57 protein-coding genes and 1 tRNA gene (1 of these 58 cut by a window edge) are annotated in these 55,090 nt (G+C 64.9%); 22 read left to right on the top strand and 36 right to left on the bottom strand.

Translation table 11 applies throughout. From position 1 onward, the window contains the following. Positions 1-625: the end of a TRAP transporter large permease gene (locus ACEQX1_RS12680; protein ID WP_370196881.1), read on the top strand. It extends 1,001 nt beyond the left edge of the window; 625 of the gene's 1,626 nt are visible here — the last part of the coding sequence; its start codon lies beyond the left edge, outside the window; the stop codon is at positions 623-625. A 136-nt stretch (positions 626-761) separates the two neighbouring features. On the opposite strand, the gene ACEQX1_RS12675 is transcribed toward ACEQX1_RS12680, so the two are convergent. Further along, entirely contained in the window at positions 762-1,187 is a 426-nt protein-coding gene (locus ACEQX1_RS12675) for a MarR family winged helix-turn-helix transcriptional regulator (RefSeq protein WP_202797863.1), read from the bottom strand. Positions 1,188-1,586: 399 nt separating this feature from the next. Here ACEQX1_RS12675 and ectA point away from each other — a divergent pair, with 399 nt between their 5' ends. From ectA to ACEQX1_RS12655, 4 genes are all read left to right on the top strand, one after another. After that, the gene (gene ectA / locus ACEQX1_RS12670) at positions 1,587-2,168 is read left to right on the top strand and encodes a diaminobutyrate acetyltransferase (protein ID WP_024350692.1); all 582 of its coding nucleotides are present in this window, start codon (positions 1,587-1,589) and stop codon (positions 2,166-2,168) included. 101 nt (positions 2,169-2,269) lie between these two features. Beyond that, positions 2,270-3,571: a diaminobutyrate--2-oxoglutarate transaminase gene (gene ectB / locus ACEQX1_RS12665; protein ID WP_370195543.1), complete on the top strand. Its 1,302-nt coding sequence runs from the start codon at positions 2,270-2,272 to the stop codon at positions 3,569-3,571. A 48-nt stretch (positions 3,572-3,619) separates the two neighbouring features. Next, positions 3,620-4,012, top strand: a complete 393-nt coding sequence (locus tag ACEQX1_RS12660) for an ectoine synthase (RefSeq protein ID WP_024350690.1) — start codon at positions 3,620-3,622, stop codon at positions 4,010-4,012. Between the two features lie 155 nt (positions 4,013-4,167). Continuing rightward, positions 4,168-5,634: an aspartate kinase gene (locus ACEQX1_RS12655; RefSeq protein WP_370196880.1), complete on the top strand. Its 1,467-nt coding sequence runs from the start codon at positions 4,168-4,170 to the stop codon at positions 5,632-5,634. 155 nt (positions 5,635-5,789) lie between these two features. Here the strand turns inward: ACEQX1_RS12655 and ACEQX1_RS12650 are convergent, their stop codons facing one another. Both ACEQX1_RS12650 and ACEQX1_RS12645 read right to left on the bottom strand, forming a co-directional pair. Beyond that, positions 5,790-7,013: a PQQ-dependent sugar dehydrogenase gene (locus ACEQX1_RS12650; RefSeq protein WP_370196883.1), complete on the bottom strand. Its 1,224-nt coding sequence runs from the start codon at positions 7,011-7,013 to the stop codon at positions 5,790-5,792. Between the two features lie 187 nt (positions 7,014-7,200). Further along, a complete protein-coding gene (locus tag ACEQX1_RS12645) occupies positions 7,201-7,512 on the bottom strand; it encodes a helix-turn-helix transcriptional regulator (RefSeq protein ID WP_024350687.1) in 312 nt (103 codons plus the stop codon). Positions 7,513-7,692: 180 nt separating this feature from the next. Between ACEQX1_RS12645 and ACEQX1_RS12640 the strand changes: the two genes are divergently transcribed. From ACEQX1_RS12640 to ACEQX1_RS12615, 6 genes are all read left to right on the top strand, one after another. Beyond that, positions 7,693-8,586: an MBL fold metallo-hydrolase gene (locus ACEQX1_RS12640; protein WP_370195546.1), complete on the top strand. Its 894-nt coding sequence runs from the start codon at positions 7,693-7,695 to the stop codon at positions 8,584-8,586. A gap of 11 nt (positions 8,587-8,597) precedes the next feature. Next, positions 8,598-8,975: a rhodanese-like domain-containing protein gene (locus tag ACEQX1_RS12635; protein WP_228240952.1), complete on the top strand. Its 378-nt coding sequence runs from the start codon at positions 8,598-8,600 to the stop codon at positions 8,973-8,975. A 102-nt stretch (positions 8,976-9,077) separates the two neighbouring features. Then, positions 9,078-9,866 carry a sulfite exporter TauE/SafE family protein gene (locus ACEQX1_RS12630; RefSeq protein ID WP_370195548.1) on the top strand — a complete coding sequence of 263 codons (789 nt, stop codon included), beginning with the start codon at positions 9,078-9,080 and terminating at the stop codon, positions 9,864-9,866. Positions 9,867-9,909: 43 nt separating this feature from the next. Then, the gene (locus tag ACEQX1_RS12625; protein ID WP_187389695.1) at positions 9,910-10,344 is read left to right on the top strand and encodes a YeeE/YedE thiosulfate transporter family protein; all 435 of its coding nucleotides are present in this window, start codon (positions 9,910-9,912) and stop codon (positions 10,342-10,344) included. Between the two features lie 11 nt (positions 10,345-10,355). After that, positions 10,356-10,781, top strand: coding sequence for a DUF6691 family protein (locus ACEQX1_RS12620; RefSeq protein WP_370195549.1), 426 nt, complete (start codon positions 10,356-10,358; stop codon positions 10,779-10,781). A 223-nt stretch (positions 10,782-11,004) separates the two neighbouring features. Continuing rightward, on the top strand, positions 11,005-11,433 hold the full coding sequence (locus tag ACEQX1_RS12615; RefSeq protein ID WP_370195550.1) for an HD domain-containing protein: 429 nt from the start codon (positions 11,005-11,007) through the stop codon (positions 11,431-11,433). 54 nt (positions 11,434-11,487) lie between these two features. Here ACEQX1_RS12615 and ACEQX1_RS12610 read toward each other — a convergent pair whose 3' ends face one another. Together ACEQX1_RS12610 and pcsA are read right to left on the bottom strand one after the other, a co-directional pair. After that, entirely contained in the window at positions 11,488-12,462 is a 975-nt protein-coding gene (locus ACEQX1_RS12610) for a quinone oxidoreductase (RefSeq protein WP_370195551.1), read from the bottom strand. Positions 12,463-12,485: 23 nt separating this feature from the next. Beyond that, positions 12,486-13,199: a phosphatidylcholine synthase gene (gene pcsA, locus ACEQX1_RS12605; RefSeq protein ID WP_188077707.1), complete on the bottom strand. Its 714-nt coding sequence runs from the start codon at positions 13,197-13,199 to the stop codon at positions 12,486-12,488. Between the two features lie 159 nt (positions 13,200-13,358). Between pcsA and ACEQX1_RS12600 the strand changes: the two genes are divergently transcribed. Further along, positions 13,359-14,567, top strand: a complete 1,209-nt coding sequence (locus ACEQX1_RS12600) for a UbiH/UbiF family hydroxylase (protein WP_370195552.1) — start codon at positions 13,359-13,361, stop codon at positions 14,565-14,567. On the opposite strand, the gene ACEQX1_RS12595 is transcribed toward ACEQX1_RS12600, so the two are convergent. After that, positions 14,532-15,497 carry an AEC family transporter gene (locus ACEQX1_RS12595; RefSeq protein WP_370195553.1) on the bottom strand — a complete coding sequence of 322 codons (966 nt, stop codon included), beginning with the start codon at positions 15,495-15,497 and terminating at the stop codon, positions 14,532-14,534. The genes ACEQX1_RS12600 and ACEQX1_RS12595 overlap by 36 nt on opposite strands. 122 nt (positions 15,498-15,619) lie before the next feature. Between ACEQX1_RS12595 and hspQ the strand changes: the two genes are divergently transcribed. Beyond that, positions 15,620-15,943 (top strand): heat shock protein HspQ, encoded by a 324-nt coding sequence (gene hspQ, locus ACEQX1_RS12590; RefSeq protein ID WP_370195554.1) that lies wholly within the window; start codon positions 15,620-15,622, stop codon positions 15,941-15,943. Between the two features lie 115 nt (positions 15,944-16,058). Here hspQ and ACEQX1_RS12585 read toward each other — a convergent pair whose 3' ends face one another. Then, positions 16,059-16,739: an invasion associated locus B family protein gene (locus ACEQX1_RS12585; RefSeq protein ID WP_228240552.1), complete on the bottom strand. Its 681-nt coding sequence runs from the start codon at positions 16,737-16,739 to the stop codon at positions 16,059-16,061. Positions 16,740-16,926: 187 nt separating this feature from the next. Here ACEQX1_RS12585 and ACEQX1_RS12580 point away from each other — a divergent pair, with 187 nt between their 5' ends. Continuing rightward, positions 16,927-18,774 carry an extracellular solute-binding protein gene (locus ACEQX1_RS12580; protein ID WP_370195555.1) on the top strand — a complete coding sequence of 616 codons (1,848 nt, stop codon included), beginning with the start codon at positions 16,927-16,929 and terminating at the stop codon, positions 18,772-18,774. Here the strand turns inward: ACEQX1_RS12580 and ACEQX1_RS12575 are convergent. The 3 genes from ACEQX1_RS12575 to ACEQX1_RS12565 form a co-directional block, all read right to left on the bottom strand. Then, positions 18,732-19,511, bottom strand: a complete 780-nt coding sequence (locus ACEQX1_RS12575) for a hypothetical protein (RefSeq protein WP_370195556.1) — start codon at positions 19,509-19,511, stop codon at positions 18,732-18,734. The genes ACEQX1_RS12580 and ACEQX1_RS12575 overlap by 43 nt on opposite strands. Before the next feature lie 160 nt (positions 19,512-19,671). Then, a complete protein-coding gene (gene mfd / locus ACEQX1_RS12570) occupies positions 19,672-23,178 on the bottom strand; it encodes a transcription-repair coupling factor (RefSeq protein ID WP_370196879.1) in 3,507 nt (1,168 codons plus the stop codon). Further along, positions 23,175-23,471, bottom strand: coding sequence for a succinate dehydrogenase assembly factor 2 (locus ACEQX1_RS12565; RefSeq protein WP_187389704.1), 297 nt, complete (start codon positions 23,469-23,471; stop codon positions 23,175-23,177). Before ACEQX1_RS12565 ends, mfd begins: the two co-directional genes overlap by 4 nt. 94 nt (positions 23,472-23,565) lie before the next feature. Between ACEQX1_RS12565 and recG the strand changes: the two genes are divergently transcribed. Further along, complete coding sequence (recG, locus tag ACEQX1_RS12560; RefSeq protein ID WP_370196878.1) at positions 23,566-25,668, top strand: ATP-dependent DNA helicase RecG; 2,103 nt, start codon at positions 23,566-23,568, stop codon at positions 25,666-25,668. A 24-nt stretch (positions 25,669-25,692) separates the two neighbouring features. Here recG and ACEQX1_RS12555 read toward each other — a convergent pair whose 3' ends face one another. The 4 genes from ACEQX1_RS12555 to ACEQX1_RS12540 form a co-directional block, all read right to left on the bottom strand. Then, complete coding sequence (locus tag ACEQX1_RS12555; RefSeq protein WP_370193565.1) at positions 25,693-26,403, bottom strand: DUF502 domain-containing protein; 711 nt, start codon at positions 26,401-26,403, stop codon at positions 25,693-25,695. Between the two features lie 128 nt (positions 26,404-26,531). Then, on the bottom strand, positions 26,532-28,358 hold the full coding sequence (gene glmS, locus ACEQX1_RS12550; protein ID WP_370193564.1) for a glutamine--fructose-6-phosphate transaminase (isomerizing): 1,827 nt from the start codon (positions 28,356-28,358) through the stop codon (positions 26,532-26,534). Positions 28,359-28,487: 129 nt separating this feature from the next. Beyond that, positions 28,488-29,852, bottom strand: a complete 1,365-nt coding sequence (gene glmU / locus ACEQX1_RS12545) for a bifunctional UDP-N-acetylglucosamine diphosphorylase/glucosamine-1-phosphate N-acetyltransferase GlmU (protein ID WP_370193563.1) — start codon at positions 29,850-29,852, stop codon at positions 28,488-28,490. Between the two features lie 155 nt (positions 29,853-30,007). After that, entirely contained in the window at positions 30,008-30,763 is a 756-nt protein-coding gene (locus ACEQX1_RS12540) for a cytochrome c biogenesis CcdA family protein (protein WP_029703131.1), read from the bottom strand. A 239-nt stretch (positions 30,764-31,002) separates the two neighbouring features. Here ACEQX1_RS12540 and ACEQX1_RS12535 point away from each other — a divergent pair. The 3 genes from ACEQX1_RS12535 to ACEQX1_RS12525 all read left to right on the top strand — a co-directional run bounded on the left by ACEQX1_RS12535 (position 31,003) and on the right by ACEQX1_RS12525 (position 32,095). Next, positions 31,003-31,078 (top strand) — tRNA-Lys (locus ACEQX1_RS12535). A 397-nt stretch (positions 31,079-31,475) separates the two neighbouring features. After that, positions 31,476-31,712 (top strand): hypothetical protein, encoded by a 237-nt coding sequence (locus ACEQX1_RS12530; protein ID WP_370193562.1) that lies wholly within the window; start codon positions 31,476-31,478, stop codon positions 31,710-31,712. Next, on the top strand, positions 31,709-32,095 hold the full coding sequence (locus ACEQX1_RS12525) for a hypothetical protein (protein WP_370193561.1): 387 nt from the start codon (positions 31,709-31,711) through the stop codon (positions 32,093-32,095). Before ACEQX1_RS12530 ends, ACEQX1_RS12525 begins: the two co-directional genes overlap by 4 nt. An 841-nt stretch (positions 32,096-32,936) precedes the next feature. Here the strand turns inward: ACEQX1_RS12525 and ACEQX1_RS12520 are convergent. Further along, positions 32,937-33,413 (bottom strand): hypothetical protein, encoded by a 477-nt coding sequence (locus tag ACEQX1_RS12520; protein ID WP_370193560.1) that lies wholly within the window; start codon positions 33,411-33,413, stop codon positions 32,937-32,939. A 1,223-nt stretch (positions 33,414-34,636) separates the two neighbouring features. On the opposite strand from ACEQX1_RS12520, the gene ACEQX1_RS12515 reads away from it, so the two are divergent. The 3 genes from ACEQX1_RS12515 (at position 34,637) to ACEQX1_RS12505 (ending at position 36,506) form a co-directional block, all read left to right on the top strand. Then, entirely contained in the window at positions 34,637-35,785 is a 1,149-nt protein-coding gene (locus ACEQX1_RS12515) for a GGDEF domain-containing protein (protein ID WP_370193559.1), read from the top strand. 96 nt (positions 35,786-35,881) lie between these two features. After that, the gene (locus ACEQX1_RS12510; RefSeq protein ID WP_370193558.1) at positions 35,882-36,064 is read left to right on the top strand and encodes a hypothetical protein; all 183 of its coding nucleotides are present in this window, start codon (positions 35,882-35,884) and stop codon (positions 36,062-36,064) included. 4 nt (positions 36,065-36,068) lie between these two features. Beyond that, positions 36,069-36,506, top strand: a complete 438-nt coding sequence (locus ACEQX1_RS12505) for a thermonuclease family protein (protein WP_370193557.1) — start codon at positions 36,069-36,071, stop codon at positions 36,504-36,506. Between the two features lie 115 nt (positions 36,507-36,621). Here the strand turns inward: ACEQX1_RS12505 and ACEQX1_RS12500 are convergent, their stop codons facing one another. After that, the gene (locus tag ACEQX1_RS12500; protein ID WP_370193556.1) at positions 36,622-37,059 is read right to left on the bottom strand and encodes a PA2169 family four-helix-bundle protein; all 438 of its coding nucleotides are present in this window, start codon (positions 37,057-37,059) and stop codon (positions 36,622-36,624) included. Between the two features lie 907 nt (positions 37,060-37,966). Beyond that, entirely contained in the window at positions 37,967-38,620 is a 654-nt protein-coding gene (locus ACEQX1_RS12495) for an SOS response-associated peptidase (RefSeq protein ID WP_370193555.1), read from the bottom strand. A gap of 563 nt (positions 38,621-39,183) precedes the next feature. On the opposite strand from ACEQX1_RS12495, the gene ACEQX1_RS12490 reads away from it, so the two are divergent. Then, positions 39,184-39,408 carry a hypothetical protein gene (locus ACEQX1_RS12490; RefSeq protein ID WP_370193554.1) on the top strand — a complete coding sequence of 75 codons (225 nt, stop codon included), beginning with the start codon at positions 39,184-39,186 and terminating at the stop codon, positions 39,406-39,408. A 475-nt stretch (positions 39,409-39,883) separates the two neighbouring features. Here ACEQX1_RS12490 and ACEQX1_RS12485 read toward each other — a convergent pair whose 3' ends face one another. The 19 genes from ACEQX1_RS12485 to ACEQX1_RS12395 all read right to left on the bottom strand — a co-directional run bounded on the left by ACEQX1_RS12485 (position 39,884) and on the right by ACEQX1_RS12395 (position 54,947). Further along, positions 39,884-40,489 (bottom strand): hypothetical protein, encoded by a 606-nt coding sequence (locus ACEQX1_RS12485; RefSeq protein ID WP_370193553.1) that lies wholly within the window; start codon positions 40,487-40,489, stop codon positions 39,884-39,886. A 233-nt stretch (positions 40,490-40,722) separates the two neighbouring features. After that, complete coding sequence (locus ACEQX1_RS12480) at positions 40,723-41,058, bottom strand: hypothetical protein (protein WP_370193552.1); 336 nt, start codon at positions 41,056-41,058, stop codon at positions 40,723-40,725. Next, a complete protein-coding gene (locus ACEQX1_RS12475; protein ID WP_370193551.1) occupies positions 41,039-41,479 on the bottom strand; it encodes a hypothetical protein in 441 nt (146 codons plus the stop codon). Before ACEQX1_RS12475 ends, ACEQX1_RS12480 begins: the two co-directional genes overlap by 20 nt. A gap of 235 nt (positions 41,480-41,714) precedes the next feature. Further along, positions 41,715-42,071 carry a hypothetical protein gene (locus ACEQX1_RS12470; RefSeq protein ID WP_370193550.1) on the bottom strand — a complete coding sequence of 119 codons (357 nt, stop codon included), beginning with the start codon at positions 42,069-42,071 and terminating at the stop codon, positions 41,715-41,717. A gap of 3 nt (positions 42,072-42,074) precedes the next feature. Further along, entirely contained in the window at positions 42,075-42,392 is a 318-nt protein-coding gene (locus tag ACEQX1_RS12465) for a hypothetical protein (RefSeq protein ID WP_370193549.1), read from the bottom strand. Between the two features lie 2 nt (positions 42,393-42,394). Further along, positions 42,395-43,096 carry a TIGR02594 family protein gene (locus ACEQX1_RS12460; RefSeq protein ID WP_370193548.1) on the bottom strand — a complete coding sequence of 234 codons (702 nt, stop codon included), beginning with the start codon at positions 43,094-43,096 and terminating at the stop codon, positions 42,395-42,397. A gap of 463 nt (positions 43,097-43,559) precedes the next feature. Beyond that, a complete protein-coding gene (locus ACEQX1_RS12455) occupies positions 43,560-44,126 on the bottom strand; it encodes a hypothetical protein (protein ID WP_370193547.1) in 567 nt (188 codons plus the stop codon). Between the two features lie 17 nt (positions 44,127-44,143). Continuing rightward, entirely contained in the window at positions 44,144-46,453 is a 2,310-nt protein-coding gene (locus tag ACEQX1_RS12450; RefSeq protein WP_370193546.1) for a hypothetical protein, read from the bottom strand. 70 nt (positions 46,454-46,523) lie between these two features. Further along, entirely contained in the window at positions 46,524-46,925 is a 402-nt protein-coding gene (locus ACEQX1_RS12445) for a hypothetical protein (RefSeq protein WP_370193545.1), read from the bottom strand. A gap of 9 nt (positions 46,926-46,934) precedes the next feature. Further along, entirely contained in the window at positions 46,935-48,800 is a 1,866-nt protein-coding gene (locus tag ACEQX1_RS12440) for a hypothetical protein (RefSeq protein ID WP_370193544.1), read from the bottom strand. Then, complete coding sequence (locus ACEQX1_RS12435) at positions 48,801-49,190, bottom strand: hypothetical protein (protein WP_370193543.1); 390 nt, start codon at positions 49,188-49,190, stop codon at positions 48,801-48,803. A gap of 126 nt (positions 49,191-49,316) precedes the next feature. Beyond that, positions 49,317-49,883 carry a hypothetical protein gene (locus ACEQX1_RS12430; protein WP_370193542.1) on the bottom strand — a complete coding sequence of 189 codons (567 nt, stop codon included), beginning with the start codon at positions 49,881-49,883 and terminating at the stop codon, positions 49,317-49,319. Next, complete coding sequence (locus tag ACEQX1_RS12425) at positions 49,883-50,560, bottom strand: hypothetical protein (protein ID WP_370193541.1); 678 nt, start codon at positions 50,558-50,560, stop codon at positions 49,883-49,885. Before ACEQX1_RS12425 ends, ACEQX1_RS12430 begins: the two co-directional genes overlap by 1 nt. Position 50,561: 1 nt before the next feature. Further along, the gene (locus ACEQX1_RS12420) at positions 50,562-52,700 is read right to left on the bottom strand and encodes a hypothetical protein (protein ID WP_370193540.1); all 2,139 of its coding nucleotides are present in this window, start codon (positions 52,698-52,700) and stop codon (positions 50,562-50,564) included. A 293-nt stretch (positions 52,701-52,993) separates the two neighbouring features. Next, positions 52,994-53,344 carry a hypothetical protein gene (locus ACEQX1_RS12415; protein WP_370193539.1) on the bottom strand — a complete coding sequence of 117 codons (351 nt, stop codon included), beginning with the start codon at positions 53,342-53,344 and terminating at the stop codon, positions 52,994-52,996. Then, positions 53,344-53,772 (bottom strand): phage tail tube protein, encoded by a 429-nt coding sequence (locus ACEQX1_RS12410; protein WP_370193538.1) that lies wholly within the window; start codon positions 53,770-53,772, stop codon positions 53,344-53,346. The genes ACEQX1_RS12415 and ACEQX1_RS12410 overlap by 1 nt, the downstream gene beginning before the upstream one ends. Positions 53,773-53,775: 3 nt before the next feature. Further along, on the bottom strand, positions 53,776-54,171 hold the full coding sequence (locus ACEQX1_RS12405) for a DUF3168 domain-containing protein (protein WP_370193537.1): 396 nt from the start codon (positions 54,169-54,171) through the stop codon (positions 53,776-53,778). A 3-nt stretch (positions 54,172-54,174) separates the two neighbouring features. Further along, a complete protein-coding gene (locus ACEQX1_RS12400; RefSeq protein ID WP_370193536.1) occupies positions 54,175-54,636 on the bottom strand; it encodes an HK97-gp10 family putative phage morphogenesis protein in 462 nt (153 codons plus the stop codon). Next, the gene (locus tag ACEQX1_RS12395; RefSeq protein WP_370193535.1) at positions 54,636-54,947 is read right to left on the bottom strand and encodes a phage head closure protein; all 312 of its coding nucleotides are present in this window, start codon (positions 54,945-54,947) and stop codon (positions 54,636-54,638) included. Before ACEQX1_RS12395 ends, ACEQX1_RS12400 begins: the two co-directional genes overlap by 1 nt. Positions 54,948-55,090 lie beyond the last annotated feature (143 nt).

Raw genomic sequence — 55,090 nt, 5'->3', positions numbered from 1 at the left:
CGAGCGGACGGGCGTGACGGGCGTCCTCGGCCATCTGGGCGCCGGCCTGCCGGTCTGGGGGCGCAACCTCGCGCTCTCGTTCCGCAATATCGGCCGAGCCTTCTTCAACGAGGACACGCGCAAGGTCATGGTGGAGGCGTCGCGTACCACGGTGATGCTGATGTTCATCATCGTCAACGCGCTGCTCTTTGCCCATGTCCTGACCGCCGAGCGCATTCCGCAGGCGATCACCGACATGATGCTGGGCGCCGGCTTCGACTGGTTCACCTTCCTGATCGCCGTGAACATCCTGTTGCTGATCGGCGGGCAGTTCATGGAGCCGTCGGGCCTTCTGCTGATCGTCGCACCGGTCGTGTTCCCGATCGCCATGGAGCTCGGCGTCGACCCGGTCCATCTCGGCATCATCATGGTGGTCAACATGGAGATCGGCATGATCACGCCGCCGATCGGGCTCAACCTGTTCGTGACCTCCGGTATCACCGGCATGAGCCTCGTCCAGGTGGTGAAGGCCGCACTGCCCTTCGTGGGCGTCCTGTTCCTGTTCCTGATCCTGGTGACCTACGTGCCGGCGCTCTCGACCTTCCTGCCCTACAGCCTGATGGGCCCGGAGATCGTCACGCGCTGACGGCGGAGAAGCCGAGCCGTCATGGTTGGCTCGGCGATGACCGGAACGAAAAAGGGCGACCGCGGTGGTCGCCCTTTTTCGTTGGTATGTCGTCGCAACTGCACGATCGGACGGCGGCCCGCTGCCACCGCGTGGCCTACGGCCGGGGCGTCGCGATCTCGCCAAATTCGAGCACCGGACCGGCGTCGATGCGCTCGGCGTTCAGAAGCCCCGCGATGCGCTCGAGGCTGGCGACGACCATCGCCTGCTCCCAGTCCTTCATGCGGTCGAACTCGCTCTGGAAGCTGACCTGGAGATCGGGCGGCATGCTGGCCAGCATGGCGTGGCCTTCTTCCGTCAGATCGATCCAGATATGCCGCCGGTCGCTCTCGCCGCGGCGGCGCTGCACCAGCTTGCGCTCGACCAGCCGGTCGATCAGCGTGGTCACCGTGGCCTGTGTCAGGCCGATCTGCGCCGCGATCGCGCTGGGCGTCATCTCGCCCTGGCTGAGGATCCGCAGCACCGTCAATTGCGAACTCGTCAGGCCGGTTTCCTTGGCCAGCCGCCGCGCACTGAATTCCATGGCGCGAATGATCCGCCTGAGGGCGATCAACGCCTGCCGTCCCCGATCCTCCATGTTCCGCTTTACCCCGATGAGATCGTCCGCGAGGCCCTTTGCCTCTGCCGCATCCTGGCGGCGGGGCCATATAAGCGAGGGATCCTTCGACGATCAAACCGATTCTTTGGGGTCGGGGCAGAAATCATTTGACCAGCAAATGACCTCCGACCGCCCATTCCGTCATCAATATTTTTTCCGAGCCCTGTCGGAAGGTGCCCAAACCACTGATATAACGCGATGAACCCTTGATGAGGCGGGTGCCGAATCCCCGCGCAGATCGCCCGCAAGCGCGCCGCGGCGGTTGACTATCGCTTCGACCGTATAAATATTCCGCCTCAACGAAATAACGTACGAGGCGCGTCCATGCAGAAGTCCGATAAAGGTCACCGTCCCCAATTGGCCAGCGTTTCTAGCCCTTTGACGTTCCGCCATCCCGTCCGTGAGGATGGGCAGGCGGTGCACGACCTGATCGACTCCTGCGAGGCGCTGGACGACAATTCGCTGTACTGCAACTTCCTGCAGTGCACCCACTTCGCCAGCACCTGCATGCTGGCCGAGCTGGATGGCGAGATCGTCGGCTGGGTGTCCGCCTACCGTCCGCCGGAAGAGCCGGAAGCCCTGTTCGTCTGGCAGGTCGCCGTGGCCGAAGCGGCCCGTGGCCGCCGCCTGGCGCGCCGCCTGATCGCGAACCTCCTCACCAGCGAATCCTGCGAGGGTGTCGAGCGCCTGAAGACCACGATCACGCCGGACAACAAATCCTCCTGGCGCATGTTCGAGGGCGTCGCCGACGAGTTCGATGCCAAGATCACCGACAAGGTCTGGCTGTGCGGCGACGAGCACTTCTCGGGCGATCACGACAGCGAGCACATGCTGACGATCGCGCCGATCGATGCAAGCGCCGCCGAGACCGACGACATGCCGGAACAGACGGCACAGGCTGCCTGACAGCCAGCCCCCGCAGCAGACTGCGGGCGCGACCGGAACCTGGACAGAACGTTGATGCCCGCCGTGCCGCGGGCTCCGTTCGTAACAACACGGATTGACACATGCTGAACCACACCGAAACGCCCGCCACGACGGGCGCCGCCACCTTTGCACGCCTCGAATCCGAGGTTCGCAGCTATTGCCGCAGCTTCCCGACGGTCTTCAAGAAGGCGCAGAACGCCACGCTGACCGACATCGAGGGCCGCGAATATATCGACTTCCTCGCCGGCTGCGCGTCGCTGAACTACGGCCATAACGACCCTGACATGAAGTCGGCGCTGGTCGACTACATCATGTCGGATGGCGTGACCCACGGCCTCGACATGTTCACCGAGGCCAAGGAAGCGTTCCTGATCTCGTTCAGCGAGCGCATCCTGAAGCCGCGTGGCATGGACCATCGCATGATGTTCCAGGGGCCGACCGGCGCCAACGCCGTCGAGGCGGCCCTGAAGCTTGCCCGCAAGGCCACCGGCCGCGAGAACGTCATCGCCTTCACCAATGGCTATCACGGCGTCACCACCGGTGCGCTCGCCGCCACCGGCAACGGCTCGCAGCGGGCCGGCTCCCGCAGCCAGCTCACCGGCGTCACCCGCATGGCCTATGACGGCTTCCATGGCGAAGGCGTCGACAGCGCGCAGATGCTGGACGACATGCTCGGCGATACGTCCAGCGGCATCGACGCCCCCGCGGCGATCCTCCTGGAGTGCATCCAGGGCGAAGGCGGCCTCAACGTCGCGTCGAAAGAGTTCCTGCAGCGCCTCAGCGCGATCGCCAAGAAGCACGGCGCACTACTGATCATCGACGACATCCAGGCGGGTTGCGGTCGCAGCGGCGACTTCTTCGCCTTCGAGTTTGCCGGCATCCAGCCGGACATCATCACCATGGCGAAGTCGCTGTCGGGCTTCGGCCTGCCGATGTCGATGGTTCTGGTGAAGCCGGAATACGACGTCTTCACCCCGGCCGAGCACAACGGCACGTTCCGCGGCAACAACCATGCCTTCGTGACGGCCCGCGCCGCCCTGGAGAAGTTCTGGGCCGACGATGCCTTCGCCACGGATATCCGCCGCAAGGCCGACTATCTGAACCAGCGCCTCGGCGCCATTGCCGAAAGCTACGGCTTCCGGGTCAAGGGTCGCGGCATGATGCGCGGCATCGACACCGGGTCCGGCGACAAGGCTGCCGAGATCTGTGCCGCAGCCTTCGAGCGTGGCCTGGTGATCGAGACCGCTGGCTCGTCCGACGAGATCGTCAAGGTGCTGGCACCGCTGACGATTTCCGATGAGACCTTCGCGCGTGGCCTCGATATCGTCGCCGAGGCCTTCGAGACCGTTCTTCGTGCGCCGGCGCGTGTCGCCGCCGAATAGGCTGCAGACACCACCACCCCGCACATTTCACCGAATTGGAGTATCCACATGATCGTCAGAGATCTCGCAGAAGCCCGCAAGACCGAACGCCTCGTCAAGTCGGAAGGGTGGGATTCCACCCGCCTCCTCCTGAAGTCCGACAATGTCGGCTTCTCGTTCCACATCACCACGCTCTACGCGGGTGGCGAGAACCACTTCCATTACAAGAACCACTATGAGTCGGTTTATGTGGTGTCCGGCGAAGGTACGATCGAGGACAAGGCGACCGGAGAGGTCCACGATCTGCGTCCGGGCGTGATGTACGTCCTAGACAAGCACGACCGGCACATCGTCCGGCCGAAGACCGAGATGTCGGTCGCTTGCGTGTTCAATCCGCCGCTGAACGGCAAGGAAGTCCACGACGAGACCGGCGCCTACGCTCTCGAAGGCGAGGCAATCTAAGACCCTGCGATCCGGGCGGCCTTGCGCCGCCCGATCCGTTCAGAGCCCTGCGCGCTGGCTGCCAGCCGGCGCGGGGCCACAAGCCGAACCGCGATGCGGCCAAAGGCCCGTCCCACCCGGCACACGCATCCCAGGCATTGCCCGGAGAGAGACCCATGACCAACCATACAGTCGAGAAAATCGGCGGAACATCCATGCTTCGGCATGAGGAATTGCTGGAGAACGTTCTGATCGGCAGCCGCAAGGGTGACGATCTCTACAACCGGATTTTCGTCGTCTCCGCCTATGGCGGCATCACGGACAAGCTGCTCGAGCACAAGAAGACCGGCGAGCCGGGCGTGCATGCGTTGTTCGCCAGCACCGATTCCGAATGGGCCTGGGGCGACGCCCTCACCGCCGTCGGTCGCGACATGCAGGCGATCAACGCCAAGGTCCTCGACGACACCGGCGATCGCCGGGCCGCGGACGATTTCGTGCGCGAGCGGATCGAGGGGGTCCGCAGCTGCCTGATCGACCTGAGCCGTCTCTGCTCCTTCGGCCAGTTCCGTCTCGAAGAGCATCTGATGACCGTCCGCGAGATGGTCTCGGCGCTCGGCGAGGCCCATTCGGCGATGGTCACCGCGCTCCTCCTGCGCAACCGCGGCGTCAATGCCCGCTTCGTCGATCTGACGGGCTGGCGCGACGACAGCCAGCCGTCGCTCGACGAACGCATCTGCACGGCGCTGGAAGACGTCGACTTCGCCACCGAGATGCCGATCCTGCCGGGCTATGCCCAGTGCAAGGAGTCGCTGGTGAAGAGCCACGACCGCGGCTACACCGAGGTGACCTTCGCCCGCGTCGCAGCGCTGACCGAGGCCCGCGAGGCGGTGATCCACAAGGAGTTCCACCTCTGCAGTGCCGATCCGAAGACGGTCGGCCTCGACAAGGTCCGCGTCATCGGCCGGACCAATTACGATGTGGCCGACCAGCTCTCCAACATGGGCATGGAGGCGATCCATCCCCGCGCCGCCAAGGGCCTGCGCCAGGCCGGCATCCCGCTGCGCGTCCGCAATGCCTTCCGGCCACAGGATTCCGGCACGCTGATCCTCGACGAGCGCGGCGCGCCGAAGCCGCGGGTCGACATGATCGCCGGGCTGCGCGGTGTCTTCGCCCTTCAGTTCTTCGAGCAGGACATGGTCGGCGTGAAGGGTTACGACGCGGCGATCCTGGAAGTCTTGACGCGCCACAAGATGCGGATCGTCACCAAGACCTGCAACGCCAATACGATTACCCATTTCATCGACGGTTCGATGAAGTCGCTGAAGCGCGTCGAGCGCGATCTGGCGGAGCGCTTCCCGGCCTCGGAGATCGAGATCGAGCGCGTCGCCATCGTCTCGGTGATCGGCCGCAACCTGACGGCGCCGGGCCTGACCCTGCGCGCTCTGCAGGCCCTGTCGGAGGCGGGCATTGCGCCGCTCGGCATGCAGGATCTGACGCGCCGCGTCGACCTGCAGTTCGTCATCGACGACAAGGACTATGACGGCACGCTGCGCACGCTGCACGCCGCTCTGGTGGAGAGCGACATCGAGGCGATGGGGCAGGACGCCCCTGGCTCCGAGACCGACCTGCGGGACGCCGCCTGAGCGATCTGTCAGGCCGACGCGTCGGCCGATGACATCAACCAGACATGAAACGGGCCGCTTCCTTCGGACGCGGCCCGTTTTGCGTCTGGCAGTCCGTTCTGCGTCGCACGGGACGTAGCGCGCCTACGCTTGTCCCGTGCGCCGGTTGGCGTGGCTCAGCCGCCCTCGCCCGCGGTCAGGCGCAGGATCGAGCTGGAGCCGCCGCGGCGCGTCTCGGTGACCGCGTAGACGGCACCATCCGGCCCCACCTTCACGTCGCGGATTCGGGCGTCGAGCGGCACCCGCGCCTCGGTCGCGACCCGGCCATCTTCGATCTGCAGCACAACGAGGCCCTGGCTCACCAGACCGCCGATCAGGAGAGCGCCCTGCCATTCGGGGAATTCGTCGCCCTGATACTGCGCCATGCCGGATGGGCCGATCACCGGGTCCCAGTAATAGACCGGCTGCTCCATGCCATCCTGGGCGGTGATGCCCTCGCCGATCGGGGCACCGCTGTAGTCGATGCCATAGGTGATGACCGGCCAGCCATAATTGAGGCCCTCTTCCGGCCGGTTTAGTTCGTCGCCGCCCTTCGGACCGTGTTCCACCGTCCAGAGCTGGCCCGCATCATCGACCACTGCCGATTGCAGATTGCGGTGACCATAGGACCAGATCTCCGGCAGCGCGTCGGCCGCATCGACGAACGGGCTGCCATCGGCGGGCGAGCCATCCGGGCGGATGCGGAAGATTTTGCCAAGACCGGAGGTGACATCCTGCGCCTGGTTGCGGATCGGCGTGTCGGAGCGCTCGCCGACGGTGACGAAAAGGTCGCCATTCGGGGCGAAGGCGAGGCGCGAACCGAAATGCTTGGTGCCCGCATAACCCGGTGTCTGCCGGAAGATCACCCGGACATTCTCCAGCGTGCCCGACCCCGCGTCGTCGGTGCGCAGTTCGGCCGCCGCCACGCTGGTGCCGTTCACACCGCCATCGCGTGGTTCGGAGAAGGAGAAGAAGATCGTCCGGCTGTCGGCAAAGTCGGGCGCCAGCGCGATATCGAGAAGACCGCCCTGCCCGCGCGCATCGACATCCGGCACGCCGGCCAATGCCTCGCCGACCGTGCCGTCGGTGCCGACGATATGCATTGCGCCGTCCTTGGCCGCGACGAGCATGCGGCCATCGGCCAGGAATTCCATCGACCACAGCTTCGGCAGATCGTCGGCGACAATCTCCGTCGACACCGCGACGTCGGTCGCCGGCTGGGGCGCCCGGGTCTGACCTTCGAAGGCCGGCGACTGGTCAGCGCCATGCGGCGCCCCGGTCGCGACCGGTGGGCGCGTGGCCGCATCGTCGCTGGCGGACGAGTCGCCGCTCTGCGCCAGCGCCTGCCCCCCGGAGAGCATGGTGGTGGCGGCGAGAATGATTGCGAAATGGCGCATGAAAACCTCCGATACTGACAGGAGGCCGCGCTACCGCGGCCCGTTGCCGGAGGAACTGGACCTCTCGAAAAGGCCTGCAACCATTGCGATCGGCGAATGATATGAACGTGATGAGGTCAGATCCGCCGCGCCGGAGACGTGGGCGTCGCCGTCAGCGCGCCTGGTCGAGCTCGGGTGCACAGAAGACGCGGTACATCGCCTCCATGATCGCCCGGGTCTCGTCATTCGCCAGCGAGTAGAAGATCGTCTGGGCTTCCCGCCGCGTGGTGACGAGCCCGCCCGTACGCAACCGGGCCAGATGCTGCGACAGCGCCGATTGGCTCAGCCCCGCCTCCTGCCCAAGCGCTCCGACCGAAGCCTCGCCTTCCGCCAGGCGGCACAGGATGCGCAACCGATGCGGATTCGCCATCAGCGACAGCATGGCGGCGACGTCCGCGGCCTTCTCGTCGAGCGCCTGCGCCATCGGCGATCGCTCGTCCGGAATCTCAATATTAGGCTTGTCTAATTTAGGCATGGCGCATATATACACTGGCAACGGCGAAACCCAAAGCGATTTGCCTCATTTCAATACGGTCGGGCACGGCCCGTACGGCCATCGCCCCGTGCCACGGCCCGACCACAAGACGCTAGAGGAGACGTCCGCATGTTGACCCGACACAGCCCATCTCGCGGCGCAGGCTCCCCGGACATCTGGGGATTCTACGAAGAGGATACCGGCTCCGTTCAGTATGTCTGTGCCGATCCGGCGACGCGCAAGGCCGCACTGATCGACGTCGTGCTGAACTTCAATCCTGCCGAGGCCCGCACGTCGACCGAGAGCGCCGACGAGATCCTCGCCCATGTCGCGCGGGAGGGCCTCGAGATCGAGTGGATTCTCGACACCCATCCCCACGCCGACCACATGATGGCCTCCGCCTATCTGAAGGAAAAGCTCGGCGCGCCGACCGCCATCGGCAGCAAGGTCATCGAGATCGCCGAGTTGTGGCGCGGCCTCTACAATCTGCCCGAGGCCTTCGATCCCGCCCGCGACTTCGACCGGCTCTGGAATGACGGCGACACCTTCACCATCGGCAACATCGACGTCCGCGTGATGCTGTCCCCCGGCCATACGCTGGGCTCGATCACCTATGTCGTCGGCGACGCGGCTTTCGTCCACGACACGCTGATGTATCCCGACATGGGCTCGAGCCGGGCTGACTTCCCCGGCGGTTCGTCCCGCACGCTATGGGCCAGCATCCGCGAGATCCTGTCGCTGCCCGGCGACACGCGCCTCTTCGTCGGCCACGACTATGGCACCGACTCCCGCGACGAGATCCAGTGGGAAGCGACCGTGGACGAGCACCGCCGCGACAACGCCCATGTCAGTGATGGCACGAGTGAAGCCGAGTTTGTCGAGACACGCGACGCGCGCGATGCCACGCTCGATCTGCCCGACCGGATGCTGCACGCCCTGCAGGTCAATCTGCGCGGCGGGCGCCTGCCGCCGGCCGAGAGCGACGGCAACCATTATTTCAAGATCCCGGCCAACCGTTTCTGAGGAGCCCCGTGATGCACAAGACCATGCAGGACTATGTCGCCGACGCGAAGGCCGCCACCGGAACCATTGCGCCGACCGAGGCCCATGCCTCGGGCGGCGTGATCCTCGACGTGCGCGAGGCCCATGAACTGGCCGAGAGCGGCGAGGTCGCCGACGCCGTTCACATCCCACGCGGCTTTCTGGAAGCCAAGGCCGATCCGACGGCGCAGAGCGCCCATCCGCCGCTGACCAGGGCCCATGGCGGCGAGACGCCGGTCTACGTGCTCTGCGCGTCGGGCGCACGCGCCGCGCTTGCCGCCAAGACGCTGACCGAGATGGGCTACGAGGCCAAGCCGATCGAGGGTGGGCTGAAGTCTTGGTGCGATTGCGGCCTGCCGCTCAAGGACTGAGCGACAGCCGGCCAGGTCCGCCGGACGGATGAACGTCCGGCGGGCCCATGATCACCGCCCGCCAGCGTCCGCGCGGCCCCCGCGCCCATCGAGCCCTTCGCCATGACCCTCACCCTCGTCCAGTATCTCCTCGGCGCCTTCTCCGGCTCGCTGGTCGGGCTGTCGCTCGGGCTGTTCGGCGGTGGCGGGTCGATCCTCGCCGTCCCGCTGATGGTCTATCTCGTCGGCGTGCCCGGCGCCCATATGGCGATCGGGACCAGTGCCTTCGCCGTCGCCGCGAACGCCGCCGGCAATCTCGTCACCCATGCCCGGCTCGGCCATGTGAAATGGCGCTGCGCCTTCGTCTACAGCGCGGCAGGCATCGTCGGGGCGCTCGCCGGATCGACCCTCGGCAAGCTGATCGATGGCGAGCAGCTGCTCTTCGCCTTCGCCCTGCTGATGATCGGGGTCGGCGTCATGATGTTCCGTCACCGCGGCCATGGCGGCGATCACGACATCGAGTGCAACCGGCAGAACGCACCGAAGGTTGTCGGCTATGGCGCCGGAACGGGGGCGTTTTCCGGCTTCTTCGGGATCGGCGGCGGCTTCCTGATCGTGCCCAGCCTCGTCGCCGCGACGGGCATGACGATGCTGAACGCCATCGGCACGTCGCTTGTCGCGATCACTGCCTTCGGACTGACGACGGCGTTGAACTACGCCCTGTCCGGCTATGTCGACTGGCCGCTGGCGCTGGTCTTCATCGCGGGCGGCCTCGCCGGCGGCGTTGCCGGCGCCTACATCGCGCGCTGGCTGTCCGGCCGCAAAGGGGCGCTCGATATCGCCTTCGCCGGCCTCATCATGCTGGTCGCCATCTACATGCTGGTGAAGAGCGGAATGGCCTTTCTCGCCTGACCGCTTCCCGGCCCCCACGCCACCCAACCTGAGGAGCCGATCCGTGCCGCTCGAGACCATCACCCCCTATACGCCCTTCGCGTCGCTCGCCGGCGGCGTCCTGATCGGCCTGTCCGCCGTGATGGTCATGGCGCTGTTCGGACGCATCGCCGGCATTGCCGGGATCACCGCCGGGGCGCTTCCCGGTCGCCGTGACGACTGGATCTGGCGTCTGGCCTTCATTCTCGGCCTCGTCGCCGCACCGCTGCTCGTCTTCATGGTCAGCGGCGAACCCGTCGCCCAGACCGTTCCGACCAGCCTCGTTGCCATGGGCATTGCCGGCCTCCTGGTCGGTTACGGCACCGTCACCGGTTCGGGATGCACCAGTGGCCACGGTGTCTGCGGGCTGGCCCGCCTGTCCGGCCGCTCGCTGGTCGCCGTTGCGACATTCATGGCCTTCGCTGCCGGGACGGTCTTCGTCCTGCGTCACCTCGTTTGAGGAGGAACATCATGCGCCCTCTCTTCGGCTTTCTCGCAGGCCTGCTCTTCGGCGTCGGCCTCATCGTCGCCGGCATGTCCGACCCGGCCAAGATCCTGAACTTCCTCGATGTCGCGGGCACCTGGGATCCGAGCCTCGCCTTCGTCATGGGCGGCGCCGCGTTGACGACCTTCATCGGCTACCGGATCGTCCTGCCGCGCGGCCACCCGTATCTCCTTTCGGAGTTCCAGCTTCCGACCCGAAGCGACATCGATCGCAATCTCGTCGTCGGAGCGGCGATCTTCGGCATTGGCTGGGGCATCGGCGGTTTCTGTCCGGGTCCGGCCTGGACTGCACTGGTCCTCGGCGCGCCGGGAACGCTGGTCTTCCTGCCGATGATGCTGGCCGGCATGGTCATCGCGACGCTTGTCGCGAACCGGCGGAACGCCCGGCACTGAGTGCGGAACAATAGACGGCTACAAAAAGTCGGGCTAGGCGAAGGATCGGAATCGGTTCGCGTGCATTGGTCAGATATCGGCGGCACGTTCTCCCTCCCAAATCTTCCCGCGCCGCTGATTGCAGTAAGGCAGTTGGAAGGGGTCCTCCCCCCTTTCCAACTGCCTTTTTCTTTGCAGTAACGAGACCTGCCGCGTCCCCGTGGTAGTTGTGGAGAGTGTACCCATGGCAACGATCGAGCGGGCCCGCGCCATTGCCGAGAGTGCCCATGCCGGGCAGGTCGACAAGGCCGGCGCCGATTACATCACCCATCCGCTCCGGGTCTGCGACGCGGTCACCGGCCACGAGGCCAGGATCGTCGCGCTCCTTCACGACGTCGTGGAGGACAGCGACTGGACTCTGGAGGGGCTGCGCGAGGAAGGGTTTTCGGACGCCGTCGTGGATGCCGTCGACGCCCTCACCCATCGCGCAGATGAGGATTATTTCGACGCCGTCCGGCGCGCCCGGGACAATGATCTGGCGCGCATCGTCAAGCTGGCAGATCTGGCCGACAATTCCGACCGGACCCGCCTGGGCACGGTGACCGAAGACGACGAACGCCGCCTCGGGAAATATGCCGAGGCGCGCGCCATCGTTCTCGGCGACGCGCCCTGATGCCGCGAGCTCTTCCGCCGGCCTGAACCGACCGGCGGAAGAGCTCCGCGCCCATCACATCGTCAGGATGGTCGCCCCGGTAGTCTTGCGCGCTTCCAGATCGCGATGCGCCTGGGCGGCTTCTGCGACCGGATAGGTCTGGCCGATGGTGATCTTCACCGCACCCGATCCCACCACGTCGAACAGCGCCTTCGCCGAGGCGTCGAGTTCATCGCGGCTGGTGTTGTAGCCGAACAGGCTCGGGCGCGTGGCGAAGAGCGAGCCCTTCTGGTTCAGGATGCCGATGTCGAATGGCGGGACGTTGCCCGAGGACTGACCGAAGCTCACCCACAGGCCGCGCGCCTTCAGGCAGTCGAGGCTGGCGGGGAACGTGTCCTTGCCGACGGAATCATAGACCACGTCGCATTTGCGGCCGTCGGTGATCTCGCGAACCTTCTCGACGAAATCCGCGTCGCGGTAGTTGATGACGTGATCGTAGCCGTTCTGCAGCGCCAGTTCGCATTTCTCCGGCGACCCAGCGGTGCCGATCACCGTCGCGCCCAGATGCTTGGCCCACTGGCCGGCGATCAGCCCCACCCCGCCGGCAGCGGCATGGAACAGCAGCACCGTCTCCGGTCCGACCTTGAACGTCCGGCGCAGGAGATATTCCGCCGTCATGCCCTTCAGCATGATCGCCGCGGCGGTGTGGTCGTCGATCGTGTCGGGGATCTTCACGGCCTTGTCCGCGGCGACCACGACCTCTTCGGCATAGCTGCCGGCAACGCCGTTATAGGCGATGCGGTCGCCGACCTTGAACCGGTCCGTTCCTGAACCGACGGCGGTGACGACGCCGGCGCCTTCCTTGCCGAGAGCGAAGGGCATCTGCGGCGCCTTGTAGACGCCGGTCCGGAAATAGACGTCGATGAAGTTGACGCCCGCGGCCGTCTGCCGGACCCGGACCTCGCCCTCACCCGGCTGGCCGGGATCGTGCTCTTCCCACTTCATCACGTCCGGTCCGCCCACCTCGTGGACCATGATCGCCTTGCTCATCCCTGTCTCCCTGATGCGTTCGCTCAGCGGCGTCTGCGATCCAGAAGCTGGACGACGCCGCCGATGGCGAACAGATAGAGGCCGCTGAGCACAAGTCCCCAGCGCACCCAGTCCGGACTGTCGAAATTGTTGAACAGGGCGATCAGGCCCAGCACCGACCAGACCGCGAAGATCGACAGATTGACGAGACGCAGCCGCACGACCCGCACCGGATGCAGGAACTGGATGGGCAGGAACGTCGCCACGGTGCACAGGACGACGAAGCCGAAGGCGACCGCCTGGCTCGGCTGCACCGCGAAGAAGGTGAAGACCACCATGTTCCACGCGACGGGGAAGCCGCGAAAGTAATTGGCCTTCGTCTTCATGCGCGTGTCGGCGTAGTAGATCGCGCTGGAGATCACGATCAGCGCCGCCGCGACGCCCGACCATGGCTCGCCGATCAGGCCGGACAGATAGAGCCCGACCGCGGGGATCATCACGAAGGTCGCATAGTCGATCACCGCGTCGAGCACGTCGCCGGACCAGTTCGGCAGGATCCGCTTGATCTCGATCTTGCGCGCCATCGGCCCGTCGATGCCGTCGACGAACAGCGCCAAGCCCAGCCAGCCGAACATGGCCACCCAGCGCCCCTCGCCGGCGGCGATCAGCGACATGAACGCCAGGAAGGCGCCGCTGGCGGTCAGGAGATGCACGCCGAAAGCGCGCCACTTGTCGATATTTCTGACTGCGTCTGCCATCAAATGTCCGGATCGATTCGTCGCATGGCGGCGTGCCGCAGCACGCGGCCATTGTCATCCGCTGTAACGGGCGTATGTGCGAATTCCAAGCGAAACGAACGACAACGGCCTCGATCGGCGGTTTTTGGCCGCATCTGGCACCGGATCTGGACCGCAGGCATGGAACGTAGAGAGATAGCCGTCATCGGCGGCGGACTGGCCGGCACCGCCACCGCACTCGCCTTGGCAAAAGCCGGCTTCGACACGGTGCTGATCGCGCCGGACGCCCCGGCGGACCGGCGCAGCACGGCACTGATCGGCCGCTCGGTCGCCTTCCTGTCCGATCTCGGCATCTTCGAGGCGCTCGGCAGCAAGGCGGAGCCGCTCGCGGTGATGCGGCTGATCGACGACACCCGCCGGCTTCTGCGCGCGCCGACCGTCGAGTTCCGCGCCAGCGAGATCGGCCTGTCGGCCTTCGGCTACAACGTCCTCAACAGCGACCTCCTGGCCGCGCTGAAGGCGCAGGCGGCGGACGCGCCGCAACTCGAACGCCGCGATACGGCCGCGCGCGGCTACCGCATCGAGGGCGAGCGCGCCGTCGTCGAACTGGCCGACGGCGGCAGCCTGGCCGTCGATCTCGTCGTCGCGGCCGATGGCCGACGCTCGCCGATGCGCGAAGCCGCCGGCATCGGCCTGCGCGAATGGTCCTACCCGCAAAGCGCCATCGTCCTGAATTTCGGCCACCGGATCGACCATCGGTCGATCTCGACGGAGTTCCATACCCGCTCCGGCCCGTTCACCCAGGTGCCGCTGCCGGGCCGGCACTCGTCGCTCGTCTGGGTGGAAGAGCCGAAGCTCGCCGAGCTCTATGCCGAACTTGCGCCCGACAAGCTGTCGCGGATGATCGAGGACCGGATGCAGTCGATCCTCGGCGAGGTCACGGTCGAGGAACCGATCCAGCGCTTTCCGCTCTCCGGCGCCTCGGTGGACCGCTTCACCGGCGACCGGCTGGCCCTGGTCGGGGAAGCCGCCCATGTCTTTCCGCCGATCGGTGCGCAGGGGCTCAATCTCGGGCTGCGCGATTGCGAGGACATCGTGCGCCTCGCCTGCGAGAGCCGCGACGATCCCGGCGCGCGGGTCACGCTCCTGCGCTACGACGCCTCGCGGCGCTCGGACGTGCGCTCGCGCACAATCGGCGTCGATCTTCTCAACCGCTCGCTGCTGGCCGATTTCCTGCCCAGCCAGATGGCCCGCTCGGTCGGGCTCGGCGCCATGCGCGCCCTGCCGCTCCTGCGCCAGTTCGCCATGCGCGAGGGTCTCAGCCCCGGCGCCGGCCTGACCGGCATTCCCCGCTCACTGCGGGAACGGATCGGTCGGCACGAGACCTGAGGACAGGAGGAACAGCAGCAGGGTCACAGTCCCCACCGACAGGACGGTGGTGACGAGCACCGTGGCCGAGGCGCGCTCGACCCAGACCCCGTATTGCTGCGCCATGACGAAGACGTTGGTGGCGGTCGGCAGGCAGGCGAGAAGGATCGCCGTCTGCACCCAGATCGGGTCGAAATCGCCGAAGACGCCCAGGAGCAGCCAGGCGACGACGGGCTGCACCAGGAGCTTCATCGGCACGATCGTGCTCAGTTCCATGGGAACGCGCTTCAGCGGACGCAGCGCCAGGGTCACGCCCATGGCGAAGAGCGCGCAGGGCGCGGCGGCATTGGCCAGAAGCTCCAGCAGCCGCTCGATCGGCTCGGGCGGGCGAAACTGCACGATGGCCGCCGCAACGCCGACGATCGTCGCCAGGATGAACGGGTGGGTGAAGATCTTCAGGAGCACTTCCCGCGCCACGACGCTGGTCGGCCGGCTGCGGTCGCCGCCGACCGCCATCATCAGCGGCGCCATGACGAAATGCAGGATGTTGTCGAAGCAGAAGATCAACGCCACCGGCACGGCGGCGGCCGGACCGAAGGCCGCCATCGCGATCCCCGGCCCCATATAGCCGATATTGCCATAAGCGCCCGCCAGCCCCTGGATGGTGGCGACCGGGATGTCGGCGCGGGACCGCACCAGCGCCAGGACGAAGCCGACGACGAAGATGACGAAGGTCGCAAGGGTCGTCGCGGCGATGAAGCCGATGCTGGCCAGTTTCTCGACAGGCGTGCGTGCGAGAAGCTGGAAGAACAGCGCCGGCAGCGCAATGTAGATGACGAAGACGTTCAGCCAGGCGAGGCCTTCGAGCGGCCTGTCGACGATTCGTCCCGCCCCGAAGCCGAGGCCGATCAGGACGAAGAATGGCGAGATGAGCCCGATGATCTCGATCACGGTCTCGGCCTGGCAGTGAAACTGGAAAACATGCGGGGACGTTCGTCTCGGCCGGACCTGCGCGCTTGCGCTGCACCGGTCAGATTGGCTATTTCCCGTGCCTTAAGGGAGACTTCACGTCTATGCAAACTGCTCGCTTCTTTATCGGACAGGTCGTCAAGCACCGCGTATTTCCGTTTCGCGGCGTGATCTTCGACGTCGATCCGGAATTCGACAACAGCGACGAGTGGTACGAATCCATTCCCGCCGACGTGCGGCCGCGCAAGGACCAGCCCTTCTACCATCTGTTCGCGGAGAACGCCGAGAGCGAATACATCGCCTATGTCTCGGAGCAGAACCTCCTGCCCGACGAGAGCGGCACCCCGGTGCGGCATCCGCAGATCGGCGAATTGTTCGACGGCCCTGTCGACGGCGCCTATCAGCTGAAGGGCGCCCACCGGAACTGACGCCCGCCGGGCCGGCTGTCCGGAGCATCCGGCGCAGCGGCGCCGACACTGACGTCAAACGCAAGACGGCGGCCCAGAGGCCGCCGTCTGCATGTCTGGCAAGGTCGCGAGAGCCTTACTGGGCGGCGGCACCGCTCTTAGCCGCATTCTGCGCTTCCTCGAACTTCTTGCGGCGCTCCTCGGCCTGCTTCTGCAGGGCCTCGTTGAGCTCCTGCTGGCGCTGGGCCAGTTCCGGCTGGGCCTTCGGCGCGCCGTCATAGGCATCCGTGAAGCCCGACAGCGTGATCGGAACCGGATTGGCCTGGCGCTGGAAATTGATCGAGGTGACGTTCATCTGCTTGCCGGCCTTCATCGAGGCGACCATCGCATCGGTCAGCTCGGCCTCGGCGATGCAGCGGTCCTGGAAGCACACCGAATAGTTGAGCGTCTGCGGTGCCTTGTCGTCGACCTTCACCTGCACGCCGGCGGGGATCACCCGGCCGGTCGGGACCACGGCCTGGAGAACCTTCTGGTTCACCTTGCCCTTGACGTTGATCAGGTTGACGGCGGTGATCAGCTGCCGCGTGTCGGCGATCAGCGTGTACTGCGTGTTGCAGATCTCGTTCTCGCCCTGGGTCGAGCAGACCTTGAACCATTCGGCGGGCACGGCTTGCGGACGCTGCCCGGCAGCGGGGGCGGCCCCTGAAGGAGCAGCGGTTTGGGCGATCGCGCCGGATACGCCGGCGCCGAGCGTCGCAAATCCGAGCAGCCCGGCGGCGAGCATCCCGGTGGTGGCGTTCATCAGACGGTGCGTCACAGGCCTCAATTCCTTTCGGCATGAATGGTGCGGAAACATGCGTTCCTTAACGAGGCCCGACCTCTTTCGCAAATACGGCAGTTTGAAGACTCCCGGCCGAATGAGCCGCGCGTCCCGCCGGTAGGCAAGCTGATGCTTTCCCGCTAGAATCGCGGCCCTACAGAACTTCAGGAGTCGATCGAACCGTATGCGGATCATTTCTGCCGCCACAGGCCTCAGCGCGCTTCTCGCCCCGTTCTGCGTCGCGGTCGCGCTCGGCGCCGCGTCACCGGCCGTCGCCGAACCGGCCCATGCCATCGCCATGCAGGGCGAACCGGCCTTGCCGGCGGATTTCGAGCATCTGCCCTATGCCAATCCGGACGCGCCGCAGGGCGGGACCATGCGCTACGGCGTCTTCGGCACCTTCGACAATCTGAACCCCGTCATTGTGCGCGGCGCGCTGACCACGGCCCGCGGCCTCTGGTTCGACAAGCAGTTCGGCAATCTCGTCTTCGAGCCGCTGATGCAGCGCTCCATGGACGAGCCCTTCACCATGTACGGCCTGTTGGCCGAGACCGTTGAGACCGACGACGCGCGCAGCTTCGTCGAGTTCCAGCTCAATCCCGAAGCGACCTTCTCGGACGGCAAGCCCGTGCGCCCGCAAGACGTTCTCTTCACCGTCGAGATGCTGCGCGAGCACGGCCGCCCGATGTACGCCAACTGGCTGCGGCCGGCCGTGGAGATAGAGAAGATCGGCGAGAACGGCGTCCGCTTCACCTTCGACGACACGGCCGACCGCGAGACGCCGATGCTGATCTCGGGCCTGCCGGTCCTGCCCGAACACGCCTTCGACCGCGACACCTTCGAGCAGACGACGCTGGAGCCGGTGATCGGCTCCGGACCCTACGTGATCGACACGGTCGAGCCGGGCCAGCGCATCGTCTATCGCAAGAACCCCGACTATTGGGGCAAGGACCTGCCGGTGAAGCAGGGTTTCGACAATTACGAGACCATCGCGATCGAGTATTTCCGCGACGCCAACGCCCAGTTCGAGGCCTTCAAGAAGGGCCTATCCCACATCTATATCGAGGGCGACCCGAACCACTGGCGCACCGCCTATGACTTCCCGGCGGTGACGAGGGGCGACGTGGTGCTGGAGAGCTTCACCTCCGGCGCGCCTTCCAACATGCTCGGCTTCGTCTTCAACACCCGCCGCGATGTCTTTGCCGACCGCGCGGTCCGCAAGGGCCTGTCGATGCTGTTCGATTTCGAATGGGCGAACCACAACCTTTTCTACGACGCCTATGCGCGCACCGGCAGCTTCTTCCAGAATTCGGAACTGTCGAGCTTCGGCAGGCCCGCTTCCGACGAGGAGCGGACGCTTCTCGGGGACCATGTCGACGCGGTCGATCCGGAGGTCCTGGACGGCAGCTACGCGCCGATGCAGACCGATGGCAGCGGCAGCGACCGGAAGGCGCTGCAGGCGGCTGTGTCGGCCCTGCGCGATGCCGGCTACCAGTTCGAAGGGCGCTCGCTGATCGGCCCTGACGGCAAGCCGCTGGCCTTCGAGATCCTCGTCCAGTCGTCGGAACAGGAGCGCATCGCACTGGCCTACAAGCGGTCCCTCGACCGGGTCGGCATCCAGGCCACCATCCGGCAGGTGGACGACGCCCAGTATCAGGCGCGCAAGAACGCCTATGACTACGACATGATCCTCGCCACCTATTCGGCCTCGCTCTCGCCCGGTGCCGAACAGGTCTATCGCTGGGGATCGGTGTCGCGCGATCTTCCCGGCACGTTCAACTATGCCGGCGCATCCGATCCGGCGCTCGACACCATGATCGGCGAGATCGTCGCGGCGCGCTCGCGCGAGGACTTCGTCACGGCGGTGCGGGCCTACGACCGGCTGCTGATCTCCGGCTATTACGTCCTGCCGCTGTTCCACCTGCCGGAACAATGGCTGGCGCGCTGGAAGTTCATCCAGCATCCCGAGACGACGCCGCTCTACGGCTATCAGCTGCCGGCCTTCTGGCGCGATCCGGCCAGCGTCGAATAGCGACGCCGGCTGTCTAACGAGGCAGCCGGCCAGAGCGTCGATCGGTCAGCGGTGCTCGTCTCGGTCGCCTCGTTGTCCGTCCCGGCCTCTGCGTCGCCGGCCTCAGCAGCCGGCAACTGATCAGGCCCCTCCGGCAGCGCCGGCGGGGCATCCGGCTCCGCCAGCGGGTCCGCGGCGGTCGGCGCTGTCGTCGGCGCGTCCGCCGGCCGCGTCGGGCCGAAGGGCGCCACGACTTCGCTGACCGGCACCGCGAGGTTCATCGGCAGCAGCCGCCCGACCTTGGCCGACAGCCCCATCATCGTCTTCGACAGAAACCGGCCGATCCGCCCCTCCGGCGCGCACACGAGGGTCTCCAGACTGCCGTCGCCGGCCCGTTCGCCAGCACAGGCGACCGCATCCGCCAGCCGCACGTCCTTTGGCTCAAGGCCGATGAACTCGAGCACCGCACCGTTGCTGCCCGGCTGACAGCCCATCTGGAAATCCAGCCGCACCTCGGTCGGCGTCGAGGCAAACCGCGTCACGGTGTGGCGGCTCTGGTTCCAGCGCAGAGTGGTGTCGATGGGGATGAAGCTGGGGATCGGAAAGCCGACGAGCGCAGAGACGACCCTCAGATCGAATGCCAACGACGTGCAGATGCCGGCCTCGTTGATCCGGCCCTCGATGGTCCGCAGCGTCACCGCATCGGCGTCGACCATTTCCGCCCGCACGGGCACGGCCCCGGAGACGGCGGCCACCATGACGGCGGTTGCCAGAAGGCGGGCCGGCCGCAGACGAGGTGATGAAGCTGAGCAGTGAGACATGGCCCGCTTGAAGGACAGTCTCGCGGCAAAATTGTGAGTGGCATCTCCAGCGGCTGAAGCGCCGCCGGAGTTGTGCAGAGCCACGGGAAGACCGCCCTCAGGCGGCCTTCTTCTGCCCCTCTTCGGCAAAGCGCGCGAGCTGGGTGGCGATGGTCGCCGCCCCGTTCAGCCGCTTCTCTGGTGTCGGCCAGTCGCGGATCAGCACCACCGAGTGGTCGGCGCGGATCTTGGCCGAGGCGCCCTGCTCCGAAATATAGCGCACCAGCGCGCCCGGATTGGGGAAGCTCTTGTCGCGGAAGGTGACCACCAGGCCCTTCGGCCCGGAATCGAGCTTCTCGATATTCGCCTTGCGGCACAGCGACTTGATGAAGACCACCTTCAACAGGTGCTCGACCTCGGTCGGCATCGGCCCGAAGCGGTCGATCATCTCTGCGCCGAAGGCGTCGATCTCGCGGGCGTCCGAGAGATCGGCGATGCGCCGGTACAGCGTCATGCGAAGCTGCAGGTCCGGGACGTAGCTCTCGGGGATCATCACCGACGTGCCCAGTGCGATCTGCGGCGACCACTGGCCGCCGCCGGCGCTCTCCTCGCCCTTCATCTCGGCCACCGCCTCTTCCAGCATCTGCTGGTAGAGCTCGAAGCCGACTTCCTTGACGTGGCCGGACTGCTCGTCGCCGAGGATGTTGCCGGCGCCGCGCTGGTCGAGGTCGTGGGACGCGAGCTGGAAACCCGCCCCGAGCGTGTCCAGCGACTGCAGCACCTTCAGGCGGCGGTCGGCGCCCTTGGTCGGCGTCTTGTTCGCCGGGATCGTCAGGAGCGCATAGGCGCGGACCTTGGACCGGCCGACCCGGCCGCGCAGCTGGTAAAGCTGGGACAGGCCGAACATGTCGGCACGGTGGACGATCATCGTGTTGGCCGACGGGATGTCGAGGCCCGATTCGACGATCGTCGTCGACAGCAGCACGTCGTACTGGCCCTCGTAGAAGGCGTTCATGATGTCGTCGAGCTCGGTCGCCGCCATCTGGCCGTGCGCCACGGCCACCTTCAGCTCAGGCACCTCGGCATCGAGGAAGCCCTTCACGTCGGCGAGGTCGGAGACCCGCGGGCAGACATAGAAGCTCTGGCCGCCGCGATAGCGCTCGCGCAGCAGAGTCTCGCGCACCACCAGCGGGTCGAAGGGCGACACGAAGGTGCGCACCGCCATGCGGTCGACCGGCGCCGTGGTGATCAGCGACAATTCCCGCACGCCGGTCAGCGCCAGCTGCAGGGTGCGCGGGATCGGCGTCGCCGACAGGGTCAGGACGTGGACGTCCGACTTCAGCTCCTTCAGCCGCTCCTTGTGCTTGACGCCGAAATGCTGCTCTTCGTCGATGATCAGCAGGCCGAGATTCTTGAAGTCGACCGCCTTGCCGAGCAGCGCATGGGTGCCGACGACGATGTCGACGGTTCCGTCGGTGAGGCCTTTCTTGGTCTGCGAGAGCTCCTTCGACGAGACCAGCCGCGAGGCCTGCGCCACGTTTAGCGGCAGGCCGCGGAAGCGCTCGGAGAAGGTCTTGTAGTGCTGGCGCGCCAGCAGCGTCGTCGGCACCACCACGGCCACCTGCAGCCCGTTCATCGCGCCGATGAAGGCCGAGCGCAGCGCCACCTCGGTCTTGCCGAAGCCGACATCGCCGCAGATCAACCGGTCCATCGGCCGGCCCGCCGCCAGATCGTCGGCGACCGCGTCAATGGCGTTGAGCTGGTCCTCGGTCTCCTCATAGGGGAAACGCGCCGCGAACTCGTCCCACAGCCCTTCCGGCGGCAGCAGCCGCGGGGCGCCGCGCATCTGCCGGGCCGCCGCGATGCGGATCAGGCCGTCGGCCATCTCCAGAAGCTGCTTCTTCAGCTTGGCCTTGCGGGCCTGCCAGGCGCCGCCGCCCAGCTTGTCGAGCATCGCCTCAGAGCCCTCGCCGCCATAGCGCGACAGAAGCTCGATATTCTCGACCGGCAGGAACAGGCGGTTGTCGCCCTGGTAGCGCAGCTCCAGGCAATCATGCGGCGCCCCGGCCGCCTCGATCGTCTTCAGGCCGACGAAGCGGCCGATGCCGTGGTCGACATGGACGACGATATCGCCCTCGTCGAGGCCCGAGGCCTCGGCGATGAAATTGGCGGCGCGCTTCTTGCGGCCACGGCGCACCAGGCGGTCGCCGAGGATATCCTGCTCGCCGACAATGGCGAGATCGGGGGTCTCGAAGCCGGCCTCGACCCCCAGCACCGCCGTCATGACGAGATTCTTCGGCGCCTCGTTGACCTTCTTCAGGCTGTCGGCGGCCTTGATGTTCTCCAGCCCGTGCTCTTCGACGACCTGGGTCAGGCGCTCACGCGACCCTTCGGTCCACGCCGCGAGCACGACCCGCTTGCCGCCGGCGCGCAGCCGTCCGATGTGGTCGACCGCCGCCTGGAAGACGTTGACGTCGCCACTGGCGCGCTCGGCCGCGAAGCTGCGGCCGCGGGTGATGTCGATGTTGAACACGGCGTGGTTGGCCGCGTCGCTCGCCGCATAGGCCGACAGGCGGATCGGGTCGCTGCTGGCGATGCCGCCCGCCAGCTCGTCCTGCGACAGATAGAGATCGTCCGGCTCGACCGGATTGTAGGGCACGGCTTCGGCGCTGGATTCGCCGGCGCCGCGCTTGCGGGCGTCGTAATGATCCTCGATCGTCGTGCGTCGTTCGGCCACCGATTCCAGCGTCAGATGGTCGAGGACCATCGGGAACCCGGCGCAATAGTCGAACAGCGTGTCGAGCTTTTCGTAGAACAGCGGCAGCCAGTGCTCCATGCCGGAGAAGCGCTTGCCCTCGCTGATCGAGGAGTAGAGCGCATCCGAGCGCAGCGGCGCGCCGAAGCGCTTGACGTAATTGCCCCGGAACCGGCTGATCGTCTCTTCGCGCAGCGTGACCTCGGAGACCGGCGCCAGTTCGAAGCTCTTGAGCTGCCGGATGGTGCGCTGGCTGGCCGGATCGAAGGCGCGGATCGTCTCCAGCGTGTCGCCGAAGAAGTCGAGACGCACAGGCTCTTCCTCGCCGGGCGCGAACAGGTCGAGAATACCACCGCGCACGGCGAACTCGCCGCGTTCGCGCACGGTCGCCACCCGCTCGAAGCCGCCCCGCTGCAGGGCGCGGACGATGTCTTCCATGGCGATGCGATGGCCCGCCTTGGCGGAGATCATCTCCTCGGCCAGCACGTCCGCCGGCGGCATCTTCTGCAGCAGCGCATTGGCCGTCGTCAGGATCAGCGCCCGGTGCGGCGCCAGGCGCAGTGCATTGATCGCCGTCATCGCCGACAGGCGCCGCGCCGCCGCGTCGCCCGATGGGCCGACGCGGTCATAGGGCAGGCAGTCCCAGGCCGGCAGGGTCAGAACCGGCAGGTCGGGCGCGACGAAGCGCAGCGCGTCTTCCAGTGCGGCCACGCGGTTGCCGTCGCGCATGACGAAGACCACCGGCGTCTTGCCGCCGCGCAGACGCACGATGTCGGCGAGCAGGAACGCCTCGTAGCCGTCGATGACGTTGCCGATCTCGACACCGGCACCCTTCTCGATCGCCTTCTTCAGCGACGGAGGCAGGCTCATGGCTGATCCTCCCAGCCAGTGCTGTAGAAGTCGCGGATGCGGCGGAAGACCGGCGTGTCGTGATTCGGCGGCGTCGGCGCTTCGCCGGTCAGCCACTGGAACAGGTCGCGATCCGGCGCTTCCATCAGCTGCTCGTACTCGGTGAGCTCGTCATCGGTGAGCTTGTCGATCTCGGCATCCGCGAACCGGCCGAGCACCAGGTCCATCTCGCGGATGCCCCGATGCCACGAGCGGAACAACGCCTTGCGGCGGCGGACATCGAGATCGCTCGAGGAGCGCTGCATACCAGTCATGGCAAACCCGTTTTGTGAATTCGGCCTCTATATAGGGAGCGTTCGGGCCTGTCAGCCTTGCCATCGGCATCCATGCGGCTAAACCTGCCGCCCGATGCGCCCTTCGATCCTCGATCCGCTGTTTGCCGCCGTCACCACGCTGGAAGGCGTGGGACCGAAAGTCGCGGCCCAGTTGCAGACACTGCTCGTCGGCAATGGCGCCGAGGTGCGGGTGCGCGATCTCCTGTTCCATCTGCCGAGCGGGCTGATCGACCGGCGCAAGCGCGCCGAGATCGCCACCGCCCCCGAGGGCGGCATCGTCACCCTGACGGTCCGGATCGACCGCCACCAGGCACCGGGCCGCGGGCAGAAATCGGTGCCCTACCGCGTCTTCGCCCAGGACGAGACCGGCGAGATCGCCCTCACCTATTTCCGCGGCCAGTCGGCGTGGCTGGAAAAGCTGCTGCCGGTCGGCGAGACGATGATCGTCTCCGGCCGGGTCGAGTGGTTCAACGGCCGCCCGTCCATGGTCCACCCCGATTTCGTCGCCAGCCTCGAGGAAGCCGAGACCCTGTCGCTGGTCGAGCCGGTCTATCCGATGACCGCCGGCCTCTCGCCCAAGCTTTTGCGCAAGGCGATCGCCCAGACGCTGGACCGGCTGCCGGCGCTCGACGAATGGATCGACCCGGCGGTCGTCGCCCGCGAGGCCTATCCGGACATCGGCAGCGCGCTCCGGCGCCTGCACGATCCGGAGGACGAGACCGACATCGCCCAGGCGGGACCGGCCTGGGCGCGCCTTGCCTATGACGAATATCTCGCCAGCCAGCTTGCCCTCGCCTTGTCGCGCCAGCGCATGAAGAAGGCCCGCGGACGGCCGCTCGTCGGGACGGGGCGAGTGGCCGGTCCCCTGCGCGCGGCCCTGCCCTTCACGCTCACCGAGGGGCAGGAAGCGGCCATCGCCGAGATCCACACCGACATGGCCGCGCCGGACCGCATGCTGCGGCTGCTGCAGGGCGATGTCGGTTCCGGCAAGACCGTCGTCGCGCTGATGGCGATGGCCGCGGCGGCCGAAGCCGGCGCCCAGTCGGCCCTGCTCGCCCCAACCGAGATCCTCGCCCGCCAGCATCACGATGGCCTGTCGAAGCTCTGCGAGGCGGCCGGCCTGTCGATCGTGCTCCTGACCGGCCGCGACACCGGTCGCGCCCGTGCCGCCAAGCTGGCGGCCATCGCCGCCGGCGAGGTGCAAATCGTCGTCGGCACCCACGCGCTCTTCCAGGAAGGCGTCGACTATGCCGATCTCGGCCTCGTGGTCGTCGACGAGCAGCACCGCTTCGGCGTCCACCAGCGCCTCAGCCTTACTGCCAAGGGACGCGGCGCCGACCTCCTGGTGATGACCGCGACGCCGATCCCGCGCACCCTGGTTCTCGCGGCCTTCGGCGACATGGACGTCTCGCGGCTGAGCGGCAAGCCGGCGGGGCGCAAGCCGATCACCACCGTCGCCGTGCCGATGGAGCGCCTTTCCGACATCGTCGGCCGGGCCGGCAGTGCGATGGATGCCGGCGAACGGCTCTACTGGGTGTGTCCGCTGGTCGAGGAATCGGAAAAGAGCGACCTGATGGCGGCGGAGGAGCGCTTCCGCCAGCTGCAGGCGCATTTCGGCGACCGGATCGGCCTCGTCCATGGCCGCATGAGCGGCGAGGAGAAGGACGCCGCCATGGCCGACTTCAAGGCCGGTCGCACCCAGCTCGTCGTCGCCACCACGGTCATCGAGGTCGGGGTGGACGTGCCGGACGCCACCATCATCGTCATCGAGCATGCCGAGCGCTTCGGCCTGTCGCAGCTCCACCAGCTCCGCGGCCGCGTCGGGCGCGGATCGAAGGCCTCGTCCTGCGTGCTTCTCTACCGGGCCCCGCTCGGCGAGACCGCCAGCGCCCGGATCAAGGTCATGCGCGAGACCGAGGACGGCTTCCGCATCGCCGAGGAGGACCTGAAGCTGCGCGGCGAAGGCGACCTGCTGGGCACCCAGCAGTCCGGCATGCCCTATTTCCGCATCGCCTCGATGGAACACCATGCCCGGCTGATGGAGGTCGCCCGCGACGATGCGCGGATGATCCTCACCCGCGACCCGGAGCTGACCTCGCCGCGCGGCGAGGCGCTGCGGGCGCTGCTCTATCTGTTCGGCAAGGACGAGGCGATCCGGCTGCTGCGCTCGGGCTGAGGCCGGAGGCGATCCGCGTGCGCGTCAGTCGACCGGTTCGGCCTGCCGATCGGCCTGGGCCGGCTCGGCCCGCACCAGCCGCGACGCCTCGGCCACCGTCATCGGCTTGCCGCGCACCGCGCCGCCCTCTTCCGGCGAGACGAGCCCCGCCGACACGACCAGCTTCAGCGCCGCCTCGATGCTCATGTTCAGGATCCGGACGTCGGCCCTGGGCACGTAGAGCAGGAAGCCCGAGGTCGGGTTGGGCGTCGGCGGCAGGAAGATCGCCAGCATTTCCTCGCCCTGGTCCGACAGGACCGTCTTGATCTCGCCGCTGGCCGTGGTTGCCACGAAGACGATCGCCCACATGCCCTTGCGCGGATATTCGACCAGCCCGGCGGTCTTGAAGGACGAGGACCGGTCGGCCAGCACCGTCTCGAAGATCTGCTTCAGGGCGGTGTAGACCGTACGCACCAGCGGCATCCGGCCGAGCAAATGCTCGCTCCAGTTCACCAGGGTCCGGCCGATGATGTTGGCGGTCAGAAAGCCGATCGCGGTGATCAGGAACAGCGCCACCAGAAGCCCAAAGCCGGGGATGGCGAAGGGTAGATAGGCGTCCGGCGTGTATTGCGTCGGGATGTAGGGCTTCACCCAGCCATCGACCCAGCCCATGAAGGACCAGGTGATCCAGGCGGTGATCGCAAGCGGCGCGCAGACGATGAAGCCGGTCAGGAAATAGGTTCGAAGCCGCGTCATGGCCGTTGTCTGCTCCAGCGCCGCTGCGGCGCACCATCATAGGCGTGCGCCTCGCTCAATCGAGACTCACTTGCCCCCATGGCGAATGCAAGGCAACTCTTTTCGCAGGTGCGAAGAGTGCCGGCCCGTCACTCCACGGTGACCGACTTCGCCAGGTTGCGCGGCTGGTCGACATCCGTGCCCATCTGGATCGCCGTGTGATAGGCGAGCAGCTGCAGCGGGATGGCGTAGACGATCGGCGTCAGGATCTCCGGCATGTCCGGCAGGACGATCATCTGCGCCCCCTCCACCGCGCCGCTCGCGGCGCCCGAGGCATCGGTGATCAGGATGATCTCGCCGCCGCGGGCCGCCACTTCCTGCACGTTGGAGATGGTCTTCTCGAAGCTGCGGTCGTGCGGCGCCACGACGACGACCGGCATGGTCTCGTCGATCAGCGCGATCGGCCCGTGTTTCAGTTCGCCTGCTGCATAACCTTCCGCGTGGATGTAACTGATTTCCTTGAGCTTCAACGCGCCTTCCAGCGCGAGCGGATAGGAGAAGCCGCGGCCGAGGAACAGCGCATGCGACTTGGTCGCCATGTCCCGCGCCAGTCGCTCGATCGTCTCCTCCAGGCGGATCGCCTCGTTGGCGAGCCGCGGCGCCTCGGTCAGCGTGCGGGTCAGCTCCAGCTCGCGCTCGGGGGTGATCACGCCGCGATCAACGCCGGCACGAATTGCGAGCGCGGCCAGTGCCATAAGCTGGCATGTGAAGGCTTTGGTCGAAGCCACGCCGATCTCCGGCCCGGCCAGCGTCGGCAGCACGAAGTCCGATTCCCGCGCGATGGTCGATTCCTGGACATTGACGATCGCCGCGGTCTTCAGCCCCTGGGACTTGGCGTAGCGCAGCGAGGCCAGCGTGTCCGCCGTCTCGCCGGACTGGGAGACGAACAGGGCCAGGTCGACGTCGCCCAGCGGGCTTTCCCGGTAGCGGAACTCGGACGCCACATCGAGGTCGCAGGGAATGCCGGCAAAGCGCTCGAAATAATAGCGCCCGACGAGCGCCGCGTAGAATCCCGTGCCGCAGGCCGACAGCGCGATGCGGCGGATCTTCGAGAAGTCGAGATCCTGGCCGTCGGGGATCCGCGCGCGTCCGCTCGACATGTCCACGAAGGCACCGAGCGTGTGCGACAGTACCTCCGGCTGCTCGTAGATCTCCTTCTGCATGAAATGCCGGTGGTTGCCCTTGTCGACATAGAAGGCCTTGCCGACCGACTTGCGGATCGGCCGCGTCACCGGGCGCCCGTCCTCGTCGAAGATCGAGACGCTGTCATGGGTGAGGACGGCGAAGTCGCCCTCTTCCAGATAGCGAATGTCGTCGGTGAAGGGCGACAGGGCGATGGCGTCGGAGCCGAGATACATCTCGCCCTTGCCTTCGCCGATCGCCAGCGGGCTGCCGCGCCGGGCGCAGATCAGAAGGTCCTCGTTGCCGTTGAACAGGAAGCCCAGCGAGAAGGCGCCTTCAAGACGCCGCAACACTGTGTGGACGGCGTCCTTGGGCGACTGGCCGCGCTCCAGCTCGCGCGTCACCAGATGGGCGACCGTCTCGGTGTCGGTCTGGCTTTCGAAGACGATGCCCTCGGCTTCCAGCTCGGTGCGCAACTCGCGGTAGTTCTCGATGATGCCGTTGTGGACGATCGCCAGCCGCGGCGTTGCATGCGGGTGGGCATTGGCCTCTGTCGCTGCGCCATGGGTCGCCCAGCGGGTGTGGCCGATGCCGATCGTGCCCTTCAGCGGATGGTCGGCGAGCCGTGCGGCGAGGTTGACCAGCTTGCCCTCGGCGCGCAGGCGCGTCAGCGCCCCGTCTTCCAGCGTGGCGACGCCGGCGGAATCATAGCCGCGATATTCGAGCCGCTTCAGCGCGTCGACGAGACGGTCCGCCACCTGTTCGCGGCTGATGATGCCGATGATTCCGCACATGGACTGGTTCCCGGATTGGCTGGATGAGGCGGTGGAAATGGGAGCCCGGAGGGCGGGCTACGCAGCGCAACCTAGACGAAATGCGGCGCTGCGGTGTTTCACGAATGGTATCGCGAGATTACGAAGCGGTCAGGCCTTGCCGGCGGCCTTTGCCGCCTTGGCTGCCCGGTTGCGCTCGGCGATCTCGCGGCCGCGGCCGGGCTTGGTCACCTGGCGTTCGCGGGCGATGGCCAGGGCACCGTCCGGCACGTCGTCGGTGACAACGCTGCCGGTGCCCACATAGGCACCCTCGCCGATGCGAACCGGTGCGACCAGCGCCGAGTTCGACCCGATGAAGGAGCCGGCGCCGATCTCGGTCCGGTGCTTCAGCGCGCCGTCGTAATTGCAGGTGATGGTACCGGCCCCGATATTGGCCGCCGCGCCGACGCTGGTGTCGCCGATATAGCTGAGGTGGTTGACCTTCGCGCCCACGCCGATCTCGGCGTTCTTGACCTCGCAGAAATTGCCGACCTTGGCGTCCTGCGCCAGATCCGCCCCCGGCCGCAGGCGGGCGAAGGGGCCGACCGAGGCATCGGGGCCGACATGACACCCTTCCAGATGGCTGAAGGCGTGGATGGTCGCGCCGGCCTCGACCCGGACGCCCGGACCGAAGACCACCTGCGGCTCGACGAAGACGTCGGGTTCCAGCTCCGTGTCGTGGCTGAAGAAGACGCTTGCCGGATCCTGAAGGGTGACGCCGGAGAGCAGCACCTGTCGCCGCCGTGCGCCCTGCCACAGGGCTTCGACCTGCGCCAGCTCCTCGCGGGTGTTGACGCCGAGCACCTCGTTGGCGTCGGCCTCGATGGCGCGGACACGGCGCCCTGCATTGCGGGCGATCGCGACGAGATCGGTCAGGTAATATTCGCCCTTGGCATTGGCGTTGCCGATCGCGTCGAGCATGGCCAGCGCATTGTCGCCGCGAAACGCCATGACGCCGGCATTGCAGAAGCCGACCCGACGCTCCTCGGCATCGGCGTCCTTTTCCTCGCGAATGGCGACGAGTTCGCCCTCCGCCTCGATCAGTCTTCCGTAGCCGGTCGGGTCCGCCGGACGGAAGCCGACGACACAGACATCGGCCCCGTCGGCCAGCGTCGCGCGGGCTCGCGCCAGCGTGTCGGCGCCGATCAGCGGCGTGTCGCCGAAGAGAACGAGGATGTCGTCGAAACCCATTTCCAGTGCCTCGCGCGCCGCCAAAACGGCATGGCCGGTGCCCAGGCGCTCGGTCTGCTCATGGGCGGCGACGCTGGCGATCTCGCGGCGCGCCGCATCGGCGACGCTCGTCCCGTCCCGCCCGACGACCAGCGCGACATCGTCGGAACCGGCCGCGCGGGCGGCGCGCACCACGTGGCGGATCATCTCCAGGCCCGCCACCTTGTGCAGGACCTTGGATTTCGACGACCGCATCCGCGTGCCTTCACCGGCGGCCAGAATGATCGACAGGCAGCGTCTCGCCATCTTGCACTCGCGTTCTTCGCGTGAATCTCGCAGCACGCCTTAGCACGGGGACCGGCGCGCGTTCAGGGGGAACGTTGCGGCAAGGTAAAGCGCGGGACGAGGATACCCACCGGCGACGCATCGCGACGCAGCGGTGGCGGTCGAGCACTAAGCCGCTAGCCGATGGTCTGCAGCGCCGGGAAGGTTTCCAGCAGCCAGAACGACATGGTCTGCATGCCGCCGGTCAGGAACAGGAGGCCGGTGACCACGAGCAGGCCGCCCATCGCCTTTTCCACGGTCGCCAGATGCGCCCGAAACCCGTGCATCCAGCGGAAGAAGGCGCCGGAAAAGGCTGCGGCCAGGATGAACGGGATGCCGAGGCCGGCCGAATAGAAGCCCAGCATCAGGGCGCCCTCTCCCACCGTGTTCTTCGCGCCCGCCAGTCCGAGAATCGCGCCGAGCACCGGACCGATGCAGGGCGTCCAGCCGAAGGCGAAGGCGAGGCCCATCAGATAGGCGCCGAGAATGCTGCGCGGCTTGTCGGGCGCGCTGATCCGCGCCTCGCGCGACAGGAAAGACAGGCGGAAGACACCGAGGAAGTTCAGGCCCATGACGATGATCGCCACGCCGGCGACCATGCCGAGCCAGTCGAGGTTCTGCCGCAGCAGCTGGCCGATCGTGCTGGCGCCGGCCCCGAGCATGATGAAGACGGTCGAGAAGCCGAGGACGAAGGTCACCGAGGTCGCGATCAGCCGGCCGTAGCTGGTCGTCCCCATCTGCCGGCCGGCCCGCAGCTCGTCGGCCGAGACGCCGGCCATGTAGCACAGATAGGGCGGCACCAGCGGCAGGACGCAGGGCGACAGGAAGGACAGCGCGCCGGCGAAGACCGCGGTCGGATAGGAGAGTTCGGCGAACAAGGGACCTGCCTTCATTGCGGGAGACGTTCGGCGACGACGGCCAGCGCGCCCTTATGCTCGGCGCGCAGGCTGCAACTTGGTGGCGCCGCCCTGTCCCTTCGGGCGGACGGCAACGCCGCCGCCTTCTAGGCGTCCCGCCCGCCTGCGGCAAATCGCAAAACCGTCAGTGAGAGGTCAGAAAGACGGTTGACCGTGAGGGGGCGCCTTTCTATGGTCCGCGCGCTGCTCCCGGGACGCCACCGCCCCGGGGGTCGGAGCGCGTAGCTCAGTTGGTAGAGCAACGGACTTTTAATCTGTAGGTCCAGGGTTCGAGTCCCTGCGCGCTCACCAAACATTTCAAAGACTTAGTCGGTTCTGCAGCGTCTCTCATGTCGCGTTCGTGTTGCATCTGGTTCCCTTGAATTACAGGGATTTCCCGGTACGCTCGGCTACTCCACGCAACATGGAATGCGACATGGAACGAACCGTCAGGCACTTCGACAAGGGCTCCCACAGAGGGGGTTCACAATGAACAGCGATCGCTACCAAGCGAGGGCGGACGCCGATGGCGTCGAAGCTGCGAATGCCGGGACTGAGAACCAGCGGCGGCGACACGAGGAATCGCGGGAGCGGTGGCTGGAGATGGCCGAGCGTGCGCGAGAGTTTGAAGCTGGCTAGGCAGAGCGGCTAGCGGATGAAGACAAGGGATAGGCGCGCGAAGCGGGCCGCGTGCGGAGGGTGATCACCGATGTCTGAGGGACCAGGTCTAAACACTCAAGAAATGGCGCGTGCGATTGCCGCGCTGATGATCGCCATTCGTCAGCATGAGGTGAACCACCTTAATGCGCTGCTGCTGCTTCGAAAAGCTGCGGTTGGAATTCTGACAGTGACGGAAGTGGACGAGGCCTATCACGCGTACAACGCCCGCAGCGATTCTTTCAAAGAGGATTTCGATCGGTTCTTTGAGGCGTGGATTGGCAAATGAACAGTACCGTGACTGATCTCGACGAAGCGCGACGGGCTCGACAGCGTTACGAGGAATTAACCGCCCTGGAACATAGCTTGTCGTTCCACGCGGCAAGCCCCATAAATGAAACCATGAGCGAACAGCGTATTTCCACTCTTGAAGCCCGAATGACAGGCGTTGAAGGGCGCCTCGACCGCATGGAGGGCAAAATCGACCGCATTGGCGACGTGCTGACGGACATCCGGGTTGACCTCGCGAAGAAGCCGTCAACGGCAGCGCTCTGGACGATGGTCGCTACTGTGCTCGGCTTAGCCCTTGCTATTGCTTTCGGTACATTCACCGTAGCGTCGTTTACCGCCTCGCTGAGCCAACCGCCGCCAGTCGTTTCACCCGAAAGCTGACGATAGGCCTCGCTCCGGCGGGGCTTTTTTTGGCCGGTCGCGCTCGCGTATCCTCTGGATTTCTTCCTTCGGGTATGCGGCGTCAGGATTTGTCGGATTGTCGAACGTATCGCCGTATGGCCTCCATGTAGGGATCGTGGGGTGTCTCTGGCTCCGCATGCTCCAAGGCGTACAACGCTGCTTGGACCTTCGCCCACGACCAGCGCACGCAGCCCGGCGAGAGTTTGACCGGTTTGGGCAGGATTCCACTACGCACCAGCGCATAGACTTTAGATTCGCTGACATCAAGTTCGCGTGCAAGCGTCTTGGCGCTCAGGTAGGACGGTCTCCGATAAGACGGCACCATCGCCTCGCGCCTCGTACGCTTCGACGACCTCTCGCTTTATCCGCAGGAGCTTTCCACCGAGGTAGAATGCTTCGAGATCGCCCTTTCGGACCACGTTTCGAATGTGCCGTTCGGAGCAGTGCCAGCGTTTGGCGAGGGTTGCAGGGCTGTAAGCGCTCGGCAAATGGTCCCCAGCCTGCCCCGTGAGTGAGCGGCTGCCTTTCGCCGGCGGCGTCTCGACCCCCAAGCGCACGTCCGACGGATTGCTGGCGGATGCCTCATCGGCGACATGGGGCAGTTCTTCGAATGCCCGGTCGACTTCCTGCCGGTCCCAGACTCGGCGCCCCGCGATTTCCCGCGGCTGGGGCATCTTACCAGTTGCCACCAGCCGATCGAACAGAGTGGCCCCGATCCCCACGTAGGCGGCTGCCTGGGAGCGTGAAAGTCCGCGGGGAACAATGAGAGGGTCGACGACTTTCATGCGTCTCAGACAATATGGAATCTAAGTGCCTTGCACTAGCAGTGATCGAGCTTATCGATGGGAATATCCTCGATGTGTCGGTGGAATTTAAACTCCTGGATTTCGGCCGAGCCCTTGAAAGCCGTGGCCCGGATGGAAACGCGCTTGAACTGGTCTGCCGTCAGCATCGCGAGCACGGATGGCAGAACGTCCGTGGGCATAACAACGATCGCCTCTAGCAATCCATCGTTTAGGTAAAGATCACCGATCGACGGCGGCGGAAGGGTTTTTTCCATCGCCTTGAGGTCTACGAGGAACAGAAGGCGGATCTTTGCCGCTTCCGCTTTCAAGCCCTCGGGACGGATTGGCACGCCGAATAATTCTACTTGCCGAATATCAGAGTAGGGCTTGCGCGGCGGCTCTCGCCCCAAACGGCTGGCGACGGAGAAGCTGTAGTCCCAGCGCCAATCCGTGAGACGAATATCATAATGGACGTCGCCCTGATCTTTACGCCGCCGGGGTTTTGAGGGCATCGGCGAATTGCTCCGAAAGCCGCAACCGAAGGATCTCCACCATGAGCCGTGGCCCACTACCGTTCAAGCAGTCGGATGTCGTTCGCGCCATTAAAGCTGCTCAGGCAGCAGGGCTGGAGATACACCGAACAGAGATCGGGCAGGATGGCCGGATCGTTCTCGTTCACCGTTCTGATGCTGTAGCTGAGCCGGACGCCTACGAAGTCTGGAAGGCAAGCAGGGCGAGCAGAGGCGAAACATGATGTCGACTTTGGCGCCCAGGCGCTCTTGATCGCATACGTACGGGCGGGCGGACCTCCGCGCGCAGCGTAAATGCTTCGCTAACCAAGTCCTTCGCTTTTACCGTGCCTGTCGAAATTGCGCCGTTCCCTCGGAGCTTGCTGGTCACGTCAATCAAACGGAGCGATCACAATGCGTGACAGACACTTTCGCGAACATACGAAAGACGAGTCGCACGATCTCGTCGTTTATGGCGCCTACGCTGCTGCTACGGTATTCGCTTTCGCGTGCGCATACTTCATCTTCGTCCCATGACGACCCCTCTGAGCTCGTAGCGCATCACGCGCGGAGCTTTTAAGGATGCTGCAAATGAGAGCTACCGGACGCTTAATACAGTTCGCAGCCATCGGTCTTGGAGCGCTGATGCTCAGCGGCTGCGTTGCCGGAACCGGCTACTATAGCGAGTCCTACTCAGGGGTGATCTACGAGCAGCCGGTCTATGCCGAGCCGGTCTTCGTGATCGATGACAGGCCGCGCTATCGGCACCACGACTACTATCGCCATCGAGATTGGAGGCGAGACTGTCGCGAGCATTGGGATCGTGGCTACCGATACAGGAGTCGGCACCACCGGTATCGCTGACATTCTACGAACGGGGGTCAGTCCGCTTGGATGAGTCACACCACCTGAACCGCGCGCGGGTTGCAGCCGTGGCAGTTGCCCTCGCCTTGCAAGCCAACCCTGCCCTCGCCGGCACGTCCCCGGTTTGCTCCGGGGAAGATCGAGCAGCGCGGAAGATGACCTGCATTGTCGACGGCGACACGAAAGGGGGCTTAGTGTGAAGTGGCGGGCACTGAACGTTAATACGCCAGAGAGCAACAGCCGGCGGGCGGCGCTGAGGAGCGGATCTATGGTCTGCCAATAAACTCTGAGCGGACGAGTTTACCGCACCTAGAGCAATAGCCATTAGCTTCGCCGGATTGATCTGTTCCCGAAGGGGCCACGTGCAGGCGCTCGCAAATCCACTGACGCTGATCCATGGCCTCGCCATGCTCGCACTTGTTTCCATCACCTTTGGTTTCATGGCGCGAACCGTGTCGTCAGTTCTTTCCCGCGAAGTTGCGGTCGGCCTGACGTTCGGCTTCGGCGCCATCTTCACAATGGCGGATCCAATTGTGATGCAGGAAGGCATACTCCTCGATGCGCGAGGCGTTATCCTAACGCTTGCTGGACCATTCGGCGGGGTGGCAGCCGCTACGATCGCTGCTGCTTTGGCCATTGCCTACCGTCTGTGGCTTGGCGGGGTTGGGGCGCCAATTGGCTGCATGACCATCACGATCGCGACAATCGTGGGTCTCGCTTTTGCCTATTGGGTACCATTGCGCCAAGGAACCTACAGTCTTCGCCAACTCGTAGCGCTTGCCGCCGTCGGTTCTCTGCATGGCTTTTCGGTACTTTTCGTTCTCGTGGTCATCCCAGTGCCCGGGCTCATTGGCTCGCTAATTCCGCTGTGTGTTCTGAACTCGATCGGTATTGTCGTACTCGGTAGCTTCCTTTCGGCAGAAGGCCGGCGGCGGCACGCCACCCGGCTGCTTGAAAAGGAAGCTGCCACGGATGCGCTCACCGGCTTGCCGAATCGCCGCACGTTTGATGCTGCTGGCACAGCAATGGTCAGAGAGGCTAGGAGTGCGAACCGGGCTGTCACTTTGCTCATGATCGATCTTGACCACTTCAAGCAGGTCAATGATCGCTGGGGGCACGACGTCGGTGACAGCGTTCTTCGAAAGGCGGCTGCAGTAGTAGCTACTGGAATTCGCGTGGGGGGATTGGCAGCGAGGTACGGGGGCGAGGAAATCGCCGTCTTGTTACCTGACACGACCACGGAAGATGCGACTGCGATATCCGAACGAATCCGACTGGCGGTCCAAGCCAGTGTCTATCACCTGCATCCCGATGTACTCGGCGTCACGGTAAGCATCGGCATTGCGTCTCGGCGAGGAGGTAGCCTCGACTTCGGCGAGATATTCTCAGCTGCGGATCGCGCGCTGTACGAAGCGAAAGCCCAAGGACGGAATCGATGGGTTGTTGCGCCAAGCGTCGAAGACCAGGGAAGTGCGGCTTCATACGGGTCCACAAACTCCCGCTGTGGTTGAAAAGTGAGAGTAGTGTGGCTCGTGCCAGACAGTACTGCGGGCTATTGGCTGTGCCGACGTCATCTACGCATGGAATGCAGTGAACAGGGAACGTGCATGACGAACACGAAGCGCATTGAGATATTGAAGCGATTGGTCAATGAGGAAGAAGATCAGATCAGACTCGTCGAAAGCGGATTGTCTGATGAGGGCTTAAACGCGGTGCTCGCCTCAGAGCGTTGCCGGAACAATATCGTCGTCTACACCCGCATGATAACCCGGCTCTTACAGAAATCCTGAACCAATGCGCATTTCCGATATCATTTCCATGCCGTCGCAAGTGTCACTGATGTTCGCCGTCACGATGATGGTCAATCCGGCCCTCGCCGGCACCATCCCGGTTTGCTCTGGTGGCGACCGGGCGGCGCGTAAAGTGACATGTATCGTGGATGGCGACACCGGATGGGAGCGCGGTGTGAAGTGGCGAGCCCTTAACGTCGACACACCCGAAATCAGCCAGCCGGAATGCGCGGCCGAGAAGCGGCTCGGGCTGCAGGCGCGGGATCGGTTGCGGCAGTTGATGGCCAGCGGGTATCGGATCGAATGGACCGGCGGCCGTGGGCGCTATGGGCGCGAGCTCGCCAACGTCATCCTGCGCGATGGACGCGACGCCGGTCGGGTGCTGATCGATGAAGGACTGTCGCAGTCATGGCCGAACGAGGGGAATCCGTGGTGCCGGTGACCTAGTCAGACCCGGGCGCTCTAGACACACCTGGAGCAGAAACTTCGCGGCACACAGAATTTGGGAGCGACCCGGCAGTAGTTGAGAACTGCCGAGCCGGTTTTGCTACGGTGTCTTAGCCAAACTGCTTCTTCAAGTTATCCGAGATCCGTTCGCCTTTGCTGATCTCGTCATGCGCGCGCTGAACCACAAGGCGCGTCTCGGCCGTAAGGTCTTGGTTGTCCAAGGCCTCTCGGAACTTCTTCTCGATGTAATCCTCGCCTTCTTCCACCCGCTCGACGGCCGCTTCGTTGCTGTCTTCGAAGGCATCAGCCAAGCTGGTGAAGGCACGATGCGCGGCACCCATTGTGCTGCCGCTGTCTCGGGCGTCCCCACCCAATCGCACGATCTCGGCATTCAGCATCCGAACGGTATCGCGGCGCTTCCCAGCCTGCTCCTGAAGTGTCTGTTTCAAACCGGCATTCTCAGCCTTCTGGGAGGCGGTTTCATAGCCGAGGGCGCTGTCGACGGCGGTATCGGTGAGGGTCTCGAGGATCGAAAGCTGGGTCGCCATGTGCGTTCTCCTTGTTCGTTTCTGCTCGGCAAACAGCCGACGAGCGAAAAGGATGCACCCGTGCTCCGTGGAAAACCGGACGACCGCGGAGCCAGGATCTCGTTTCTGCCTAACAAAACTATGAGTGCGAACGCTGGAATGTGATGCAGCGGATCGGCACGAGTCAGGTCAGATCGCAATCAAGGACAGCCTTGCCGGCTTGAATTGAACGAGGAGAACAGGTTTGCAGACAGTAGGTGACGCGGTTGCCAGTGGAGCGGTTCCGCTGGCTTGGGAGGACCGCAGAGAGGGCTGCTGGCATGGACTACGGAATGGCCGAGTTATGGCATCCGTCATATCCCGGCAGGATGGGACCTGGCAGTGGGCGCTGCGCGGGGTGAACCCTTTTGGGATATCGAAGAGCGCCGGGACAGAAGGCAGTCGGGAAAGTGCCATGGCCGTCGCTCAGGAAGCGTGGGACAAGTGGTGTTCTGCGCTCGGCCTGTTCGCGGTATAGTGCGTCATGACCGCGCCGTCCGGGGATCCGCATACCATCGACAGCCTTGGCAAGCTGGCCGACAATGGCATGGGCCTCGCATACGCCTGCGATGATTGTCATCGAACGCTGGATCTCACGATCGCGACAATGATTGGGATTTGGGGCCGGGACAGAGTGTTCGTGCGTTGGCGGCCGCCGATCCGGTGCGCCCGGTGTGGCAGCCGGAACGTCAGCGGCCGCGTGCAGGCGAAGGTACCGGGACGATGAGTTGGATCGGTCCCTGCCTATGGGCAGCGTTTGGCCTGCTTGTCACACTCGCGCTATGGCCTGGCGCTTGGTCTCTGATCGCGGACATGCTGCGCTAGTGCGGAAAAAGCTACTTGTCGAGGAGGGGATGCTACCGCTGCCGTTCAGTGGCCCGCACGCTTACTAACCATCCTTTCGCTCCCCTCGCGCCACGATCTGCAGGGACTCGTCGGGCAACGGCCGCTGCAGCGCTGAGGCCTCTGACCAGTCCGCCCGCATCCAGACATCCATCTCTTCTGCTTCGGTTAGAATGACTGGCATGGCTTTCGGATGAATCGGCGCAACCACAGCGTTCGGCTCGCAGGTTAGAAAAGCATAGAGGTCAGCGTTGACCTCGCCCTCCTTCGTCTTCCGCACACTGGTCCAGTTCGTCCAGATCCCGGCGAACGCCATGATCGGTCGGCTCTCATCGGCTGCGAACCAGACAGGCGCCTTCTTACCCTCTGCCGTCGTCTCGTACTCCGAGAAGCTGGTGAAGGGCACAAGACACCGGTTCGGCGGCCCTAGCCAGCGTCGCCAATGCGGCGACTTCACATTGCGGACATTGGTCACGCCGCCGTCTACGCTGCGGTCCTTGAGGACGAACTTCGGCGACGGCATGCCCCACCGCATCATCGCGAGTTCGCGCTCGCTGTCATCAGCGTTGCGAACCACTGGCGCGGCATAGTCCGGGAAGACGCCCGGCAGCGACGGCAGATTACCCGTGCTGTCCCGCATCGCGAGGGTGAACTCGCGGATCGCCGCCTGGCCTTTGGTGATCGAGTAGAGGTTGCACATTCCATCAGGAGAGCACGGGACGAAACGGCCGTCGAGGCCTCGCCAGCCTGGCACAACCAATGACGACTACCATTCTTTGGGCAAACAAGGGGCGATGCCGCCAAGTCATCAAAACGAAGCGGTTTCCGCGATAATCGCCGCAACGAGAGGAAGCTGCATGGCCATCACCCTTACGATGACAATGCCTGCAGTGGTTTTCGCGCTGGGCCTGGCCGCTTACTACATCGTTGAAAATTACTGAGCCAGCCCAGCGCCTTTGCAGGGAATAGGATCGCTCTCTATCGCCGGTGCCACAAGCCGTCCGGTATCGCTCTCAATAACACTGATGGGCACCCGACAACTGCACTGCAGTTTGTTTGCCAAGGCACGGGCTTGGGCCTCTGTACGCCTGTCGAACTCAAGGTCACCGACCATGGTGTGCATGCGAACTCTGTACGTCATTTCGCTTGCTCCCGATAGACGCTTGTCAGTCTACAAGCTTTTCACGTTGCACGAAATGGGTGCCGATTGACTCTTCGTGTACGTCGGCGCGTAGATATCCCCCTCACTCTGAGGACCCCGCAATGACCGCTTACGACTTTATTGAGTGGCTGGATGTGATGTGGCTCTCCGATGAAGAGGCGGCACGTCTTCTATTTGTCTCCATCGATGAGATCAACGGGTTCAAGTACGAAGGTGCGAGCAAGACCATCGCGCTCGCCTGCGCGGCCGTTGCCGTTGGCGTGCCGGCGTGGGCCACGAAGCATCGAAAGACAAAGTTGAAGCGCAAATCGAAGAAGGCGTCGTAGGGTCAACCCTCGCAATGCGAGGGCGGCGCGGGACGGCGGCCAGAACATCCGCATGCAGCTACGGGGTCGGGTCGGCAGCCGTCGACAGTCAGCGAAAACGAGCGCATCATCCCTTTGTCCAATGGAGGGATCAGATGCATGTCCAGTCCTTCGGAACGACCGTGATCATTTCCATGCTGGTCGGCACCTCGTTGATCGTCGCCCCGTATATCGCGGAGATGGTCATGATCTGGCGCTGAACCGTCGAAGAACCCGGCCATCAACGAAGGTCAGCCGGGCCAGCATTTGCAGGCCGATAGGTTCTGCTGCCCCGTCGCTACATGGCGCAGGTTTGAGACTGTGAGCCCCCGATGCCTGAACATCGGGGACTCCGTGGAGCGTTCGATGAGTTGCGCTACATCCAACGGCGTCCACGATCACGAGCCGTGCCTGCCTTGGTGAAATCACCTGCGGGCGGCGGCAATAATATGTCGCGTCAGCCGTTCGCCTCAGCGGATGCTCGATCGGATACCGCACCGACACGATGGGACTTATGAGTTTCCCGGAGGCGCTGCGCCTGGATTGCCGCGCGAGCATATTGTTCCCAGGCAGACCGGATTGCCATCAGGTTGGCATTAAGCGCTTCAGCGAGACTTTCCAGTTCGTCCAGCTTGGCCGCGCTCTTGCTGAACTTTGCCGACAGATCGCCGCTGACGTCGCCCTTGCGCGCGCTCTCGATCACGCCGGAAAGGCTGCGACCGTACTCGTCGACCTCTGGAACTATTCGCGTCAGCGACTGATGGAGGCGAACTCGCTCGGATTCGGCGGCTTCGAGTGGCGGGCGAAGCTGTTCCATCAGGCGCACCGCATTGCGGCATTCGCGGCCATGCCGGTCCAGGTCGTGACCAAGTCCGGCAAAGCCGCCGTCGATGCGGCGAGGTAGACGCGCGGTCGGATCGACGACGCCCTGCCCAGAGATCGGTGAGACGCCGGCCCCGTTTGCCACCTTTTCGCTGCGTTCACTGTAATCTCCCGAAAGAGCTTCCGAAAGGAATTTTGCCATCTCTGGGGAGGTATCTTTGACGTCTACTTCGACGGGCATGCTGAACTCCTGCACTTTCTACGGTGTCTTTCCGTGTGTGGGAATATGCACAGGTTTTTTGAATTGGGTACGCGAGAGTTTAGAAATGGTTAAGCATCAATTTTTCTTTGCTAGCCAAGAAAGTGTAAGATCGAAAAAACGCGGCCACCCATGAACGGTCGCCGGGCCGGTATGCACTGACGATGCGCGCACGCGATGGTAGCGATATGAAACGGCCGCAGCACGCCGTTGCGTCAGCGCCGCCGGTTCCGCATCTCCTCGCGGATGTCTTCCAGCGTCCGCCCGTTCCGCTTCTGCTCCTCGACGATGCGGTCCATGTCGTGCTCCGACTGCTCGCGAGATTCCTTGATCTCCTTGCGCACGTCGTGGATCGCCTCCAGCATCTTCTTCGCCGACTGCGTATCGGCGAGACTGCCGCCCATGATGGCATAGTGCGGGTCGGCCTGAGCCGTCGCTCGCGGCGGCGCCTGGAACTTGCGGTAGAGGAACAGGGTCGCCCCGCCGATCACCAGGATCACGTAGAACAGCACCCGGGCCCACTCCGGCAGCTCAGCGATGAGGCTTTCCATGCGGCCGCTCTCCATAAGGGACGCGAGCATCCGTGGCCGCTATCCAGATGTTCGATCCTTCCCCGAGAGCGAGGAATGCGTAGGTGACGGCGCCGGGTGAAGCGACGCCTGAAGCCTCCACGCCCAGCGCGAGGGCGGCAAAGATCAGGCCGCCGCCGATGGCACAGAGGCCGCGCAGCTCCGGCGATGGCCGCCATGCGCCATTGTAGGCGAGGATGACCATCCGCAGCAGGCCACCCCAGAACATGAGCGTGCCCCAGGTTCCCTCTACCGCCCAGGCGGCGAGCTCACGCCATGCCGGCTGGGCGAAGCTGTCGGCAGGGTCGAGGAGCCGAAGGCCGATGCCGGTGATGATGCCGGCGCAGATCCACTCCAGTCGGCGCACCGGAAAGTGGCGGCGCAGTTCGGAGAGGATGATCATCGCGGCACCCAGAGCGACCACCGGACACAGCCGCGCCCATCCCGCCGGGAGACTTCCATGCGCCCCTGACGATCCAGCCGAATGGCCGGCACGGTTCTGGCGCGATCGCAGTCGAGGACGGCCAAGCGCAGCGGCTGCCGCGGGGTCGGCGCTGCATGGGCCGGCGTGAACAGCCACAGCACCGCGGCGCCCACCAGAGCGACTCCGACCGCCCATGCCGTCCAGCGCCAGACGCTCACGGCGCCACCTTGTCGATCTGCCGCTGGATGTGCGGAACGACGAGATCGGCGATCTTGCTGTCGGACAGCCCAAGCGTCTTCACCGTGTCGGGCACTGAGGACTTCACGTAAGCGATCGCCGCCCCGGTCGCGTCCGAGGTCACCGCCGGGATGACGCGCGCGCCCCCTGCCCGCGCAATGGCCGTCAGCGCCGCATTCTCCAGCGCCGACTGCAGGAGCTTCGCCCGCGCCTCGTCCTTGATGACGTTGTTCGCCTTCAGCCAGGCGATGGCCGCCGGAATCGCGATTGTCGTGAGCACCGTTGCGAGCAGCGGCAGGGCGATTGCGAGCGTGATGTCGAGAATGCTGTCCATGGATCAGTTCTCCTGTTCGGCGAGAGACTGCGCCGCCAGCACATCGGCATAGGCGGCGGAGGCAGCGGCCAGGGCGGTCGCGGCATCGGTCGGCGGATCGGCGCAGATGCGCGTGACGACGATGTGCGCGTTGCGCTCGGCTGCGATGATCCGAGGCGAGACCGCCCTGTTCTGCGTCAGGACGACGAAGGCGGTGTGCGCCAACGGTTCGTACTGGCAGATGCGGGCGAGCTGCGCCGACACCGGAACCGGGATCTGCGGGTTGGCCGAGACACAGCCGGAGAGAGCGGCAGCGCAGGCCACCAATGCGAACGGCTTCATGGTCACGCCTCGTTCTGGCTGATGGCGCCGGTGGCCGCCTTGGCGACCGATCCGGTGGCGGTGGTGTCGGTCTTCGGCCAGCGGGCGCCGAGGAAGCGATCCTTCGCCATCCGCGTCACGCTGATCTGGTTGGACTGGTTGCCGCCGAGGACGTGATAGGTGCTCGCGTCCTCGCCGACATAGAAGGCGACGTGGCCGGAGATGCCGTTCCGCGAGCCGCGCCAGAACACCATTACCGCGCCGAGGCGCGGCTTGGTCTCGACGCCGAACTTGAGCCAGTTGCGGGCGAGGTACGGATTGGTCGGGATCGGCTCGTCGGGGAGCGTCAGCTTGATGGCTGTCTGGACGAAGTCGCCGCACCACGGCAGCTTGCGCGGGTCGCCGAGCGTCGGGCCGTCCGAGCGCAGCCACGCCGCCAGTTCGGTGTAATCCCTGATCTCGTGAAGCCCCATCTTCGAGCGAGCCTCGACCATCCATGTCGGATCGCCTGAGACAATCGGCTTGGCCTTCGCCTTCGCGTCTTCGTCGAACAGCAGGTGGAGGGTCTGGATCACCGGATACGGCCGGGCGACGAAGCCGTGCGCGGCTTTGAAGTCCGCAAGCGCGGTCTCGGTCTTGGAACCGGCGTCGCCGTCGATCTTGCCGACGTAGTAGCCAAGCTCCTGCAGCCGGGTCTGGACGGACAGGACGATCTCTTTGGCCATGATGCTCTCCGTTGCGGGCATGGAAAAGCCCGCCGCGGACGAGCCGGGACGGGCATGAGAATGACGCTGTGTCTGGATCAATTGTGATATGATGCGGTGTCGCGGTGCTCGCCCTGCAGGCTGGCCTCCAGGTCCGCGACAGGCCCGGTGGCTCTCTTCCCAAAAGCGTGGCTGCCGGGCCGCCTATCGCGAACCCATGAGCAAGGCCGCCACGAGAGCGCCATCTATTCAAGTCAGATGGGGTTGTTAGTTGCGGCAGTAGGGATACGGACCGTGACTAGGCCCGGCAGTTCCTTTGCCCGCGATGCGATGCTGTCGGGCCGCCTGCGTCAAATCGCCAATGACAAAGGCGCGCCTCGCAGACGCCGGTCATGATGTCGCGCGCGGTTTGTCGCGTGGGAGGGATATGCTCCCGTCCAGGCCCGACGGTGCCTTAACCGGAACTAACACTGCGGGGTCGCAATCAGTCTGCTGACGACGTCGGTTTGAGATCATACGCCGCCTTGATGACGAACTTCTTGCCGTCCCAGGTGTGCATCCCGACACAGGCTTCGTTGCTCTCCTTGGCCTTGTGGCCCTTCTTGACGAGCGGTTCCGAGGATACGGATACGACCTCACCGTCGCGTTCGCGCACCAGCACCCAGCGCTTGTCGCGCGGCTCCTTGCCGGCACCGTCCCAGAGCCGGTCGCCGCACCATTTGTCGCCGACCACGGCGTTGTCACTGGCAACCGCGAACATCTGGCCCGAAGGGATGTCGCGGTAGACGATGTCGACGACCATGCCGGTGATGTCGCCGGGATTCTGGCGCACCAGCGCCTGCCGCTTGCCCTTGGGCTCGTGCTCCAGCAGCTTCATCTTGCCGTTCTCGCACAGCGTGAAGCAGAGCACGTCGCCGGTCTTGAACGAAAGCGATGGCTGGCCGTTCAGCAGGAGGTCGCCGTCCTCGCCGTCCATCGTCTGCGGCAGGATCGTCACCTCGTCCGGCCCGGTGCGGACCATGTTGATGTTCAGAGTGATCGTGGAAATCATGTTTATCGTTCCTTCGCTCAGGCGGCCTGACGGCCGGTTTCGATCCATTCGGCGGCATCGATCGCACTCTCCAGGAAGATCCAACTTCCTGCCGGCGCGGCCCAGTTGACGCCGCCGTTTAGGCGGAGATTGCCGCCACCCGCGTGCTGCAGTGTCAGACCGTTATCGATGCGCAGTGCGAGCCGGCGATTGCGATGACTGACGGTCGCGTTGATATTGCCGACTGTCGTTGTGCCGGTGAGATGGTGCTGCCGAACTCCGATCGGAGGCGCAATCGTGGTCGCGGAGGCGACGTTCGGTGTGCCGAGATCCGTGTCGACATCCTCACTAATCTGAACGCGGGCGCCGATCGCAGCTGCCATCTGGATTCGAGTGGAAGCGCCCTTCAGGCGCCCGCCGCTGACCTTCAGCATCGTGCCGTTGCGAAGATCAATCGCTGCAGCAGCGAGGTTCGGCAGGTCGACCGCCTGCGTCGTGAGATTGTCGATGATGGCGCCATCCGGGCCTACGCCGCCATTGCCAACGATGCAGTAGAAGCGCCCGCCCGAGTTCGCGACAACATCGATGTCCGCGCAACTCGTGTCCGACACCAACAGGTCGCGCCCATTTTCGAGCAACATGCAGTCGCCGATCGCCTGCCGCATGTCGTAACCCATCAGCTTAATCTGCCGGGGAGCCGTACCTGCGACATAATACATCGCAGTGGAGCCGTTCAGCATTTGGCCTGCCGAGAAAGTCACGGCGTTCAGCGGATTGGCCTGATTTGAGACGACTGTTACGGCATATGCCGCGCCGCCGTTGATCGCTTCGTAGGTGTCCTGCCCGGAGAAGAAGTTGTAGCCGTCCTGGCCGTTCGACGTGACAGACAGGCACGTCACGTCGCAGCCCCAGATGTGGTTGCCGACCGATTTGATCTGATCGAAGCCATCCATCACGCCACCGTTCTGGATGCCGATGCCGCCGCCTCGATTCGAGAGCATGTGGATGTTGTGGCAGATGCCGGTTGTAACGCCCGGAGTCGCCGTTGATACGCCCTCGATGTACCAGAGATAGGAGCCCGAGATCGCTGGCTTGGAGTTTGGCGCGATCCAGGTATTCCGCGACATCTGCTTCTCCAGCGGACCTTCGCAGGAGACGAACTCGATGCCCTGATAAATGTTGAAAAAGGTGTTCTGCTCGATCGTGAACTGCTGGACCTCGAACAGGCGGAACAGCTTGCCGGCAGTCGGCTTCTGGTTGGTGTTATCGCCGGCCACTGAGCATTCGGTGAACGAGAAGCCGTAGGAGGCCTTAGACCCGTTGATGTGTCCGATGATGTCGAACAGTAGAATGCCACCGGTGCCGTAGACACGCGTGAGCCAGTCGCCGCGGCCAATGATCTTGCAGGCGCGAAAATCGACGACCACCGTGGAAGACAGCCCGTAGTCGCCCTGTTCGAACTGCAGGACGCCGCCGACAGAGCCGGAGATCACCCTCTGTTTCAGGAACGCGATGGCCGCCAGGATGCCAACCGTGCAGTCGCCGACCGGGTTCGCGCCCCACCATTCGGACCAGATCGAATTGTTCGGCAGCTTTGGCGAGCCGAGGACCGTGCCGCCAAGCGACACATCAAAGATGCGAAACGGCAGCGCATAGAGTGAATTGTTGAAAGTCAGGTTGATGGTGTTGTCGGGCTTCAGAATACCGCCCTCGAAGAAGACCTCCGAGTTGAACGTCACCGGCGACCCGCAGCGATACGTGCCCCAGGTGATGATCAGCGGAATATGCAGCGCGACGGCGGCGATATCCGCCAACTGGATCGCATTCCCGTCGCCGCTGATAGCGCCAGCGCCCACGGCGCCAAGGTGATAGGGCGTCAGCCGATCACCGGCATATTCCCAGTGCTTCGTGCCGCTGTTGGTCGTGAACTTCGCGCCATGGGACGGAGCCGATGCGACCTTCCGATAAGGCCCTCCGCCCTTGCCCGTGGCGGACGAATAGCCGCTGACCCAGATGCGTTCGATCCCATCGGGCACGTCGAGCGCCGGCATCCCGGTAACGGTGGCATAGATCGGGACATTGCCCTGGCTGACGGCGTCGGAGGCGTATCCCGCTGCGATGTCGCGCGCCGCCTCGGCAGCGATCCTGTCGGCATCGGCGAGTGAAGCGCTTGCGGCGGCTTCATCGGCCGCAGAGCCGATGTCGAGCCAGTCGCCCCATGTGCCGTCCGGGTTTTGCCAGCGGATCATGTAATCGCTGATCTCGTGGGGCGGCTTGTTCCCCTGAAGACCCCGCGGCCCGCGCTCAGGCAGGGCGAGATCAGGACCGCGCACTTTGGTATAGGCCATGCTGTTCTCCGCGCATGAAAAAGGCCCGCCGAAGCGAGCCTGCTGGGGTGTTGAATTGGGTTTCGTCCCGCTAAGCGGTCACGCGCCCTGGATAGACGATCATCGCGCCTCGGAACCGCTCCTGGTAACGAATGCCGTCGTCTGGATCGCTCGTCTCGGCTATGCTCTGGACGCAGAAGTGGTCCCACTTGCCGACCGGAATGTCGGAGATCACAGTGGAGCGTCCGACATTGATGCTGGCGAGGCCGCTCACCGCGTCATCAACGACGATGGTCCCGTCCGCCGTCGAAAGCTTCTTGATGAGAACCGAATGATCGTAGACGGGCCGGATGAATATCTCGATCGTCACGTCTGTGAGGTCAGTCGGCGTGTCGCCATCTAAGAAGCGTGGAAGCGGGTCGTACCAGTCCTCGTCCTGTACGATTTCGCATGTGGCGGTCGTATATGGTGGCTGGACAATTACGGTAGCCATGATGCCTCGCTATGTGATGGTGATGGGGTAGTCCGAAGACCACGGGCCGATGGCTGTGACGCCGGCATTCATGCGAATGCGAACCTGATAAAGACCAGTGTCGACCACGTCGCTCTCCGCGCTGTCTCGCGTGCCAGCCACTGTCATGGCCGTGTACGACGGGGCACCGTCTTCGCGGAACTGGACCTCGTAATTGCGGTTGAGCGCGACTGAAGCCGTCCAATCCGCGCGGATCTTCGGCCCCGCGATCTGCGAAAGCGTGATGACCGGCGGCGTCAGCTCTAGATCGGGCGACGTGTCCGGCGGAACCGATGTGGACGTGCCCTCTTCCTCGGTCGTCCAGTCATAGGACGCCGCGTTAGCCGAGCGCAGGGATAGGCGGACGCCGCTGAAGTCCGGCAGAAGCTCCGGCCCGCCCTCGACCCAATACGGGCCGTTGATGTCCAGTTCGGGCCACTTCAGCGTGATGATCCGCTCGCCGATGGCGTTCAGTCCGTTCAGGTTGGTGATGACCTCTCCGACCCAATCGCAGTTCTCTCGGGCCATGCGGATCTTCGCGAGGCGGCGCGACTGGCCGTGCGCGGGCACCTGGACGAGATCGGCCGGGACCGTGACGAGCTGCCCCGTCGCCGCTATGTCGTCCACGTCCTGCCAGGGCTCGCCTTCGTTCTCCACGTAGCCGAGCGCCGGTTCCATGTATTGGATCGACAGCTCGTTAAAGCGCGACATCGCGTCCGGCGGCGCGAAGTTGGTCTCGATGATGTGGCCCAGGTCCGCGTCGATGGTGACGGTCGGCGCTTCCCACTTGCCGCCGCGGATCGCGACCTTGCCGTCCTGCGACGGGAACAGCCGCGCGTCGCAGGCTTCGAGAAGGCGGGCCAGAACGTCCTTGCGCGCCTCCGTCAGTGCGACTGAGGTCGCGACCCGGTAGCGCTTCTCGGTGCCGCCCGCGGCCAACGGGACCGCCTCGTCGCAGATGTTCGCCATGGCGATGAAGGACGGCAGGTCCATCTTCGTGATGGCGCGGTCGTAGCCGTCCTCATGCGTCAGATAGTCGAGTATGCAGAGCGCCGCGTTGTCGCTCCATTCCCATGTGGACTTATCGGCGTGGCGATGCGAGCCGCTGCCGCCGGCCACCGTGGAATCCTTGCGCGGATCGTAGACCCGAGCGCCGCGCACCAGCGCAGAGACCTGCGGTTCACCACTCGGATAGTGCGCCTGGAACTCGTCGTCGGCGCCGGTCTGGCAAACGACCACGATGTACGCGGTGCCCCTCAGGCGGTGATTGGCCGACCATTCCGGGAACGTGCTGTTGAGGTAGGGATCGACAGCCTGGTCGTCGGTTCCGAAGTGCCACGCAATGCGGACTAGCGGATTGCTGCCGTTCTCGTATGGCGCGCTCTGCACCCAGCCGGAGCCGTCGATCGTTGCCGGGGAATCCTGCAGGTAGATCTGTTCGAACGCATCCACCTGTCGCGAGGAAACCAGCACGGCCTTGAACAGCGTACTATCGCGCGTTTCGTAGAACGCCAGCGACCCGCTGACCTTGACCCGCCCGTAGTGCCAGATGCGGGGCGGGATCGCCTGCCGGGCCTCCACCTGCCCGTCGCTGGGCTTGGGCTGCTTCGGTCGGTTGAACAGCGATGCGACGTAGGAGACGCCGAGACCGAGCGCGATGGTGCCAACGGTCGACGCGATCGTGCCCAGCACGCCGACACCAATGATGGCGTTGGCGACCGCGACACTCGCGCCGGCCTGAAAGGCTGCGAGGGCGATCGGCATGAAGATCGGATCGGCCTTTGACGGGATCGTGATAAAGGTCAGCGACGCCAGGACCGTGGAAGCGGCCAGCGCAGCGCGAACGGATCGCAGCATTCAGACTCTCCAAGCTGCGAGGATTGGCACCTGCCGAAAGCGCAGACCGCCGGGGCCGATGCAGGCTGTCCATGCGCCGGTCACGATTGCGCCCAGCTCGCCCTCAGGGGCGTCCACGAGCGCGATGTCGCCACGGCGGGCGGCATTGGTGCGGCGGATGCCGAGCGGCGCCACAGCGGCCCCTATGAGGGCTTCACGCGAACCGTGCTCTGCGATGATGCGATAGGCGGCGGTGCGAGTGGCGTAGCGGCTGCGGAACTGCGCCGCCGGGTTGACGCCATGGCGAACAGCGACCCACTCGCCGAGCCATGACAGGCAGTCGGCGCCGTCATCCGCCCATGAAAAAGGCCGCTCAGCGGCGGCCTTGAGGAAGTGCGAAAGGTCGTCCATCTAGAAGGACGGCCACTTGACCCTGACAAAGCGGAACCTCCGAAGAACCCGATCGACCGGCGTGAAGCCATGCTTCCGCCAGCACTCCTCGATGCGTCGCGTCAGATCGTCCATTGTCTTCTCCGTTCAGAAAACCGGCCACGCCAGCCTTTTATTCTTGAGCGTCGGGATGAACTGGCATCCGAGATCGCCGGGGAACCGCGCCTGCTGATCGCGGTCGGACCAGTAGGCGAAAGCGGCAAGGTTGCGCGTCGTCCAGATCGTCTCGGCCGTCATGCTGATGGATCTCTGCGATGGGCCTTTCGCGCCATAGCCGATCGTGTCCATGATGAGCTGCCGGACGACCCACTTCTCACCGAGGGGCTGCATGGTCTCAGCATCTAGGAACAGCGCGTAAATCGTCACGTCGCGGCCACGAACGCTGTCACCGGAACGGGCCAGCGTCACGAACTCAGGATCGACACCGGAGAGCGCGAAGGTCACCTTCTCGGCAGCGTCATTCTCGCCGAACTTGATCGCCGAAATGGAGCCAAGCTCGCCGGTCCCCAGCCATTCGTAGCCGTCGAGATCCAGCACGCCGTTGCCATTCCAGACGCGGCGAACACCCTCCGCGAAATCGAACTCGACGAGGTTGACGAGGTGGACGACCTTTTCGGCCATCGCTGCCTGCTGGAGAGCAGAGAAGTCTGCCATCAGATGCTCTCGACGAAGCTAAGATCGACGAAGCCCCAGCGCGCCACTTCCAGATTGAGGCTACCTTCGTCGTCTGACATCAGGCGCATCTCGCAAGTCGGCCGAGTGAAATCGACCGCCTGCCCCAGCGTGACTGCATCGCGCAGCGGCGGCATGATCGAGAACGTTGTGGCGTTGACCACTGCGGTGATGAGATGCAGGCGCCCTGGCGCTGGCGAGAAGTATTGCCCCGCGCGAATGGCCGAGCCCTGGCTGACCGTGATCTGCACAGTCGTGGAGCGCCGAGCCGCTGCCGCCGCAAAGGCGGCGTTGACCTGGCTTTGCGGTGGGATCTCCGGGTCTTCGAACTGCGTGCCGTCAAGCCGCTTGCGGCGGGTAAACGGCGGGTCGAGCGTGCGCCCGTAAGTGTCGACGGGCCAGTTCGCCCGGAACCAGTCGAAGGCTGGAACCAGCACAGTGCCTGCCCGTCCGCGTAGCCCGATGTGGAATGCACGCCATGCGAGGATGGCGTCGTCGTTCTTGATGGGGATGCCGGACAGTTGCGCTGTCCAGCGCCCGGCACCCGACGCCACGATCTGTTCCTGCCCATTGGTCGCGACACCACCCGAGCGGGAGACGTTCTGGACGGTAAAGGAGATGCTACGCGGGTAGATGTCCGCCGGCCAATCTGTCGCCATGCTATCCGGTCCTCCGCTGGCGATCTTGCTGAAGCTGGGGGAATTGCGAGGCCGACTGCTGCATGGCCTGCTGCGATCGAACCTGAGCCCGCTGGTCGGAAATGCTGGTGACGAACGGCGTCAGGTTGCCGGACTTGTCGACATCGACACCGACCGTCACGTGGACACTCGACGCGCCAACGCCCTGCCCAATGTTTTCATTGGCGATGATTGAGCCTGAGCGCCCCGGCGAGAACAGTTCGGGACCATTCTCCCCAACGACGTAAGCCTTGCTACTGGACACCGGCCCGCCGGCAGCACGGAAGCCACCGAACAGCCCGCCCAAGATCGAGCCGAGAAGGCCACCGCCGCCACCGGAGCCGCCACCCATCAGCGCCTGAAAGCCCTGATTGAGCAGCATGTCGCCGAGGCTTGACAGCACGTCCGCGAGAACGTCCCTCAGCTTCTTGGAGCCGTCGATCAGGCCCTTGAAGGAACTGCTGATTGTCTGACTGATGTTCTGGCCGATCTGGCCCAGAGACGAGAGGCTGTCCTTGCTGGCGTCAGTCTCCTTGCGGAGGCCCTTCCATGCGTCGGCAGCCTTCTTGCCTGCACCGGCCAAACCACCGCCCTTGCCGCCACCGGAGCCGCCACCGGAGCCGCCGCCTGCTTCGCTGCCGCCGACCGCTGCGGCAGCTTCCTCCGCAGATCGCGTGAAGCTCTGTGCGGATTCGGTTGCGCTGTCGAAGGACGAGGCAATTGCGCCGACGTAATCCTTCTGGGCACCCGCGAATGCAGCCGATGCGGCACCGGCAGCACCAGCCGCGGCGCCTGCATAGGGATTGGCAACGCCGTCCATGCTCGGGGGCAGAATGTTGATTGGCGCGTCGAGCATCGGGATCGCGATGCCGGCGTCCCGCAGCGTGCCATTGATCGAGGCGATGACACCGTTGACTTCGGCGATAGCCGTGCGGCCCATGTTCTGAATGCCGCGCACGAAAGCGTCCGCCGCCTGATAGGCGATATCGCCCATTGCGGCAGGGAACTGGCGCCACGTCGCCATGATGGCTTCGAACGCACCGACCATCGCGCCGATGATCGCGTTTGCCCCGGCCTTGAAGACGCCGACGACATCGACGCCGATCGCCTGCTTGATCTCGTCGCGGAAGTGGTAGACCGCCGTGATGGCGACCGTCAGGCCGACGACCAGAGCGCCAAGCGGGTTAGCCGCCGCAGCAACGGCCACGGCACGGAGCGCGCCGACGAGCGCCGTGCTGAGCGCTGTCGCTGCACCGTAGATCGCAGCGATGATCTGCGGGCTGATCATCAGCGCCAGGGAGCCGCCGGCCACTGCCGCGTATTCAGCTACAGTCGGCAAATAGGTCAGCATCTCGACGAGACCGCGCGCCGCGGCGACAAGCGCCTCCGACACGACGACCAGCGCCGGCAGGAGTGCGGAAGCCAGCGCCGTCGTCACGCCCTGCGCCGCATACCCGATGCGCGAGATATTGTCGTTGAACGCCTCAGCGCGCTTGCCGGTCTCTGCACTGATCGTCAGGCCAAAGGCGTCGGCCTCGTCGGTCAGTTCCTTGAGCGCCGCCGACCCACCATTGAGGAATGGGATCATGTCCGCGCCGGAGCGGCCCATCAACTGCATGGCGAGCGCGGTCTTCTGCGCTCCATCAGGCATGGTGGCGAACTTGTCGCCGATCTCGCCCATGATGTCGGTAGCCGACTTAAGGCTGCCGTCCGCACCCTTGACGTTTATGCCAAGCTGCTTGAACGCCTTGGCGCCCTCGCCTGTCCCCGCTGCCGCATCCGACATATTGCGGGACAGCCGCTGCACGCCGGTCTGAAGCTGGCCCATCGCCACGCCGGACAGATCCGCCGCATACTTCAGTCGCGACAGTTCCTCGATAGGAATGCCAATCTTCGCTGCCGTTTTGCTCAGCGCGTCGGCGTCGTTGATGATGCCGCGGATCGCGACGCCGATGCCAGCGATGGCGGCGACCGCCGCAGCCGCAGCCGCGACGAACGCCGTCTTCATCATCTGCCCGACCTTGGACAGCGTTCCCTGTGCGCCCTTCAGCCCCTTGTCGAAAGCGGCGGTGTCGATCCCGAGATTGACCCGGAGCGCACCGATGACGGCATTACCAGCCATGCATCACCCTTTCCGCCGGCCCGAGAGCCACGACCTGACCACTGCCTCGATCTGTTCGGGCAGCATCTTCTGAGGCCGGGCGGGTTTGTCGCTCGGCATCATGTCTTTGAGTTTGGGGAACTTCTTTGCGCGGTAGAGCGCAGCGGTTGTCCAGCCGAGCCATGCCCGGCCCTCCTGTTCCTGCTTCGCCCTGCGGGTCCGCCCAGCGACGACCACAGAGAACATCCGGGGCGTCTGACGCCAGAAGTCCTCGGGCGGCAGGCCGAATTCCCCCGCCCATGTGCCGTAGAGGCTTAGCCAGTCCGGCCCTTCCGGCTCTTCTGAGGGCGGGTGTTGGACGTGCCGACCTCCGTAGCAGGGAATGACGCCTGGAACGCTTTGGCGACAAGCTGCCCAGCATCGCCAGCGCCGACCGCCGTGATGATGTCGCCGGCCTCTTCCACGCTCACGTCATGGTATCGCTTCAGCCCGATCTGGAAGACCTTGCGAAATGCCGACGCCTTCGCGCCCATCACCTCGCCGAGGTCTTCCATCTTGATGTCGAATTCTTCCTCGATCGCGACGATCGCGTTGAAGTCGAACACCAGCGTGTATTCGGCGCCGTCCGCCTCGAAGGCGACCTCGCCCTTGATCGAGTTCGCCATTATGCAGCCGCCGTCCACGTCTCAGCGCCCGAAGGCGCAACGGTGATCGTCGCCGTCATCTTGTCGTCGATGGGGATCGCCTTCGAATAGCTGAGAAGCACAGCATCGAAGCTGACGGTGACGCCATTCGGGAACTCGATGGTGTGGGTGCGGGTCTCGCCGCTGGTGCGGAGATCGCGCAGAAAGATATCGGTGGCGCTGCCCGGCACCCAGTTGATGGTGAAACTTGCCTCCCCCGGATCGATCAGGCCGGCGATGAACTCGCGGCGACGATCGGGGCTCTGCATGTGGGTGACATCGACGCGATCGGTCGATTCCTCGCCGGGGGTGATCTCGACCACCTCGCCGATCTCGACAAGAGCGCCGGGGTCCTCTCCGTCATGGATCGAGTATTTGCTGCTGTAGCCGATCATTGCTTCGGTTGCCATTGGTCAGGTCTCCTGATGCCAGATGATGAAATCGAGGCTGACGCGGTGGAAGTCTTCCCCGCCCGAGCCCTGCTCGTAGGATTGCCGCTCGCTTTCGAGGAACGACCCATGAAGGCGGATGCCGCCGATGGTGGTTTGAAGGCCGCTCAGTGCGGCAGCGACAGCGCGCGAAACGCCGATCGCGGAGCCGTAGGTTTTGCCCCAGCAGTCGACTTGGACGCGGCTGTCAACGAGACCCGAAGCGCCTGCCATCATGTAGTCGCGTGTGCCGCCGACGCGGTTGAGGACAACGGATGGCGACGCCTGCGCCTGCGGGCGCGCATTCCAGTTGACGCGGTTATCGACGAGCGCCGTCAGCCCGGCATCAGCCAGGAGATAGGCGGACAGAGCCTCTTCCATTGATCAGCCCTTCCTGGCGAGCCGTGCCATCTTGCGGGCGTGGCGCTGTGCGGCCTTCTGGATCTCGGCCCAGAGATCACCCTTGATGCTTTCGAGGACGCCGTTCTTCTCGGAATCCCAAGCGGCACGCATGAACGGCTGCGGGCTATGATCGACCGTCCCGAATTCCTGCGTGATCGCCTGCGGCAGACCACCGGCACCGACGAACATCTCGACCGAAGCCTTGTCGCTCTTGAACATCTTGCGGTGAACGCCGCGCTGCCGGCGGGTGAGCTTGGTGCCAACGCCGATGCTCTCGCGAAGCGCGCCCTCGTCCACCGGGGCTTTCGACGCCGCACTGTCGGCAACCGGCTGCGCTGCCTTCTTGAGTGCCCGGCGCAGGGCCGCCTTGCCGGTCGACCGCGGCAGTTCCTTCAGCGCAGCCTCAAGCTCACGAAGGCCCTCGACCTTGACCGTCTCGGCCATCAGTCAGCCCTTGCGTTGGCAGTAATCTCCAGGCCCTCGCGGCGCCCGATCTCCTTAACTGCCACGACGTTGTAGGACCTGCCGTCAAAGGTGATGCTAGCCTGGGGATCGAGATCCGCGAACGTCGCAGCCCAGCGGATGCGAAAGCGGGTCGTCACCTCGGCGCCAACCTCCTGCGCCGTCCATCGCTCGCCGTCTCGGATGTCTTCCTTGGAAGCCCAGACGGTCGTCTCGGTCGTGCTGTAGATCGGCTCGTTGAAGGCGTCGCGCCCTGTCTCGGTCTCGCGCACGATGGTGATGCGGCGATCCATGCGTCCTGCGTCCATCTTGCCCTCACATGAAAAAGGCGGCCCCGAGGACCGCCCATATTGCCGCGCTGATGGCGAGGCCGCTGATGATGCCGCGGAATGCGGCAAGATCGTCAGGCGACGACGGCATCAAACACAGGCGAGAA

Source organism: Aurantimonas sp. (assembly GCF_964217435.1).
Lineage (GTDB): Bacteria > Pseudomonadota > Alphaproteobacteria > Rhizobiales > Rhizobiaceae > Aurantimonas > Aurantimonas coralicida.
The sequence above is the reverse complement of the archived record's forward strand: the minus strand, read 5'-3'. Positions and strand labels throughout refer to the sequence as shown.

Bases quoted from the DNA above. Each gene is read 5' to 3' on its own strand.
- ACEQX1_RS12655 (WP_370196880.1), top strand. From the start codon at position 4,168: ATGACCAACCATACAGTCGAGAAAATCGGCGGAACATCCATGCTTCGG.
- glmU (WP_370193563.1), bottom strand. From the start codon at position 29,852: ATGGCGAGACGCTGCCTGTCGATCATTCTGGCCGCCGGTGAAGGCACG.
- ACEQX1_RS12400 (WP_370193536.1), bottom strand. From the start codon at position 54,636: ATGGCCGAGACGGTCAAGGTCGAGGGCCTTCGTGAGCTTGAGGCTGCG.
- ACEQX1_RS12510 (WP_370193558.1), top strand. From the start codon at position 35,882: ATGACGAACACGAAGCGCATTGAGATATTGAAGCGATTGGTCAATGAG.
- pcsA (WP_188077707.1), bottom strand. From the start codon at position 13,199: ATGGCAGACGCAGTCAGAAATATCGACAAGTGGCGCGCTTTCGGCGTG.
- ACEQX1_RS12440 (WP_370193544.1), bottom strand. From the start codon at position 48,800: ATGCTGCGATCCGTTCGCGCTGCGCTGGCCGCTTCCACGGTCCTGGCG.
- ACEQX1_RS12445 (WP_370193545.1), bottom strand. From the start codon at position 46,925: ATGGCTACCGTAATTGTCCAGCCACCATATACGACCGCCACATGCGAA.
- ACEQX1_RS12620 (WP_370195549.1), top strand. From the start codon at position 10,356: ATGCGCCCTCTCTTCGGCTTTCTCGCAGGCCTGCTCTTCGGCGTCGGC.
- hspQ (WP_370195554.1), top strand. From the start codon at position 15,620: ATGCAAACTGCTCGCTTCTTTATCGGACAGGTCGTCAAGCACCGCGTA.
- ACEQX1_RS12430 (WP_370193542.1), bottom strand. From the start codon at position 49,883: ATGGCAGACTTCTCTGCTCTCCAGCAGGCAGCGATGGCCGAAAAGGTC.
- ACEQX1_RS12530 (WP_370193562.1), top strand. From the start codon at position 31,476: ATGTCTGAGGGACCAGGTCTAAACACTCAAGAAATGGCGCGTGCGATT.
- ACEQX1_RS12575 (WP_370195556.1), bottom strand. From the start codon at position 19,511: ATGGTGGCCGCCGTCTCCGGGGCCGTGCCCGTGCGGGCGGAAATGGTC.
- ACEQX1_RS12460 (WP_370193548.1), bottom strand. From the start codon at position 43,096: ATGGCCAAAGAGATCGTCCTGTCCGTCCAGACCCGGCTGCAGGAGCTT.
- ACEQX1_RS12410 (WP_370193538.1), bottom strand. From the start codon at position 53,772: ATGGCAACCGAAGCAATGATCGGCTACAGCAGCAAATACTCGATCCAT.
- ACEQX1_RS12470 (WP_370193550.1), bottom strand. From the start codon at position 42,071: ATGGACAGCATTCTCGACATCACGCTCGCAATCGCCCTGCCGCTGCTC.
- ACEQX1_RS12635 (WP_228240952.1), top strand. From the start codon at position 8,598: ATGCACAAGACCATGCAGGACTATGTCGCCGACGCGAAGGCCGCCACC.
- ACEQX1_RS12450 (WP_370193546.1), bottom strand. From the start codon at position 46,453: ATGGCCTATACCAAAGTGCGCGGTCCTGATCTCGCCCTGCCTGAGCGC.
- ACEQX1_RS12490 (WP_370193554.1), top strand. From the start codon at position 39,184: ATGACCGCTTACGACTTTATTGAGTGGCTGGATGTGATGTGGCTCTCC.
- ACEQX1_RS12600 (WP_370195552.1), top strand. From the start codon at position 13,359: ATGGAACGTAGAGAGATAGCCGTCATCGGCGGCGGACTGGCCGGCACC.
- ACEQX1_RS12640 (WP_370195546.1), top strand. From the start codon at position 7,693: ATGTTGACCCGACACAGCCCATCTCGCGGCGCAGGCTCCCCGGACATC.
- ACEQX1_RS12425 (WP_370193541.1), bottom strand. From the start codon at position 50,560: ATGGCGACAGATTGGCCGGCGGACATCTACCCGCGTAGCATCTCCTTT.
- ACEQX1_RS12435 (WP_370193543.1), bottom strand. From the start codon at position 49,190: ATGGACGACCTTTCGCACTTCCTCAAGGCCGCCGCTGAGCGGCCTTTT.
- ACEQX1_RS12465 (WP_370193549.1), bottom strand. From the start codon at position 42,392: ATGAAGCCGTTCGCATTGGTGGCCTGCGCTGCCGCTCTCTCCGGCTGT.
- ACEQX1_RS12405 (WP_370193537.1), bottom strand. From the start codon at position 54,171: ATGGAAGAGGCTCTGTCCGCCTATCTCCTGGCTGATGCCGGGCTGACG.
- ACEQX1_RS12420 (WP_370193540.1), bottom strand. From the start codon at position 52,700: ATGGCTGGTAATGCCGTCATCGGTGCGCTCCGGGTCAATCTCGGGATC.
- ACEQX1_RS12645 (WP_024350687.1), bottom strand. From the start codon at position 7,512: ATGGCGCAGGCGCTCGACGAGAAGGCCGCGGACGTCGCCGCCATGCTG.
- ACEQX1_RS12520 (WP_370193560.1), bottom strand. From the start codon at position 33,413: ATGCCCTCAAAACCCCGGCGGCGTAAAGATCAGGGCGACGTCCATTAT.
- ACEQX1_RS12580 (WP_370195555.1), top strand. From the start codon at position 16,927: ATGCGGATCATTTCTGCCGCCACAGGCCTCAGCGCGCTTCTCGCCCCG.
- ACEQX1_RS12495 (WP_370193555.1), bottom strand. From the start codon at position 38,620: ATGTGCAACCTCTACTCGATCACCAAAGGCCAGGCGGCGATCCGCGAG.
- ACEQX1_RS12395 (WP_370193535.1), bottom strand. From the start codon at position 54,947: ATGGATCGCCGCATCACCATCGTGCGCGAGACCGAGACAGGGCGCGAC.
- glmS (WP_370193564.1), bottom strand. From the start codon at position 28,358: ATGTGCGGAATCATCGGCATCATCAGCCGCGAACAGGTGGCGGACCGT.
- recG (WP_370196878.1), top strand. From the start codon at position 23,566: ATGCGCCCTTCGATCCTCGATCCGCTGTTTGCCGCCGTCACCACGCTG.
- ACEQX1_RS12500 (WP_370193556.1), bottom strand. From the start codon at position 37,059: ATGGCGACCCAGCTTTCGATCCTCGAGACCCTCACCGATACCGCCGTC.
- ACEQX1_RS12525 (WP_370193561.1), top strand. From the start codon at position 31,709: ATGAACAGTACCGTGACTGATCTCGACGAAGCGCGACGGGCTCGACAG.
- ACEQX1_RS12540 (WP_029703131.1), bottom strand. From the start codon at position 30,763: ATGAAGGCAGGTCCCTTGTTCGCCGAACTCTCCTATCCGACCGCGGTC.
- ACEQX1_RS12415 (WP_370193539.1), bottom strand. From the start codon at position 53,344: ATGGCGAACTCGATCAAGGGCGAGGTCGCCTTCGAGGCGGACGGCGCC.
- ACEQX1_RS12675 (WP_202797863.1), bottom strand. From the start codon at position 1,187: ATGGAATTCAGTGCGCGGCGGCTGGCCAAGGAAACCGGCCTGACGAGT.
- ACEQX1_RS12480 (WP_370193552.1), bottom strand. From the start codon at position 41,058: ATGGAAAGCCTCATCGCTGAGCTGCCGGAGTGGGCCCGGGTGCTGTTC.
- ectB (WP_370195543.1), top strand. From the start codon at position 2,270: ATGCTGAACCACACCGAAACGCCCGCCACGACGGGCGCCGCCACCTTT.
- ACEQX1_RS12485 (WP_370193553.1), bottom strand. From the start codon at position 40,489: ATGCCCGTCGAAGTAGACGTCAAAGATACCTCCCCAGAGATGGCAAAA.
- ectA (WP_024350692.1), top strand. From the start codon at position 1,587: ATGCAGAAGTCCGATAAAGGTCACCGTCCCCAATTGGCCAGCGTTTCT.
- ACEQX1_RS12455 (WP_370193547.1), bottom strand. From the start codon at position 44,126: ATGATTTCCACGATCACTCTGAACATCAACATGGTCCGCACCGGGCCG.
- ACEQX1_RS12505 (WP_370193557.1), top strand. From the start codon at position 36,069: ATGCGCATTTCCGATATCATTTCCATGCCGTCGCAAGTGTCACTGATG.
- ACEQX1_RS12630 (WP_370195548.1), top strand. From the start codon at position 9,078: ATGACCCTCACCCTCGTCCAGTATCTCCTCGGCGCCTTCTCCGGCTCG.
- ACEQX1_RS12650 (WP_370196883.1), bottom strand. From the start codon at position 7,013: ATGCTCTCCGGGGGGCAGGCGCTGGCGCAGAGCGGCGACTCGTCCGCC.
- ACEQX1_RS12475 (WP_370193551.1), bottom strand. From the start codon at position 41,479: ATGATCATCCTCTCCGAACTGCGCCGCCACTTTCCGGTGCGCCGACTG.
- ACEQX1_RS12615 (WP_370195550.1), top strand. From the start codon at position 11,005: ATGGCAACGATCGAGCGGGCCCGCGCCATTGCCGAGAGTGCCCATGCC.
- ACEQX1_RS12565 (WP_187389704.1), bottom strand. From the start codon at position 23,471: ATGACTGGTATGCAGCGCTCCTCGAGCGATCTCGATGTCCGCCGCCGC.
- ACEQX1_RS12555 (WP_370193565.1), bottom strand. From the start codon at position 26,403: ATGACGCGGCTTCGAACCTATTTCCTGACCGGCTTCATCGTCTGCGCG.
- mfd (WP_370196879.1), bottom strand. From the start codon at position 23,178: ATGAGCCTGCCTCCGTCGCTGAAGAAGGCGATCGAGAAGGGTGCCGGT.
- ACEQX1_RS12660 (WP_024350690.1), top strand. From the start codon at position 3,620: ATGATCGTCAGAGATCTCGCAGAAGCCCGCAAGACCGAACGCCTCGTC.
- ACEQX1_RS12610 (WP_370195551.1), bottom strand. From the start codon at position 12,462: ATGAGCAAGGCGATCATGGTCCACGAGGTGGGCGGACCGGACGTGATG.